General features: G+C 67.5%; 47 protein-coding genes (1 of these 47 cut by a window edge). 17 read left to right on the top strand and 30 right to left on the bottom strand.

Features of this window, described 5'->3' with window-relative positions:
- The 4 genes from Aple_RS35175 to Aple_RS35160 all read left to right on the top strand — a co-directional run.
- Positions 1-194, top strand: partial view of a hypothetical protein gene (locus Aple_RS35175; RefSeq protein WP_155349060.1) — the 3' end only. Its footprint begins 1,510 nt before the window's first position; only the last 194 of its 1,704 coding nucleotides appear in the window; its start codon lies beyond the left edge, outside the window; its stop codon occupies positions 192-194.
- A gap of 465 nt (positions 195-659) precedes the next feature.
- Positions 660-2,759, top strand: coding sequence for a cellulase family glycosylhydrolase (locus Aple_RS35170; protein WP_155349059.1), 2,100 nt, complete (start codon positions 660-662; stop codon positions 2,757-2,759).
- Positions 2,760-2,819: 60 nt separating this feature from the next.
- Positions 2,820-3,908, top strand: coding sequence for a cellulose binding domain-containing protein (locus tag Aple_RS35165; RefSeq protein ID WP_155349058.1), 1,089 nt, complete (start codon positions 2,820-2,822; stop codon positions 3,906-3,908).
- Positions 3,909-4,159: 251 nt separating this feature from the next.
- Positions 4,160-5,611: a family 43 glycosylhydrolase gene (locus Aple_RS35160; protein ID WP_155349057.1), complete on the top strand. Its 1,452-nt coding sequence runs from the start codon at positions 4,160-4,162 to the stop codon at positions 5,609-5,611.
- A gap of 69 nt (positions 5,612-5,680) precedes the next feature.
- Here Aple_RS35160 and Aple_RS35155 read toward each other — a convergent pair whose 3' ends face one another.
- The 9 genes from Aple_RS35155 to Aple_RS35115 all read right to left on the bottom strand — a co-directional run bounded on the left by Aple_RS35155 (position 5,681) and on the right by Aple_RS35115 (position 17,841).
- On the bottom strand, positions 5,681-6,487 hold the full coding sequence (locus Aple_RS35155) for a DeoR/GlpR family DNA-binding transcription regulator (RefSeq protein WP_155349056.1): 807 nt from the start codon (positions 6,485-6,487) through the stop codon (positions 5,681-5,683).
- On the bottom strand, positions 6,487-7,797 hold the full coding sequence (locus Aple_RS35150; RefSeq protein ID WP_155349055.1) for a family 4 glycosyl hydrolase: 1,311 nt from the start codon (positions 7,795-7,797) through the stop codon (positions 6,487-6,489). The genes Aple_RS35155 and Aple_RS35150 overlap by 1 nt, the downstream gene beginning before the upstream one ends.
- 41 nt (positions 7,798-7,838) lie before the next feature.
- Positions 7,839-9,338, bottom strand: coding sequence for a glycoside hydrolase family 36 protein (locus Aple_RS35145; protein WP_155349054.1), 1,500 nt, complete (start codon positions 9,336-9,338; stop codon positions 7,839-7,841).
- Positions 9,339-9,391: 53 nt separating this feature from the next.
- Positions 9,392-10,729, bottom strand: coding sequence for an ABC transporter substrate-binding protein (locus tag Aple_RS35140; RefSeq protein ID WP_155349053.1), 1,338 nt, complete (start codon positions 10,727-10,729; stop codon positions 9,392-9,394).
- A gap of 65 nt (positions 10,730-10,794) precedes the next feature.
- Entirely contained in the window at positions 10,795-11,706 is a 912-nt protein-coding gene (locus tag Aple_RS35135) for a carbohydrate ABC transporter permease (protein ID WP_155349052.1), read from the bottom strand.
- 8 nt (positions 11,707-11,714) lie between these two features.
- Positions 11,715-12,644 (bottom strand): carbohydrate ABC transporter permease, encoded by a 930-nt coding sequence (locus tag Aple_RS35130; protein ID WP_218038656.1) that lies wholly within the window; start codon positions 12,642-12,644, stop codon positions 11,715-11,717.
- Positions 12,641-13,444, bottom strand: a complete 804-nt coding sequence (locus Aple_RS35125; protein WP_174889918.1) for a DeoR/GlpR family DNA-binding transcription regulator — start codon at positions 13,442-13,444, stop codon at positions 12,641-12,643. The genes Aple_RS35130 and Aple_RS35125 overlap by 4 nt, the downstream gene beginning before the upstream one ends.
- Before the next feature lie 159 nt (positions 13,445-13,603).
- Positions 13,604-15,670 (bottom strand): DUF4832 domain-containing protein, encoded by a 2,067-nt coding sequence (locus tag Aple_RS35120; protein WP_170321807.1) that lies wholly within the window; start codon positions 15,668-15,670, stop codon positions 13,604-13,606.
- A gap of 17 nt (positions 15,671-15,687) precedes the next feature.
- Entirely contained in the window at positions 15,688-17,841 is a 2,154-nt protein-coding gene (locus Aple_RS35115) for a DUF4832 domain-containing protein (RefSeq protein ID WP_155349050.1), read from the bottom strand.
- Between the two features lie 241 nt (positions 17,842-18,082).
- Here Aple_RS35115 and Aple_RS35110 point away from each other — a divergent pair, with 241 nt between their 5' ends.
- The gene (locus tag Aple_RS35110) at positions 18,083-19,450 is read left to right on the top strand and encodes a DUF4832 domain-containing protein (RefSeq protein ID WP_155349049.1); all 1,368 of its coding nucleotides are present in this window, start codon (positions 18,083-18,085) and stop codon (positions 19,448-19,450) included.
- Positions 19,451-19,475: 25 nt separating this feature from the next.
- Here Aple_RS35110 and Aple_RS35105 read toward each other — a convergent pair whose 3' ends face one another.
- Positions 19,476-22,682: an NACHT domain-containing protein gene (locus tag Aple_RS35105; protein ID WP_155349048.1), complete on the bottom strand. Its 3,207-nt coding sequence runs from the start codon at positions 22,680-22,682 to the stop codon at positions 19,476-19,478.
- A 234-nt stretch (positions 22,683-22,916) separates the two neighbouring features.
- On the opposite strand from Aple_RS35105, the gene Aple_RS35100 reads away from it, so the two are divergent.
- A complete protein-coding gene (locus tag Aple_RS35100) occupies positions 22,917-23,954 on the top strand; it encodes a DUF6777 domain-containing protein (protein ID WP_155349047.1) in 1,038 nt (345 codons plus the stop codon).
- Positions 23,955-24,141: 187 nt separating this feature from the next.
- Here the strand turns inward: Aple_RS35100 and Aple_RS35095 are convergent, their stop codons facing one another.
- A complete protein-coding gene (locus Aple_RS35095) occupies positions 24,142-24,588 on the bottom strand; it encodes a hypothetical protein (protein ID WP_155349046.1) in 447 nt (148 codons plus the stop codon).
- A gap of 261 nt (positions 24,589-24,849) precedes the next feature.
- Here Aple_RS35095 and Aple_RS35090 point away from each other — a divergent pair, with 261 nt between their 5' ends.
- Positions 24,850-24,987 carry a hypothetical protein gene (locus Aple_RS35090; RefSeq protein ID WP_155349045.1) on the top strand — a complete coding sequence of 46 codons (138 nt, stop codon included), beginning with the start codon at positions 24,850-24,852 and terminating at the stop codon, positions 24,985-24,987.
- Between the two features lie 142 nt (positions 24,988-25,129).
- Positions 25,130-29,449, top strand: coding sequence for a cation-translocating P-type ATPase (locus tag Aple_RS35085; protein ID WP_155349044.1), 4,320 nt, complete (start codon positions 25,130-25,132; stop codon positions 29,447-29,449).
- 81 nt (positions 29,450-29,530) lie between these two features.
- Here Aple_RS35085 and Aple_RS35080 read toward each other — a convergent pair whose 3' ends face one another.
- Positions 29,531-29,926: a hypothetical protein gene (locus Aple_RS35080; RefSeq protein WP_155349043.1), complete on the bottom strand. Its 396-nt coding sequence runs from the start codon at positions 29,924-29,926 to the stop codon at positions 29,531-29,533.
- Positions 29,927-30,024: 98 nt separating this feature from the next.
- On the opposite strand from Aple_RS35080, the gene Aple_RS35075 reads away from it, so the two are divergent.
- A complete protein-coding gene (locus tag Aple_RS35075) occupies positions 30,025-31,131 on the top strand; it encodes a GlxA family transcriptional regulator (protein ID WP_155349042.1) in 1,107 nt (368 codons plus the stop codon).
- A 114-nt stretch (positions 31,132-31,245) separates the two neighbouring features.
- On the opposite strand, the gene Aple_RS35070 is transcribed toward Aple_RS35075, so the two are convergent.
- The 3 genes from Aple_RS35070 to Aple_RS35060 form a co-directional block, all read right to left on the bottom strand.
- Complete coding sequence (locus tag Aple_RS35070; protein WP_218038655.1) at positions 31,246-31,995, bottom strand: SDR family NAD(P)-dependent oxidoreductase; 750 nt, start codon at positions 31,993-31,995, stop codon at positions 31,246-31,248.
- 115 nt (positions 31,996-32,110) lie between these two features.
- Complete coding sequence (gene chrA, locus Aple_RS35065) at positions 32,111-33,244, bottom strand: chromate efflux transporter (protein ID WP_155349041.1); 1,134 nt, start codon at positions 33,242-33,244, stop codon at positions 32,111-32,113.
- 83 nt (positions 33,245-33,327) lie between these two features.
- On the bottom strand, positions 33,328-33,630 hold the full coding sequence (locus tag Aple_RS35060) for an Rv3488 family transcriptional regulator (protein ID WP_155349040.1): 303 nt from the start codon (positions 33,628-33,630) through the stop codon (positions 33,328-33,330).
- A gap of 184 nt (positions 33,631-33,814) precedes the next feature.
- Between Aple_RS35060 and Aple_RS35055 the strand changes: the two genes are divergently transcribed.
- Both Aple_RS35055 and Aple_RS35050 read left to right on the top strand, forming a co-directional pair.
- The gene (locus Aple_RS35055; protein WP_170321806.1) at positions 33,815-34,516 is read left to right on the top strand and encodes a DUF433 domain-containing protein; all 702 of its coding nucleotides are present in this window, start codon (positions 33,815-33,817) and stop codon (positions 34,514-34,516) included.
- Complete coding sequence (locus tag Aple_RS35050) at positions 34,491-34,736, top strand: PIN-like domain-containing protein (protein ID WP_155349038.1); 246 nt, start codon at positions 34,491-34,493, stop codon at positions 34,734-34,736. The genes Aple_RS35055 and Aple_RS35050 overlap by 26 nt, the downstream gene beginning before the upstream one ends.
- A gap of 146 nt (positions 34,737-34,882) precedes the next feature.
- Here Aple_RS35050 and Aple_RS35045 read toward each other — a convergent pair whose 3' ends face one another.
- The gene (locus Aple_RS35045; protein ID WP_155349037.1) at positions 34,883-35,065 is read right to left on the bottom strand and encodes a hypothetical protein; all 183 of its coding nucleotides are present in this window, start codon (positions 35,063-35,065) and stop codon (positions 34,883-34,885) included.
- 177 nt (positions 35,066-35,242) lie between these two features.
- Here Aple_RS35045 and Aple_RS35040 point away from each other — a divergent pair, with 177 nt between their 5' ends.
- Complete coding sequence (locus tag Aple_RS35040) at positions 35,243-38,260, top strand: hypothetical protein (RefSeq protein ID WP_155349036.1); 3,018 nt, start codon at positions 35,243-35,245, stop codon at positions 38,258-38,260.
- Here Aple_RS35040 and Aple_RS35035 read toward each other — a convergent pair.
- Positions 38,257-39,879 (bottom strand): GMC family oxidoreductase, encoded by a 1,623-nt coding sequence (locus Aple_RS35035; RefSeq protein WP_155349035.1) that lies wholly within the window; start codon positions 39,877-39,879, stop codon positions 38,257-38,259. The two genes, Aple_RS35040 and Aple_RS35035, sit on opposite strands and share 4 nt — an antisense overlap.
- Before the next feature lie 47 nt (positions 39,880-39,926).
- Positions 39,927-40,799, bottom strand: a complete 873-nt coding sequence (locus Aple_RS35030; protein WP_155349034.1) for an alpha/beta fold hydrolase — start codon at positions 40,797-40,799, stop codon at positions 39,927-39,929.
- Positions 40,800-40,926: 127 nt separating this feature from the next.
- On the opposite strand from Aple_RS35030, the gene Aple_RS35025 reads away from it, so the two are divergent.
- Complete coding sequence (locus tag Aple_RS35025; RefSeq protein ID WP_170321805.1) at positions 40,927-41,709, top strand: acyl-CoA thioesterase; 783 nt, start codon at positions 40,927-40,929, stop codon at positions 41,707-41,709.
- A 5-nt stretch (positions 41,710-41,714) separates the two neighbouring features.
- Here the strand turns inward: Aple_RS35025 and Aple_RS35020 are convergent, their stop codons facing one another.
- The 8 genes from Aple_RS35020 to Aple_RS34985 are packed head-to-tail and all read right to left on the bottom strand — an operon-like array spanning position 41,715 to position 50,863.
- Positions 41,715-43,010 carry a CaiB/BaiF CoA transferase family protein gene (locus Aple_RS35020; RefSeq protein WP_155349032.1) on the bottom strand — a complete coding sequence of 432 codons (1,296 nt, stop codon included), beginning with the start codon at positions 43,008-43,010 and terminating at the stop codon, positions 41,715-41,717.
- A complete protein-coding gene (locus Aple_RS35015; RefSeq protein WP_155349031.1) occupies positions 43,007-44,158 on the bottom strand; it encodes a CaiB/BaiF CoA transferase family protein in 1,152 nt (383 codons plus the stop codon). Before Aple_RS35015 ends, Aple_RS35020 begins: the two co-directional genes overlap by 4 nt.
- Before the next feature lie 2 nt (positions 44,159-44,160).
- Positions 44,161-45,318 carry an FAS1-like dehydratase domain-containing protein gene (locus Aple_RS35010; RefSeq protein WP_155349030.1) on the bottom strand — a complete coding sequence of 386 codons (1,158 nt, stop codon included), beginning with the start codon at positions 45,316-45,318 and terminating at the stop codon, positions 44,161-44,163.
- A complete protein-coding gene (locus Aple_RS35005) occupies positions 45,315-46,400 on the bottom strand; it encodes an ABC transporter ATP-binding protein (protein WP_155349029.1) in 1,086 nt (361 codons plus the stop codon). The genes Aple_RS35010 and Aple_RS35005 overlap by 4 nt, the downstream gene beginning before the upstream one ends.
- A complete protein-coding gene (locus Aple_RS35000) occupies positions 46,397-47,398 on the bottom strand; it encodes an ABC transporter ATP-binding protein (protein WP_155349028.1) in 1,002 nt (333 codons plus the stop codon). Before Aple_RS35000 ends, Aple_RS35005 begins: the two co-directional genes overlap by 4 nt.
- A gap of 26 nt (positions 47,399-47,424) precedes the next feature.
- Positions 47,425-48,303, bottom strand: a complete 879-nt coding sequence (locus Aple_RS34995; RefSeq protein ID WP_155349027.1) for an ABC transporter permease — start codon at positions 48,301-48,303, stop codon at positions 47,425-47,427.
- Positions 48,303-49,250, bottom strand: a complete 948-nt coding sequence (locus tag Aple_RS34990) for an ABC transporter permease (RefSeq protein WP_155349026.1) — start codon at positions 49,248-49,250, stop codon at positions 48,303-48,305. The genes Aple_RS34995 and Aple_RS34990 overlap by 1 nt, the downstream gene beginning before the upstream one ends.
- An 11-nt stretch (positions 49,251-49,261) precedes the next feature.
- Positions 49,262-50,863, bottom strand: coding sequence for an ABC transporter substrate-binding protein (locus tag Aple_RS34985; protein WP_155349025.1), 1,602 nt, complete (start codon positions 50,861-50,863; stop codon positions 49,262-49,264).
- Between the two features lie 363 nt (positions 50,864-51,226).
- Between Aple_RS34985 and ccrA the strand changes: the two genes are divergently transcribed.
- Positions 51,227-52,468, top strand: coding sequence for a crotonyl-CoA carboxylase/reductase (gene ccrA, locus Aple_RS34980; RefSeq protein WP_155349024.1), 1,242 nt, complete (start codon positions 51,227-51,229; stop codon positions 52,466-52,468).
- A 670-nt stretch (positions 52,469-53,138) separates the two neighbouring features.
- Here ccrA and Aple_RS34975 read toward each other — a convergent pair.
- Positions 53,139-53,495: an ArsR/SmtB family transcription factor gene (locus tag Aple_RS34975; RefSeq protein ID WP_155349023.1), complete on the bottom strand. Its 357-nt coding sequence runs from the start codon at positions 53,493-53,495 to the stop codon at positions 53,139-53,141.
- A gap of 403 nt (positions 53,496-53,898) precedes the next feature.
- On the bottom strand, positions 53,899-54,741 hold the full coding sequence (locus Aple_RS34970) for an oxidoreductase (protein ID WP_155349022.1): 843 nt from the start codon (positions 54,739-54,741) through the stop codon (positions 53,899-53,901).
- Between the two features lie 67 nt (positions 54,742-54,808).
- Between Aple_RS34970 and Aple_RS34965 the strand changes: the two genes are divergently transcribed.
- Entirely contained in the window at positions 54,809-55,435 is a 627-nt protein-coding gene (locus tag Aple_RS34965; RefSeq protein WP_218038654.1) for a helix-turn-helix transcriptional regulator, read from the top strand.
- A gap of 108 nt (positions 55,436-55,543) precedes the next feature.
- Here Aple_RS34965 and Aple_RS34960 read toward each other — a convergent pair whose 3' ends face one another.
- A complete protein-coding gene (locus Aple_RS34960) occupies positions 55,544-55,984 on the bottom strand; it encodes a MarR family winged helix-turn-helix transcriptional regulator (protein WP_155349020.1) in 441 nt (146 codons plus the stop codon).
- A 79-nt stretch (positions 55,985-56,063) separates the two neighbouring features.
- On the opposite strand from Aple_RS34960, the gene Aple_RS34955 reads away from it, so the two are divergent.
- On the top strand, positions 56,064-56,435 hold the full coding sequence (locus tag Aple_RS34955; RefSeq protein WP_155349019.1) for a VOC family protein: 372 nt from the start codon (positions 56,064-56,066) through the stop codon (positions 56,433-56,435).
- Positions 56,436-56,486: 51 nt separating this feature from the next.
- Here Aple_RS34955 and Aple_RS34950 read toward each other — a convergent pair whose 3' ends face one another.
- The gene (locus Aple_RS34950) at positions 56,487-56,951 is read right to left on the bottom strand and encodes a lamin tail domain-containing protein (protein WP_246264984.1); all 465 of its coding nucleotides are present in this window, start codon (positions 56,949-56,951) and stop codon (positions 56,487-56,489) included.
- A 54-nt stretch (positions 56,952-57,005) separates the two neighbouring features.
- Here Aple_RS34950 and Aple_RS34945 point away from each other — a divergent pair, with 54 nt between their 5' ends.
- The gene (locus Aple_RS34945; protein ID WP_155349017.1) at positions 57,006-57,659 is read left to right on the top strand and encodes a PM0498 family protein; all 654 of its coding nucleotides are present in this window, start codon (positions 57,006-57,008) and stop codon (positions 57,657-57,659) included.
- The last annotated feature ends 12 nt before the right edge of the window (positions 57,660-57,671 follow it).

Below are 57,671 nucleotides of genomic sequence, written 5' to 3'. Positions count from 1 at the left end.
GGCGCCTGCGGATACTGCCGGTACCGGCCGAGGTCGAGCCCACTGGGCGAATCTACATGGGCGCCCATATCAGAATCGGCGGCGGGGCCGGTATGAGCGCGCCAAGGCTGCATTTCTACGACGACGCCCGAGGAACCGGGAAGATCTACATTGGCTACCTCGGCCCGCATTTACCAGTAAAAACCACCAACTAGCTAGCCTTCTTAAAGGTGAACTGGCGCCAATCGTGAACGATCCGCTTCCGAGGTCCGCAGGCCAGTTTCCTCAGGGCAGCCATCCGCCGCGCGGTACGGATGACGGCCCGCCCACACCGCCTCCGAGGAACCCTTCCGGAAATTTCACAAGATCGCCGATATTTTCGGGCTCGATGGCGTGGATATTTCCTGACATGACATCAATGGCCAGGTAGAGGTTCCGAAAGCTTTCGGAAGTGACTTTTCGCAGCTCAGCGGGACCAGATGAAGGTTTCAGTGGTGTTCTGGACCTTGTCCAAGGTCAGTGGAGGTGTCTTGATCCTTCACCCTGGGACGCCCTTGTGAAGCAACACGGGGTCGGAGAGCGTTGGGAGCGCTCCCAATGCCGGAGGAAGGTCGGGTCGGGTGCTGCTTGGCCGCTTCAAGAAGGCGGTGTACCCATCGACTTCGTCACGGAGAACATCTATGCGAATTCACCGCAAGTTGTGGCGTAGAGCCTTTGCGGCCGCAGCCGCCGTGCTCCTCGGCACGATCGGGCTCGCCATGGTTCAGACCGCTGCAGACGCCGCCGTGTCGTGCTCGGCCACCTACGCCAAGAGCTGGGACAACGGCAGCGCCTTCGGCGCCACGGTCACGGTGACCAACACCGGCGACCCGCTGACCAGCTGGACGCTGAGCTTCGACTTCCCCAACAACCAGGTGATCACCCAGATGTGGGACGGCGTGCCCACGCCCGCGACGCCCACCCCGGCGGGTGCGATCATCACCATCAACCCGGCCTCCTACAACGCCGGCAAGGGCACCGGAGCGACCTGGAGCGTCGGCTTCAACGGCACCTACACCGGCGCCAACACGAATCCGGCCGTCTCGTGCACCGGCACCGGTTCTGGAGGAACGCAGCAGACCCTGGTGGTCTCCGCCACCAGCGTGAGCGTGCCCGAGGGCGGGACCGCCGGCTACACGGTCCGCCTGCAGTCCCAGCCGTCCGGCAACGTGACGGTCACCAACACCGCTGGGGCCGGTGACAACAACATCACCGTGACCGGCGGCGCCACCCTGACCTTCACCAGCGCCAACTGGAACATCCCGCAGACGGTGACCTTGTCGGCCGCGGAGGACGCCGACACCACCAACGGGACCAGGCCCATCACCGTGGCATCCAGCGGCCTGACATCCGTAACGGTGAACGCCACCGAAGCCGAGAACGACATGTCCTGCGCGCAGGCTCTGATAATCACGCCCATCGGCGTGAGCGTTCCGGAGGGATCGACGGCAAGCTACACGATCCGGCTGGCCTGCCAGCCGACCTCCAGCGTGACGGTCACCAACACCGCGGGCAGCGGCGACAGCGACATCACCGTGATCAGCGGGGGCACCCTGACATTCACCAGCGCCAACTGGAACATCCCGCAGACCGTGACGCTCGCCGCCGCGGAGGACGCCGACAGCGTCAACGGCAGCCGGCCGATCAACATCGCCTCCCCCGGCCTGACCACGGGCACCGTCAACGCCACCGAGTCCGACAACGACGGTGGCACCGGGGGCGCGGCACCCGCTCTGCACGTCTCCGGGAACCGGCTGGTCACCTCCACCGGCGCCACCTACCGGCTGCTGGGCGTGAACCGGGCCAGCGGCGAGTTCGCCTGCGTGCAGGGCAAGGGCATGTGGGACAGCGGCCCGGTGGACCAGGCCTCGGTCGACGCGATGAAGGCCTGGAACATCCACGCCGTACGGATCCCGCTGAACGAGGAGTGCTGGAACGGCACCAACGGCACGCCCAGCGGCGCCGCGTACCAGCAGAACGTCAAGGACTATGTGAACCTGCTGGTCGCCAACGGCATCACGCCGATCGTGGAGATGCACTGGAACTACGGTCTGTACACCGGTCCTGGCGCCGGCTGCTCGGACACCGCGGCGACCTGCCAGAAGCCGATGCCCGACGCGCAGTACGCGCCGATGTTCTGGACCGGCGTGGCCAACGCCTTCAAGGCCAACACCGCGGTCGTCTTCGACCTGTTCAACGAGCCCTTCCCGGACGCGGCCGCGAACTGGAACGCGACCGCCGGCTGGACCTGCTGGCGCGACGGCGGCACCTGCACCGGCATCGGCTACCAGGTGGCCGGCATGCAGTCACTGGTCAACACGGTGCGCGCCACCGGCGCCACCAACGTGATCATGCTCGGCGGCCTGACCTGGTCCAACGACCTGAGCCAGTGGCTGACCTACAAGCCGACCGACCCGACCGGCAACCTGATGGCCGCCTGGCACACCTACAACTTCAACGCCTGCTCCACCACCTCCTGCTGGGACAGCCAGGTCGGCGCCGTCGCCGCGCAGGTGCCGGTGCACGCCGGTGAGATCGGCCAGGACTCCTGCGCCCACAACTACATCGACCAGGTGATGGCGTGGGCCGACACGCACGGCGTCGGATACACCGCCTGGACCTGGAACCCGTGGGGCTGCGGCCAGGGCAACGTGCTCATCACCGACTACAACGGCACCCCCACCAGCTCGTACGGCGAAGGCTTCAAGGCCCACCTGCTCACCCGGAACCCACTCTCCTAGCACCGACTCGGCCGGGCCCGTCAACTGGCGGGCCCGGCGGTCCCTTTGAGGAGTCACCCCATGCTTCGCAGATCCCCCCTGTACGCCTTCCTCGCCGCGCTCCTCGTGGCGGTCACCATCGGCGTCGCCCTGCCCGCGCGATCGGCGATGGCGCCCGTCCGGATCATGCCGCTCGGCGACTCCATCACGGCCGGACCGGGGTGCTGGCGCGCCCTCCTGTGGCACCGTCTGCAGACATCCGGATACACGAACATCGACTTCGTCGGCAGCGACCCCGACGGCGGCTGCAACTACGGGTTCGCCTATGACGGGGACCACGAGGGGCACGGCGGCTTCTCCGCCACCGGCATCGCCGACCAGAACCAGCTGCCGCCGTGGCTGGCCGCGGCCAGGCCCGATGTCGTCCTCATGCATCTGGGCACCAACGACATGTGGGGTGGCTTCATCCCCACCAGTGCCGTACTCGCCGCGTACACGAAGCTGGTCGGCCAGATGCGGGCGAGCAACCCGAACATGAAGATCATCGTGGCACAGATCATCCCGATGAACCCGTCCGGTTGTTCTACCTGCGCGGCGAGCGTGGTGGCGCTCAACAACGCGATCCCCGGCTGGGCGGCCGGCCTCACGACCGCGCAGTCGCCCATCGCCGTCGCGGACCTGTGGACGGGTTTCAACACGGTCACGGACACGGGCGATGGGGTGCATCCCAATGACGCCGGCTTCCAGAAGATGGCCGACCGCTGGTATCCGTCGGTCGCGCAGGTGCTCAGCGGGGTGATCCCGACGCCGACGGTCAGCCCGACGCCCACGCGCAGCCCGTCGCCGTCCCCTTCGCCCGCTGACCCCCGGTGCACCGCCACCTACCAGGTGATCTCCCAGTGGGGCGGCGCGTTCCAGGCCGAGGTCAAGGTGACCAACAACTCCCCGACCGCCTCCTCCGCGTGGACGGCCTCCTTCACCTTCGCCAACGGCCAGCAGATCAGCCAATCCTGGAACACCACGCTCACCCAGAACGGAGCCGCCGTCTCCGCGCGCAACGCAAGCTACAACGGCAGCCTGCCGGCCAGCGCGTCCACCACCTTCGGCTTCATCGCCTCCTGGAACAACACCACCAACGCGCTACCCCAGGTGAGCTGCGCACTCAGCTGAGCACATCGCGTGGGGGCAGGCTCGCCCGACCCGCCCCCACGCACTGCTGATGTTAACGATCACATTGGGATATTCGCTGAAAGTTTCAGTTTTTGTTGACATATCCAACGAATTGGCGCGGTCATTCTGCTGGATATCGCAAGGCGGCGTTGACAGCGTGCTCGCGAGCTGTCAAAGATGCCTGCAAATCCCGCTGAAATATCGACCTGAGATCCGGCTCGCAATGTTAGCGCCAACATCGAGGAGGGTTCATGACCCGAAGAACCGTGGCGATCCTGACAGCGCTGCTGTTGTGCCTGGTCCCCTGGCTGCCGGCCGCGGCGGCGACCTCGTACACGAACCCGATCAAGTCCCAGAAGGGCGCCGACCCCTGGCTGACGTTCTACAACGGCAGCTACTACCTGATCACCACCTCGTTCACGAACACCCTGGTGATGCGCAGGTCGCCCACGCTCGGCGGGCTCGCCACCGCGCCGAGCGTGCAGGTCTGGCAGGACACGACGGCCTCCCGGGGCACCAACATGTGGGCGCCGGAGATCCACATGGTCAACAACCGGTGGTACCTGTACTACTCGGCCGGAGCCGTCGGCTCGGCCTGCTGCGACAGCCAGCGCACCCATGTGCTGGAGAGCGCGGGCTCCGACCCGCTCGGTCCGTACGCCTACCGGAACATGCTCACCGGCTCCAACCTGACCCCCGGCGGCTGGCTCATCGACGCCGGCCTGATGCGGCTCAACGGGTCGCTGTACCTGCTGGGCAGCGGGTTCATCGGCGGTAGCGCGCAGAGTCTGGTGATCGCGCCGATGAGCAATCCGTACACGGTGAGCGGCGCGTTCACCCGGATCTCCAGCCCGACATTCAGCTGGGAGACCCAGGGCGGCACGGTCAACGAAGGCCCGGCCGCGCTGCAGCGCGGCAGCCAGACGTTCATCGTCTACTCGGCCAGCGCCTGCTGGGGGCCCAACTACAAGCTCGGACAGCTCACCTACAACGGCGGAGACCCGCTCAGCGCCTCCTCCTGGGTCAAGAAGTCGACCCCGGTGTTCCAGCAGGCCGGCAGCGTGTACGGCCCGGGCCACAACGGCTTCTTCACCTCCCCCAACGGCAGCGAGAACTGGATCGTCTACCACGCGAACAGCTCGTCGGCCGGCGGCTGCGACAACGGCCGTACGACCAGGGCGCAGAAGTTCACCTGGAACTCCGACGGCAGCCCCAACTTCGGCAGCCCGGTCGGGACCGGGGTCTCGCTGGCCGCGCCGGGCGGGGAGACGGCGAGCACGCCCAGCGCGTACCGGCTGGTCAACCGCAACAGCGGCAAGTGCCTGGAGGTGAGCGGATCGTCCGGAGCGGACGGCGCGAACGTGCAGCAGTGGGCCTGCAACGCCGGCAACAACCAGCGCTGGCGGATCGAGGACCAGGCCGACGACACCAGCAGGCTGGTCAACGTGGCCAGCGGCAAGGTGCTCGACGTGGCCAACTGCGGCTCCGCCGACGGCACCAACATCCAGCAGTGGACCTGGCTGAACAACACCTGCCAGCGGTTCCGCCTGGTCACCACGGCCAGCGGCTGGGTGCGCCTGGTCAACCAGGCCACCGGCAAGGTCGCCGACGTGGCCGACTGCGGGACGGCCGACGGCACGAACGTGCGGCTGTGGTCGTGGCTCAACAACAACTGCCAGCAGTGGTCCATCCAGCCGGCCTAGCCAGGGACGAACTGGCCGTACGTCTACTGAGAACCTCCCCGGAGCGCCCTGACCGCGTTCCGGGGACCCTCAGGACACCAGGTCGACGGCGGTGCCATGTTCGCGGGCGGCGGTCACGAAGTCGGGGGGTGCGTCGGCACCCGTGATGAGGAGGCTCACCTCGGGGAGGTCGCAGATCGGGGCGAGGCCGATCCGGCCCAGTTTCGCGGAGTCGGCGAGGACGATCTGGCGTTGCGAGGCGTTGATCATGCGGCGTTTGAGTTCGGCTTCGAGCAGGTTCACGCCGGTGACGCCGGATTCCAGGTGCACGCCGTGACAGCCGAGGAACACCGTGTCGGCGTGGATGCGCTCCAGCATGGGAGCGCCCAGCGGGTCCACCAGCGAGTGGGTCACCGGGCGCAGGGTGCCGCCGGTGACCAGCACGGAGAAGCGCGGGATCGCGGGCTCCAGTTCCACCGCGACGCGCAGGCTGTTGGTGAAGACCACGATGTCGGACAGGTCGCCGCGGGCTACGAGCGCGCGGGCGAGAAAGGTGGTGGTGGTGCCGGTGTCGATGATGATGCTCTCGCCGTCGGACACCAGGGCGGCGGCGTGCCGGGCCAGCTGGATCTTCTCGATGGCCGAGTCGCCCAGCGCCACCTCGTACGACGGCTCGGCCGGGGGCGCGGACTTGACCTGCATCGCACCGCCGCGAACCCGCCGGAGCGCGCCCTGGCGGTCGAGCAGTTCGAGGTCACCCCGGATGGTCACGCCTGACACTCCGAAGATCTCGGCCAGGTCGGTGACCCGGACGAACTCGTGCTCCAGCACCAGCGCCACGATGCGGTCGCGCCGAACCGAGGCCGCGATATCGACAGCCGGGGGGGCCTCCTTCATCAGCCCGTCTCCCCGCGCGTGATGCCGGCGGGCAGGAACGCCGCGTGCGCCTGGACGAGCTCGTCGCACACCGCCTCGATGGCCGCCAGGGGAAGGGTGGCCGAGGTGTTGGGGTCGAGCATGGCTGCCTGGTACACCGCCGATCGTCGTTCCTCGAGGGCCGCTGTCATGGTCAGCTCTACCACATTCAGGAACGTCCGGTTGAGCGCGGCGAGCTGGACGGGCAGCGACCCGACCGGCAGCGGGCTGATACCCCCGCCGTCCACCCGGGCCGGCACCTCCACGCAGGCGCTCGGCGGCAGGTTGTCGATCAGGCCGTCGTTGGGGAGGGTGAGCTGGACCTCGCGCGGCAGGCCGGTAAGCATCGAGTGGATCACCTCGGAGGCCATCTCGAAGTGTTTCCACCGGGCCAGCACCGGCTCGCCGGCGGCCAGCGCGCCGCGCAGCCGCTCGTACGCGTCGAGTTTCCTGGCGCGGCGGCGCAAGCTCTCGTTGAGCGGCAGGTCGAGCCGGAGCACCTCCTTCTCGTGCGGCAGGAACCAGGGCACGTATTCGGCGGCGTGCTCGCTCGACTCGGTGGGGAAGTAGCCGAACCGCCGGTAGATCTCGGCCCGGGCGTGGCTCCGCAGTTCCGGGTCGTCGGCCATGACCAGGTCCAGGTCCCCGTACAGCGACTGGCCGCCGCTCTCGAAGCGGAGCACGAACGCCTGGTGGTTCAGCCCGGCGGTCAGGAAGTCGATGTCGCCGAGCTCGCGGCCGATCAGGTCGGCGAGCAGGGCGTGGGTGTCCCGGACCGAGTGGCAGAGCCCGGCCACCCGGCGCAGCGGAGTGCCCGCGACCACGGCCGCGCACAGGGTGGCCATCGGGTCGGTGTAGTTGAGCAGCCAGGCTTGCGGGCACAGCCGGACCATGTCGCGGGCCAGCCCGAGCAGGACGGGGATGGCGCGCAGCCCGCGGAAGATGCCGCCGAGGCCGAGCGTGTCGCCGACGGTCTGGCGCACGCCGTAACGGCAGGGGATCTCGAAGTCGGACAGGGCCGCGTCGTAGCCGCCCACGTCGATCTGGCAGATCACGAAGTCGGCCCCGGCCAGCACCGCCTCGCGGTCGGTGCCGGCCTCGATGACGGCGCCGGCGGCGGTCTCGGCGTCCAAGCGGCGGGCCAGCGTCTCGGCGGTGGCGAGGCGGGCGGGGTCGATGTCGTGCAGGGCCACGCGCAGCGTGCCGGCCAGCTCGGGACTGGACATCAGGTCGGAGAGGATCTTGCGGGTGAGCTCGACGTTACCCGCCCCGACGAAGGCCAACTTTGCCATCCGAAACCTCCTGAAAGCAGGAGCCTACCGTTTGGAAAGGTTCACTTCACCAGGAGCCGGTCCGAGATCCGGCCGGTCGGATTCACGTACGGCCCGAAGTCGACCTCACGCCCGTCGACCAGGAAGCGATGCCGGTCCAGCCGCCGGGTCTCCGGGCTGCCGGTAAGAAAGGCCACCAGGGCCCGCCGCTCGGGCTCGTCCAGCCACGCGATCGGGTCGGACACCGCGCGGAACCCGCAGATGACGGCGAGGTCGGCGAGCAGCTGCTTGCACGTGTCGTCCAGCAGGTTGTACCGGGTACGGAAGAACACCGGATCCGGGTCCACCTCCAGCAGCGGGCGCAGCCACAGCCGGTGCAGCGACGCGATCACCGCGTTGCGCGCGCCCGCGCCCGAATAGTCGTCGGAACGTTCGCTGTTGTCCCAGTACGGCGCCACGTCCGGGCTGGCCCGTACCCCGTCGAGCACGCCGATGGACGGGATGATCGGCGCCCCGCTGCCGAGCAGGTAGGTGTCCTCCCCGGCGGCCTCGCGGATCAGCCGGACGGCGTCCCGGTAGGCCTGCTCGCGCGGCACGTCGCGATGGCGCGCCCCCGACAGCGCCCCCGCGTACGCGAAGTCCAGCTTGAGATACCGGTAACCCCAGTCGCGCACCCGCGCGAACGTCGCCGCCAGGTGATCGCGCGCCTCCGGCAGGGTGGTGTCCAGCGCGAAGTAGGAGGCTCCCCAGTTGAACCCGGCCGGTTTCGGGTCACCTGCCGCGTCGCGCAGGAACAGGTGCGGCCGGGTCCGGAAGATCTCCGAATGCGCCGGCGCGATGAACGGCGCCAGCCACAACCCGGGCACGAAGCCGTGGTCACGGATCCGCGCCGCCATGTCCGCCATGCCAGAGGGGAAGTCAGGCCCTGGATCCCAGTCGCCGACCGCGGCCTGCCAGCCGTCGTCCAGCTGGACCACGTCGAACGGATAGCCGCGCAGGTCGTCCAGCACCTTGTGGACGAGCGGCTCGGTGATGTCCTCAAAGAAGGAGTACCAGCTGCACCAGACATTGCCCGCCCGGGTGGTACGGCGGCCGAGCCGCTCGCCAAGCAGGTCCGCGTAGCGGGCGAAGACCTCCTCTTCCGGGCCGTACCCGAGGAACCAGTCCGCGTCCGGGTGCTCCCAGTGCCCGGCGAGCAGCCGGTCGTCGGCTTCCACCCGGGGCACGTCAAGACCGAGCCCGCCGAGCAGCAGCACGTTCCCGCCGCCCGCGTCCAGCGCGCCGACGGCGCTGCCCGCATGCCGGTACGGACTGTCGTTGTCGATGTCGTCGGCGGTCAGCATGCGCTCGGGCCCGGGGATGCGCAGCGGCGGCCCGCCGAGCGGCCACCACGCGGTGGGACTGTAGGAGTTCCACCCGTGCCGGTAGAAGTCCACCGCACCGAAGGGGTGCAGGATGCGGACGTCCCCGGCGGGGACGATCAGCCCTCCCGGCACGTGACGCGGCTCCCCGGGGAGCACGGCGGGCAGCTGGTGGCCCCCGAACTGCAGAATCGTCTCCATCGCTGTCCTTCTCGGGAGGCCGGGCCGGCACCGGTGTGCCGACCCGGCGAGGATTACTTGAGGATGTCGGCCACGCGTGTATCGAGCTCCTTGAGCGCGTCGGCGGGGACGACCTTCAGCTCCTGGATCTGGTCGATCACCGCCTGCGCCTCGGTGTTGATCTCGTTGGCGCTGCCGGTGATCGGGTAGTACGACAGGCTGGCCGGGTCGGCGGCGATGTCGGTGAACGCGGACACGTCGACGCCCTTGGCCCGGTGCGACTCGGCAGCGGCGGCGGCCGCGGTCGTGATCGCGGGGAACACCACGGCGCGCTTGGCCACCAGGTCCTGGCAGGCGGGCGAGCCGATGAACTTGACCCACTCCCAGGCCTGGTCGGGGTGCTTGGTCCCGGCGGTGATGGACGGGGCCAGGCCGTTGATGATGGTCTTGCGGCCCTGCGGACCGCGCGGGAGGGGGGCGAACGCGAACTTCTGGTCGGTGCTGCCGGCCCAGGTGCCGATCCGCCAGGACCCGTCCGGCACCAGGGCGGCCTTGTTGGTCTGCATCATCGGCTCCAGGCCGAGCCGTCCGGCTTCCTCGCGGGGCAGCACGTACCCGGCTTTCATCTGGTCCTGCCACCAGGTGATGGCCTCGGCCAGGCGCGGGTCGTCCAGCTTGTAGTCGGTGCCGAACGGGTTCTTGTCCAGGTACTGGAAGCCCATGGACAGCGGCATCCAGGACCACTGGGTCTGGCCGACGACCCCGCCGCCCTGCTCCAGGCCCCAGCCGTAGGTGGCGACCTTCGTCTTGTCGAACCCGGCCTCGTCGCCGCGCTTGCCGTTGGCGTCCACGGTGAGCTTCTTGATCAGCTCGCCGAAGGTGCCGCCGTCGGCCGGGTTCCAGGTGAGGTCCTTGAGGGTGGCCGGGTCGATCTTGGCGTCCTCGACGTCCTTGACGTTGTAGACGAGCGCGATGGTGTCCCAGTCCTGCGGCAGGCCGTACCGTTTGCCGTCGCGGACCCAGAGCGAGGCCAGGTCGCCGGTGTAGCGGGTCAGGTCCACCTTGTCCCGGTCCACGAAGGGCTGGATGTCCAGGAGCTGGTTGTTGGCGGCCAGCTCGGGATAGTACGCGACATGGTTGGTGATCACGTCGGGCGCGGTGCCGGACACCAGCGAGGTGGTGATGCCGTTCCAGTAGTCCTCCCAGCCCTGCTGGGTGATCTTGACCTGGATGCCGGACGTGGCGGTGAACGCGTCGGCGCACTCCTGGTAGGCCGGCAGCTGGTTGGGGTCCCAGAGGCTGTAGGTGAGGGTGACCTTCTCCGCCGCCTCGGGGGTCTCGGTCTCGGCGGAGGTGCCGCAGGCGGCCATCGCGACCGCGAGAGCCAGGAGGGCGATCGGCTTTCTAATCATGGTTCTGCCTTTGCTGGGGATTGTCGGCTCCCGGCACCGCGCGCGGCGCCGGTTTGTGGGGGGTGCTACTTGATGCCGGTGAACCCGATCGAGTTCACGAGTCTGCGTCCGAACACGATGAGCAGCAGGAGGACCGGGATCACCTGGAGCGTGGCCGCGGCCATCAGCCCGGCCCAGTCCGGTGAGGAGGTCGGCGAGGACTGGGCGAACACGCCCAGCGCGACGTTGAGCAGCCGCACCCCCTCGTCCTTGCCGACCAGTTGCGGCCACAGGTACTCGTTCCAGGCGAACACCGCCGTGATCACCGCCAGCGTGCTCAGCGGGGCGGTGCTCATCGGCAGGATGATGCGCCAGAACACGGTGAACTTCCCGGCGCCGTCGATGGTCGCGGCGGCCTCGATCTCGGGCGGGATGCCGAGGAAGAACTGGCGCAGGAAGAAGATCGCGAACGGGGTCATCAGCAGGTACGGCGCGAGCAGCCCCGGGAACGTGTCCAGCCAGCCGAGGTCGCGCACGAGGGCGAAGTTGGGCAGCACCGTGAAGATCGGCGGCACCATCAGCCCGGCCAGGAACACGGCGAACAGGGTGTCCCTGCCGCGGAACCGCAACCGGGCGAAGGCGTACGCCGCGGTCGCGCTGAACCCGACCTGCCCGATCACGATCATGACGGTGAAGACCACCGAATTGCGCAGGTAGAGCCAGAAGTCCACCTCGGCCCCGCTGCCGCCGGCCGCGATCGACTCCTCGGGCGTCGCGTGGCCGAGCACCCGGGAGAAGTTGACCAGCGTGGGGTCGGCCGGGATCAGCGAGTAGTCGCCGTTGAAGATCTCCCGGTTGCCGGTGAACGCGGTCCGCAGCATCCAGACGAACGGGTAGAGCGTGACCAGCAGCAGCACGGCCAGCGCCACCCAGGCGAGGATCCTGCCTGGCCCGGTACGGCGGCGCGGCCTGCGCCGGGAGATGGGGGAGGTTGCCATGGCCGTCCTCACCGGAGGTCCGAGCTGGAAGCGCGGAGCAGACGCATCTGGGTGGCGGACAGCGCGATGAGGAGCACGAACAGCGTCGCCGCCATCGCCGCCGCGTAGCCCATATGGAACTCGTTGAATGCCTTTTGGTAGATGTAGTAGTAGATGACCCTGGTGGCGTCGGCCGGGCCGCCCTTGGTGGTCACCGCGACGGTGTCGAAGATCTGGAACGAGCCGATGATCGACACCACCAGGACCAGCACGGTCACGGGCCGCAGCAGCGGAAGCGTGACCCGGCGGAACATCGTCCACTCCCCCGCGCCGTCCACAGCCGCCGCCTCGTACAGGTTGCGCGGGATCATCTGCATGCCGGCGAAGAACAGCAGCGCCGTGTAGCCCATGTTGCGCCAGGTGTTCACCAGCGCGATCGTCGCGATGGCCTGGTCGGAGTCGCCGTAGAAGGCCTGTGGCTCGAAGCCGAGCACGTCCAGGATGTGGTTCACGAAGCCCACGTTGTGGTCGAGCATGAACAGCGTCACGATCGCCACCGTGACGTTCGGCACCAGCCACGGCACCACGATCGCCGCGCGTACCAGCACGGAACGGGTGAGGCGGTCCATCAGCACCGCGATGGCGAGCGCGAGCACGGTCTGCGAGCCGATGTTGATCACCACGTACTCGGCGGTGATGCGCAGCGCGTTCCAGAACTTGTCGTCGGCGAGCATGTCGCGGTAGTTGTCCAGGCCGACGAAGCGCGGCTCGGAGAGCAGGTTCCAGTCGGTGAGGCTGATCCAGAAGCCGCGGACCGTCGGGGCCAGGTAGAACACCGTGAACCCGATCAGTGCCGGCAGCAGGAACAGCCAGGCCACCACGGGGTCACCGGCCGTCCTGCGGCGACCGCGCGCGGGGGCGATCTTCGGCGGGCTGGATCTGCCGACGGTCAGCGTCACGGGCCCACCACCTCGACGCGCAGGCCGCGCTCGCGCAGCGCGGCGAGCACGCGCGGGTCCGCGGACGGGCCGGTGATCAGCAGGTCCACCTCGCTGATCGGCGCGACGGCGGCGAGCTGGATCTGGCCGATCTTGGAGCCGTCGGCTACCACGACGCGTTGCGCCGCGGCCCGCAGCATGCGCTGTTTCATCTCTGCCTCGGGAAGGTTGATGTTGGTGATGCCCGCCTCCGGGTGCACCCCGTTGCAGCCGAGGAAGACCGTGCAGGTGTTGATGCGGTCGAAGATGTGGTGGGCCAGCGGATCCACCAGCGAGTGCTGGCGTCGCCGCAGCGTGCCGCCGGTGAGCACCACGGTGAGGCGCGGGATCGCGCCCTCCAGCTCCAGCGCGATGTTGAGCCCGTTGGTGAACACCACGACCTCGGCCAGCTCGGTGCGGGCGGCCAGAGCCCGGGCGATGAACGTGGTGGTCGTGCCCACGTCCAGGGTGATGCTCTCACCGTCGTTGACCAGGGCGGCGGCGGCCTCCCCGATCAGCGCCTTCTCGATCGCGGACGTGCTGAGCGCCTCCTCGAACGACGGCTCCTCGCGCAACCGCTTGCCGACCGCCATCGCCCCGCCGCGCACCCGGCGGAGCATGTTGCGCCCTTCCAGGGCGTCGAGGTCGGCGCGGGCCGTCACGTCGGAGATGCCGAAGGCCGTGCTGAGGTCGGCGACCCGCACGAACTCCTGCTCCAGCACCATCGCGAGGATCCGCTCCCGCCGAACCTCGGCGGGGACCTGCTCGAACACGTTCGACATGGGAGCCATCTTCGAAATATTTCAAATACTTGTCAATGGGAAAGTGCGGAGTTGCCATTACGAAGGAGTAACAGGAGGTGGGTGCGTAAATCGTGCTTCCGATGTGAAGGCAGGCTGCCGCAGGGCCACGTCGCTGTGGCCCTGCGGCGGTTTGTACGGCTACTCGAAGCGGATCTCGTCGATGGTGACGGTGGAGTTGCCGCCGAACCAGAAGCCCATGGAGAGCTGGCCGGGGCCTTGGCGGTTGATGCCGTTGGCGGCCATGGGGATCTTGATGTCCTGGTAGGAGGTGGTGATCGTGGGGTGTCCGCCGCCGTCCAGGGTGTAGTCGGCGAACAGCTTGGTCGCGCCACCCAGGCCGAGGTTGAAGTGGCTCTGCTCGCCGCCGGAAGCGCCCTTGACCCGGACCACCAGGTAGGTCTTAGAGGTCAGTTCGACCCCGACGTCACTGCCGAACCAGCCGCAGTTGTTGTAGCGCAACTGCAACGCACCTGACGTGACCGTCCCGGAACCGCCACCGTCCAGGAAACAGTTCGCGCCCGTCCATTTGCCCAGGTCATTGAGGTACGCCGACGGATAGACCGGCGAACCATCGAAATTGTCCAACACCAGACCGTTGGGCGGCGGACTCGGGCTTGGGCTCGGGCTCGGGCTCGGGCTCGGGCTCGGAGAAGGGCTAGGGGAAGGACTCGGTGAAGGGCTGGGCGAAGGGCTCGGGCAGGTTGGTGCGCACGGTCCCACCGTGAGGTTGCCTGCCAGCACGTTGTAGCCCTTGGTGGCGTTCCAGGTGCCGGAGTTGGCGAGCCGGATGGCGTACTCCGGCCGGGATCGCAGGTTCGTGGCCTGGTCGGGCAGCCACAATGCCAGCGCGTACGTGCCTGGAGCCACGTTCGACGGCACGGTCACGGTCTGCGCCGGGACGGAGTGATCGCCGGGTGTCCACGCTCGCGGGTCCAGCGCGGGAAGCGGCAGGTCATAGCGGTGGGTGCCGTCGTCGAGCACCAGGAACGCCGGCCGCCGCTTGACCGGCCCGGACCAGCCGTCGTTGCTGAGGTTCGCCGAGAAGGTGAGCTGCCCACCGGGCTGTACGGAGTCGGAGAAGCTCGCACTCACCAGGCGCAGCCGGTAGCCGAGCTTGCGCTCGATCCGGGTGAACGCGGTCTCGGCCGGGTCGTTGCCGGCGGCGGCCAGCTGGGTGGCCTTCCACTTGTCGGTGTTGACCGCGGCGTAGTCCTCGTTGATCTCGGTGAAGTTCAGCTTGGCCATCTCCGCCTGCACGTTGACGCCCGCGGCGTCGTTGTAGCCGTCGGAGTTGCAGGTCTCGCCGCCCATGATCGTGTTGTGGCCGGTGGAGGTCTGCCGGTCATACATCCACTGCTTCTTCTGCTCGATGAAGAACCAGCCCATCCACGAGTTGTTGTCGTAGGTGCCCATGTCGTTGTAGTCGGACAGGAAGCAGTCGTTGTGGAAGCCGATCCTGTCCTTCTGCGCCTGGGTGAGCGCGCAGCCCTCCGGTACGACGCACGAGGTCGGGTCCACGATCTCCTTGATGAAGATCGGGTAGCGCATGGCCAGCGGGATCGTGTCCGGCGTGGTCTCCAGGATCTTCTTGATCACGCGGTATCGGGTCGCCGCGTGGTCCTGGTTGAACGGGTCGGCGTAGTTCCCGGTGTGCCATTCGCCCCAGGCGCCGAGATAGCCGGCTTCCAGGTGCATGACGACGTCGGCGTTGGCCGTCAGCACCGCGCCGATCTGGCCGATGTGGCGGAGGATCTTGGCCTCGGTGACGTCCGACCAGCCGTCCCAGACGTACGTGGGACGAAAGACGATCTTCATACCGGCGGCGCGGATCGCGTCGAGACCGGAGTCCAGGTTGTCCAGCAGGGCCTGCGGCAGGTCGTCGGCGGTCTTGAAATTGTCCAGGTGCAGGTAGCTGTGGATCAGGGTGTTGCCGTTGGCCTTGGCCCGGGCGAAGGTGCGGTCCAGCAGGTCGGGGTTGAAGCCGGGCACGCTGGCGCCGCTGTTCGCCCAGTCGTTCACGGCTGGGTCGTTGATGATCTCGTATCGGCTGTGGAAGCCGCGTTCGGGATTGGCGATGACGGTGGCGAAGTCGGCCGTGTAGGTGCGGGTTTGCGCGTCCGCGACCCCGCCGACGGCGACGGCGAGGCTGACGAGCAGGGAGAACGCCACGAAGGCGCTTACCCGGCCGCTGCGGGATAAGAGCATGCGGATCTCCATGAGGGTTACTCGAAGCGGATCTCGTCGATGCTGATGGTGGAGTTGCCGCCGAACCAGAAGCCCATGGCGAGCTGGCTGGGACTGTTGCGATTGATGCCGTTGGCGGCCATCGGGATCCTGATGTCCTGGTAAGAGGTGGTGATCGTGGGGTGTCCGCCACCGTCCAGGGTGTAGTCGGCGAACAGCTTGGTTGCGCCACCTAGGCCGAGGTTGAAGTGGCTCTGCTCGCCGCCGGAAGCGCCCTTGACCCGGACCACCAAATAGGTCTTGGAGGTCAGGTCGACCCCGACGTCACTGCCGAACCAGCCGCAGTTGTTGTAGCGCAACTGCAACGCACCCGAGGTGACCGTCCCGGAACCGCCACCGTCCAGGAAACAGTTCGCGCCCGTCCATTTGCCCAGGTCATTGAGGTACGCCGACGGATAGACCGGCGAACCATCGAAATTGTCCAGCACCAGACCGTTGGGCGGCGGACTCGGACTCGGACTCGGGGAGGGACTCGGGGAAGGACTGGGCGAAGGGCTGGGGTCGACAGTGCCTGAGGTGGAGATCGGGCCCAGGTTGACCCATCCGTCGGTGCTCTGGTTGGTGTTGGCGAACGACAGCGGGTAAGGCGTCCGGTGCTGGTCGATCACCCAGTCGGAGAGCCTGGACGCCGCCGGACGGGCGCGCAACACGGCCGGAGTGACCGCTTCAAGCGGATTCCGTACCTTCAGAACCAGGCTGTAGTTACCCGCTGGAACCCCCGAGGTGCTGAGGTTGGCACTGAAGTTCACCGGCCGCCCGAAGTCGATCCGGGTGGGGTTACCGGAAAGGTTCCAGTCAGGAAAAGTCCGGATCTGGAGCGGCTGGACCGTCCGCAGGTCCCAGTCGGTGTCCCAGGTCTTCACCACGGCGCCGGCGCTGTTCTTCAACCCGACGACGACAGTCCACGGGTAGTAGAACGGGGCCACGCCGTCGTTCTGCATCGTCACGCCGACCTTGAACGTGCCGCCCGCGGAGCCGTTGAAGTTGGCCTGCGGAATGTGCAGGTTGTAGCCCATCTTCCGTACCCCGGCCGCGACCTTCGGATCGGTGGCGCTGTAGCCGCCCGCCCCCGTCTGGTTGATCATCCAGCTGATGTGGGTGAGTTCGGTGGCCGCCAGCACGTCATCGACCTGCCCGCTACCGCCCGGCCAGTTCGCGTACAGAGATCCCTGGATCTCCGGCCGGGCCTCGCCGCCGATCGACTGGGTGGTCCACCGGTTCTCCAGGTTCCTGTTCAGCAGCAGCTGGGTGAACGCGTCTTCCCAGCCGCCCATCGACTGCGGCAACGTCATGCTCTTCAGCTGCCCGTTCCGCCACTCCCGGTACGGCCAGGAGTCGTCGTGGAACCCGATGCCCGGCGAGTCCGCCCCGGCCAGCGGATAGCGCACCTCCAGCTGGATGTTGTCGAAAGCCGCGTCGAAGGCGTGGATGAGCGTGCTGATCGTGGCGTCCGTGGGCATCAGGTCCGGATAGCCGTCCGCGGCATCCCGGTCGTACGGCCAGGTGTGCCACTCGCCCCACAGCCCGACCAGGCCCAGCGACATGAAGCCGACCCGCGGATCGGCGGTGCCGCCGGGACCGGCGTGGTCATACCGGGCGGCGAAGGCGTTGATGAAGCTCGTGAAGGCCGCGATCACGTCGGGGTCGTCGTAGTCCGGGCTGACCGTGCCCCACGCGCCGTTGGTGCGCAGCGCCATCTTGCCGTTGAGGCAGGGCGGGATGCCGTTGCCGGGATGCGAGGCGGTGCCGCCGGGATACTCCACGTAGAACCGGAAGGCCAGCTGGCGGCCCCACACGGCGGCCTCGTCCAGCGCCTTCTCGAAGACGCTCCAGTCGAACGTCGAGCAGTTGGCCGGGTCCTTCATCACCTCGTTGAGCGCGAAGTAGCTCCACATCACGCCGCCGGGATACTTGCTGGTGTAGTTGTCGCCGGGGAACAGGTAGGGCGCGAAGCCCTTGAGCGGCTGGCCGACCGGCGCGTCCGCGTACGCATAGGTGTGCGTGGTGAGGCCGGTGTCCGGCCCTGGCCCGGCGGGCGGCCGGGATGGAGGCCCCGCGACGGCCGTCGCCGGGGTCGCGGCGGCGAGCACCGCTGTCAGCGTGAGCAGGATTGTCGAGAGTCTGCGTCTCATGGATCCCTCCGGGAGAGAGAGGCACAGGCGTGGGGGCGCCCGGCGAACCACATGAGATCAGAACACTTGCCCTATCACAAGAGTTCACCTTGCGATAAAGCAATCATGTTACAAGTTTGCTCCTCATAACGGGACACCAAGGGATACTTCTCCCTTCGATATCGCAGCGCCACATCTTGCGTTTACTTACGTTCTTCTGTTTTCATGCGCTCGACACCTCTATCCCCCAGGAGACGGTCGAATGACCCGAGCCATCAGGGCCGTGCTCGCCGTGGCACTCGCCCTCATCGCGGTGCCCGCCGCCCCCGCGTCCGCCACCTCCCCGTGGACGCCACTCCCCTACCAGCAGGCACCCGCCGACAACCCCCTCAAGGGCTTCATGCCGTACGCCGGGAGCTACCAGACCTTCCCGCACAGCATGGAATGGTTCTACCTGCCCCTGCGCGACGTCATGACCGGCCCCGCCACCTTCGACTGGGCTCCCCTGGAACGCCGGCTCAACACGATCGCCCGGCGCGGCCACCACGCGGCGTTCCGCTTCTACCTCGACTATCCCGCCAAGCCCACCGGCATCCCGCAGTTCCTCCTCGACCAGGGCCTCGTCACGCACCCGTACCAGGACCACGGCAACAACGGCGTCAGCCTCGCCCCCGACTACGACGACCCGCGCCTGGCCGCCGCCCTCGACCGCTTCATCGCCGCGCTCGGCCGCCGGTACGACGGCGACACCCGGATCGGCTTCATCCAGCTCGGCCTGATCGGCTTCTGGGGCGAGTGGCACACCTGGCCCTACGACGGCACCACCCGCCCGGAGAACTGGATGGCGTCGGAAGCGACGCAGGCGGCGGTCCTGAACCGGTTCGAGAGCGCGTTCAAGCGAACCCGCCTGCTGGTCCGCTACCCGTCCGCCCTCAACAAGGACCTGCACCTCGGCTACCACGACGACTCGATGGCCTTCGAAACCCTCCCGCCAACCCCGTGGCACTTCATCCAGCGACTGATCGACAACGGCGTCACCGAGAAATGGCGCTCCGAGCCCATCGGCGGCGAACTCCGCCCCGAGGTCCAGCCCTGCATCTTCGACGCACCCGTGAGCTGCGCGCAGTACGAGGACTACGCCGAATCGGTGTCCCGCTCGCACGCCTCCTTCCTGCTGAACCAGACCCCGTTCGAGGGCCCCGGCCTCACCGGCGACGAATGGTTCCGCGCCGTCTCCGGGGCCAGATCCCTCGGCTACGAACTCACCGTCACCGAAGCCGCCCTCCCCACCGGCCCGGCCCGAGGCCACGCCAAGATCAGCGTACGCATCGCCAATCGCGGCATCGCCCCCTTCTACTACGACTGGGACATCGAACTGACCGCCATCGACACCACCGGCCGCATCGCCAGGCGCTGGCCGGTCCCGTGGTCGATCACCGGCATCCAGCCCGGCGCGACCCCCACCGAACTGACCACCCAACTGAACCTGCACGCCCTCGCCAAGGGCGACTACCAGCTCACCATGCGCGTCGCCAACCCCCTCCCCGGCGGCAACGACCTGCGCTTCGCCAACACCACCCAGGACGTGCACTCCGGCCTGCTCACCCTCGGCAACCTCACGGTCGGCTGACCCAAAGCCCAGGCCATGCCCCCTGTCAGGAGACGGGGGCCAGGAGGAGAATCTCGTTGGGCGGGCGGGGGTCCTGGTCTTCGGCGAGGACGATCAGGGTGCCCAGGACTCTGGCCAGGCGTTCGGCCGGTTTCTGTTCTCCTGGCAGGGTGCGCAGGATGGCGAGGCCAGCCAGCAGGGCGGTGCCGGCCGAGATGAGAACGCCCCGGTTGAGGGGCACGCTGCGATTCAGGAGCGGATCGATCAGGCGCTGGGCGTTCTCGATCAATAACGCGAGATGCGGATCGGCGCGGCACTGAGGGCTCAGCCGCTCCAGTGTGTCGCGTAGCTCGCTGGCGGGGTCCTCGGCGGCGCGCGCCATGGCGGGGAAGGACGAGCACAGCAGGTCGGTGAGAGAATCGGCGAAGGATTTCCCGGAACGGCGGGTGCAGGCCCACCGCCGGAGAACGCCGCAGGCGACGGTCATCGCCAGGTGCTTCCGTCCCGATCTGAACTGCTGGCTGGGGCCGAATGCCCGGGCGATCGCGCGCGCATAGGCGCGATCGGGCTTCAGCCCGAGCGACAGATCCAGGAACAGGTCGGGATCGGCGTCGAGCGCGGGACCTTCGTCCAGGACGTACTCCTGTTCGAGGATGCGGTCCAGGATGCGATCGAGGGCGAGCACCCGGTCGGGGCCGATCGCCCGGTGCAGGGTGCGGTCCAGGGCGAGGTCGAGGGCGTGATCGAGGTCGAAGGTGCGATCGAGAGCGAGGAGGAGAGCTAGGTCAAGGTCTCGGGAAAGATCTTGGGCGAGCGCCCGGGCGAGGCCGAGCACCCGCTCGCGACTCTGCTCCTGGTCGAAGGCGCCGGCCAGGTCGCGGGCGGGCGCACGGTCGAGCTTGAGCGCGCCGATTCGTGCGTGGATGCGGAAGTAGTCGGAGTTGAGCGTCCGATCAGAGCTGCGGGAAAGATTCTCGACGATGTCGATGGCGAGGAGAAACTGCCGGAGCGGCGTGTGCGGGTGCTCGGTGAGAAGGATGTGCGTGTAGGTGAGCGATCGGCGCAGATCCGCAAGGGTCACCCCGGTTTGGATGATCCGGATGAATAGATGGCCGTGATCGAGAATTGCGCCGGGGAACCGGGTGAGCTGCTCCATCGTGGGGGCGTACGGCCAGGTGACGGACTCCGGCTGGTGAAGTCGGAGAGCCCTCTTGTCCTTTATCCACAGGGTGTGGATGGTGGCTGAGGGGATCAGCTTGATGTTGGTGTGGGTGACCTCGGCTGGGACGAGCAGACGATAGCTCGTGCCGTCGTCGAAAAGACCGTTGAGCCAGCTCACGAACCGGCGCGCGTCGTCAGCCAGCACCCCGACGGCGAAGCCCGGGGCGGTCTGGGTGGGCGGATGCCACCCATGCGTCCGCTCATGCTGGGCGAACCGATCCCAAAGCTCGCGCGTGACGGGGTTGGCGCACACCGCGGTCGTGTCGTCGAGCCAGATGACCTCGCGAAGCGTCCGGGCGGCGATGACGGCGGCGACCAGCCTCTGGTGATCGGGCCGGGAGTCCTCGCCCGTGAGGATCTGGTTGAGCCGGGCTCGGGTGGCCGGCTGGATCTGGCGCGGGTTGTTGCCCGCGCAGTCGAAGGCGAGCGTCAGCGCGCGGATGGTGCCCGTGGCCAGGCAGGTCTCGATGAGGACGGTGGCGTCCGCGTCCGCCGCCCAGAGCAGCGTGGTCTCCCGCCACCACGGGTTGTCCACGTTGTCGACGAGCAGGGCCTGGCGGTCGGGCTGCTCCCTGATGAGCGCGGCGGCCAGGAATTCCTGCAGGGTGAGATGGGCGAAGGCGTACACGCCGCGTTCGCGCTCGACGAGCACGCCGGTCTTGCAGATTTCGGCCAGGAACAGGTCGGGAGAGACAGCCCCCTCCTCGCAGACGGCTTTCAGCGGTTCCCGGATCGCCGATCGGGCTTCGTCGGCGGCGATGCTCTGCACGTGCGCGCCCATCATGTGAAGCGCGAGATATTCGATGACGATGGCCTTGCGTGGACCGTCCAGGCCGGTGAGGTCGGTCAGGTTCCTGACCTCCAGGCGGCGGTGCAGGAGCGAGTCGCACATCTCGGCGTAGAGGGTGGCCCGGGTTCCGGGCAGCGCGCCCCGGTAGTAGTGCACGTTCGCGATCATGGTGAGCAGGAGCGGGTTCGCGGCCAGGTCGCAGAGGGCGGGCTGGCGACGCAGCCGAGTGAGGAGATCCTCGGCCTTCTCCTCCGACATCCGCCTGATGTCCTCGGCCGACTCCGGGGAATGGCCGGCCTCGGGGTCGTGGCGGGCGCGATGCTCGACCGCGTGGTACCAGCGGTGCAGGAACTGCGAGATCTGGTCGGCGGTGAACCGCTGGACCTGGAGGACCTCCGCGCTCGGGAGCGGATTGGACAGGTAGCCGTACGGGCGTGAGGTGATGACGAACGTGCTCTTGGGATAGCGGGCGATCTGTTTGCTCACCCAGAAGACGAGGCGCTTGCGGTGGTCCTCGTCGGCGATTTCATCCAGCCCGTCGAAAAGGACCACGCAATTGCGCCGGTCGAGCTGGCGGGCGAGCCACCAGGCCGGGATCATCTTGTGCAGCCAGCTCGCCGCCACCGCGATATCCGGCAGGTCGGCGGGCTCCTCGCTCAGCAGTTCCTTCGTGTGATCGCGCAGGTAGAGCAGGACGGGCAGTTGTGTACGCCATCCCCATCGGCTTTGGCACATCGCCATCGCCTCATGCCGGAGCAAGGTGGTCTTTCCCGATCCCGGCCGGCCGATTACCGCGAAGACATGCCCCGGGCCGCCTTGGTCGATGAATTCCCGGAGCGAGGCCCGCCTCAGCCTCCGCGCCTGGTCGCGGGAGACAACCCCCGTGTCGCCGGCGATGTCCTGTTGCGGACGTGGGCACAGGGCCAGATCCACATACACCTGCCGTGATCGCAGCACGTACACGCTGGAGGTGGACACCCCCACCGTCTCCATCCGGGCGACGGACGTCAGCAACTGCCGACGGTAAGCCCGGTGCGGCAGCCAGGGCATCCGCTCCCCCGAAGGGCTGGCCGGCTGGCTGATGACGGCGACCCACATTCCGGTGAGCGTGCACGCGAATGCCAGGTACGCCCAGGTCCAGCTCAGCTGCCCGTCGTTGAGGACCTGATTGGCCGCGACGTTGCCCGTCATCGTCAGCCCGGCGACCGCCATCATCACCATGGCCAATTGCAAACGCCGCACGTGCACTCCCCGCCGAACCCGCCAGGAACCTCGGAATCAAACGGCTAACACTCAACACGGCTATCCCCCGGACGGCGTCATATTCGCCAATCTGTAACTGATCGGCCAGCGCTTTTGTCAATGTGTAGGGCTCGGATTGATTACTCTCCGTGCACCACGACCGCGCGCTGCCTGAAATTTCTGAGTAACGAACTACTCAGGCTGATCGCGCCGCTGCGGCGGAGCGTTTGAGGCATGAGGAAAACAGCCGCGGTGCTGACCGTGCTCCTTTTGCTGCTCTCCACGGGCTGCGTGGCCCTCGCGAAAAGCGTCGAGATCGTCGCCATCGCGGTCGAGACCATCGGTGAGGACCCGTTCTTCGACCTGCCGATCCCCGAGAAGCCCGTCACGCCAGGACCCAACGGCGGGCTTCGTCCTGGCGACACCCCCGGCCTGTACGGCGGCTCGCTACGCAAACGAACCTGCGACAAGGCCCTGCTGACGAGATTCCTGACCGACCCCAAGAATCTCGCGAAGGCGACCGCCTGGGCCGCCGTGCGGAAGATCCCCGTCAAGGGCATCCGTGACTACATCAAGAAGCTGACCCCGGTGATCCTGCGGAACGACACCCTCGTGCGTAACCACGGCTTCGCCGACGGGGTGAGTACGGCGGTCGATGCCCTGCTCCAGGCGGGCATCGGCGTGCTGGCCGACGACCAGGGCCAGCCGGTCGTGAAGTGCAACTGCGGCAACCCGCTGGCCGAGCCCCAGGCGACCCTGGACGACGTCCAGCCGGACATCATCGTCCAGCCCGTGTGGCGCCTGCGGTTCGACAAGCGCAAGGCGACCCGGGTCAAGCCGCCGAAGCGGCGGATCCGCGCGTTCTCCCTGCTGAACGTGGACACGGGCAAGGGTATCCGCCGCCCGGTGGGCAGCGATGGCCGCGACGACAAGGCGCTGGCCTCGGCCGAGCCCGCCATCCTGGGCAGGTGGCAGTCCGGCGAGCCCGCCTCGGTCGTCGAGGTGACGGCCACCGGCGAGCAGGCCTACGCGGGCACGCTCGCCGACGATCTGACCGTCACCGACGACTGCACGGTCAGCGCGGGCACCCGGACCTGGACGGTCGAGGGCCGCGATCCCGACTACACCGGTTCGCTGTATTTCATCGATCTGGGCACGTGCGAGCCGCAGAATCCCGTACCGGCGCGATGGCGGGTGATCGATCGGAACAGGATCACGATGTGCGCGACGGTTCTCAGCCAGGAGCAGTGCGTCGAGCTCACCCGAGCATGATCAACCGAACCGGTGAAGGGCGGGGACGGCCCATAGGGGCATCCCCGCCAGGGTCGAGCCGTCGGCTGACGGTCAGGCCTACTCGCGGACACGCCTTGTGCCACACCTTCGGCCCGACAGTCAGACCTGCCTCAGGCCATCTCAGGCAGGTTCGCGGACACGCCTCGTCGCGTCCTTTGCCCCGGCGTCAGGCAGTTTTGCGGACACGCCGAGTGCTGGCCTTCGCTCTGGCGGTCGGTCTGGCGGTCGGCCGGGCCGGCGTCTTTGCCGGTGGTGCCTGCTTCGCGGCCGGCTTGGCCATCTTCGCGCCGCCTGCGGCGCGGGACGCGATCATGGTTCCTACCCCGATCGCGGCCGCGATCGGCCACTCGACCGCGCCGAGGACGGCGAGCACGCCGAGGCCGCCGTAGTAGACCAGCTGCTCCGGCGGCGGCATCGCCGACCTTGTGGTCCGCATCGCGCGCGCGGCCCACGAGGTGTCCATGTGCGGGACGTGCATGTGCGGCCGGTGCACCTGGAGGCTGACCATCGGCAGGTTGAGCTCCAGCAGCTCTTCGTCCGGCCCTCCCTTCGCCATCGAAGCCTTCTCGACGGTGCCCTTCATGGACGGGTTCTTGGTCTCGGTGACAGTCATAGCCCCCTCTTCCCCCATCGATTGCGACACTCTGCGATCGTTCCCGCGTGGACCCGGAAGAGCATGATCAACGTTCACTTTTGATGCCGTATATGCCGAAATATCGGGGTCCAATGACCCTGGGCCAGCACAGACGCCGCCACACCACCCCGAACCAAGAGGTCATCGGATGTTCACCTCACGTACAGACGTATGAAGATTATGTCCTCTTTTTTGGTGAACTGTGGTAGAAAATGTCACGTCGTCTATGAGAGGTACCCAATGCCCAGTTTCCTTGGTTCGTTGTTCGCCAAGGCGGCGGTCATCGCGCTTGAGGCGCTCGTCGCCCACCTGGTCCAGGTTCTGATCCAGGCCGCCGTGCGGCAGCTCGCCTTGAAGTGCGGCCCCGCGGCCGCCTGAAAGCCCTCTGTCCGCTTCAAGGGCATGGGTGACAAGTGTCATCATTGTGCTAACCAGCCGGGTAGAGCACCTGGCGGGCCTTTCGTATGACTTAGCATCAGAGATCCTTCCCCCGGAACGAGCTGTTTTGGGGGATCGTGGCATGTTCGGGCAGACATTGACGTTGGCCATCGCGATGGTGCGATGCCTGCCGGTTCCCGAGCTGGTCCGTGGCGAAGCGGGCAAGCTCGGCACGATGGTGGATTCCCTGACCGTCCCGGGCCGCCGACGCAGGCGTCGCAACGGTCCTGCCGAACCCAGTGGCCTGTGCGTCGAGGTGCGGGGATTGCACCTGCCCGGCACGGAGCCCGCGGCCGAAGCACTCGAACGGCGCCTCAAGGCGGCCCACGGAGTGACCCGGACCGAGATCAACCGAGCCCTGGGCTACGTCTTCCTGGCGGGTGAGGCGCTCGACGAGGACAACCTGATCGCCCTGATCGAAGAGGTGGAGCGCGAGCACGACCTCGACAGCGCGCCGTACGCGGGCGGGATGACCCTTCCGGACGTTCCCGCGGCCCTGCTCGGATTCGGCGTACGGCTGGCCGGTCTTGGCGTCTCGGTGGCCGGCCGCCTGGCGGGCGCCCGCGGGCTGCCCCCGGCCGTGCCGCTCCTGATCGCCCTGGCCGACTCCTACCCGTGGCTGCGGACCGTGATGACCAGGCAGTTCGGGGAGCAGCCCACCGACGCCCTGTTCGGGATCTCGACCACGCTCGCCAACGTGCTGTCGTTCCGCCCCGTCGGCCAGCTGATCGACACCGCCGGCGCCGGCCTGCTGCTGGCCGAGTCCCGCGCCCACCACCACGCCTGGAGGCGGGCCGCGTCCAACGCGGTCTCGCACCGCTCCGAGCCGCGCGTGCGGCTCGACCGCCCGGTCCCGCTGCCGCCGGGCCCGATCGAGAGCTACAGCAACCGGGCCGTCCCCGTCGCCTTCGGGGCGTACGGCCTGACGGCCATCCTGAGCCGCGTTCCCGGGCGTGACCTGGCCTTCCTGGCGGCGGCCGCGCCGAAGGCCGCGCGGCTGGGCCGGGAGGGCTTCGGCGCCGAGCTCGGCCGGGGCCTGGCCGAGCGCGACGTGCTGGTGCTCGACCACCGGGCGCTGCGCCGCCTGGACCGGATCGACACCGTGGTCGTCGACGCCGACGTGCTGCTGACCGGGAACTGGTCGGTCCACCGCGTGTCCGAGCTCGGCCCTGACGACGATCCCGCGGAGGTGCACGCGGTCATCCACGAACTGGTCGATCCGGCCGATCCATGGCAATCGCGCAAGCAGGCGGCCTGGGCCGTCGAGCCGAGCGGTACGCAGGACGACACGCTCACGCTCACCAGGGACGGGCGAATCGTCGCCCAGGTGACCATGATCGCCGAACTGCATCCCCTGGCCAAGGCGGTGATCGAGGCGGCCGGATCGGCGGGGACCGTCCTGCTGGCAGGCGGACCGCGGGACGCGGGGCATCGGCTCGGCGTGACCGGCACCCTCACCGGTGGGCGGCGGCTCGCCGCGGAGGTGCGCGCCCTGCAGACCGACGGGCATGGCGTGGCGGTGGTCTCGGCCGCCGGCCGGGCGGCGCTGGCCGCCGCGGACCTCGGCGTCGGCATCGGCTCGGCGAAGCACAAGCGGTGGACCGCCGATGTGAGCTGCGATATGGCCGGGGCGGTGCTGCTGCTCGGCACGGCCGGCGCGGCCCGGCAGACCAGCCGGCGCAGCGTGCAGCTCGCGTTCGCCGGCTCGTGCTGCGCGGTGCTGCTGGGCCTGGCGACGCCCGGCGCCAACCGCACGTCTTTCGTGACGGTCAACCTGGCGGCGGGAATCGCGCTCGCGACGGGCATGTGGACAGCGCGGCACATGCTCAGGCGCCCCGCGCCGATCCCGCATGACCCCACGCCCTGGCACATCATGCCCGCCGGGGCCGTGCTCGACCGGTTGCGCACGACCGTCGGCGGGCTGCCGGACGGCGAGGCCGAACTCCGCCGGGTCGTCCCCCCTTCCGACGGCCGCCCGCCCGGCTTTTTCAAGGTGTTCTGCGAGGAGCTGGCCAATCCGCTCACGCCGGTCCTGGCGGCCGGGGCGGCGGTCTCGGCCGTGGTGGGCTCGGTGGCGGACGCCGCGCTCATCGGGGGCGTGCTCACGGTGAACGCGCTGATCGGGGGCGTGCAGCGGCAGGGCGCCGACCGCGCGCTGCACAGCCTGCTGACCACCACTGCCGTCCAAGCCCGGCTGCGCCGCGATGGCCACCTGCTGGAGACGGCGGCGGACCGCCTGGTCCCCGGGGACGTGGTCGAGCTGGAGGCGGGCGACTCCGTGCCGGCCGACTGCAGGCTGATCGAGGCCGACAACCTGGAGGTGGACGAGTCCGCTCTCACCGGGGAGTCGCTGCCGGTGCCCAAGACCGCCCGCCCGGTGGCCGCCGAGACCGTGGCCGACCGGCGTTCCATGGCGTACCAGGGGACGATCGTCGCGGCCGGTTCCGGGGTCGGCGTGGTGGTGGCCACCGGGGAGGCGACCGAGGCGGGACGCAGCGCCAGGACGGCCATGGACGGCCGGCCGGCCGGGGGTGTGGAAGCCCGGCTGAACGATCTCACCCGGCGGATCCTGCCGGCGTCGCTCGGCGCCGGGGGCCTGCTGATCGTGCTGGACCTGCTGCGCGGGCGCACGCTCGGCGCGGCGCTGGGGCAGGGGGTGAGCCTGGCGGTCGCCGCCGTGCCGGAAGGGCTGCCGTTCGTCGCCACGGTGGCCGAGCTGGCGTCGGCGAAACGGCTGTCCAAGCGCGGCGTGCTGGTGCGCAATCCCGGCACGATCGAGACGCTGGGCCGGGTGGACGTGCTGTGCTTCGACAAGACCGGCACCCTGACCGAGGGGCGCATCCGGCTGCGCCGGGTCGGCGACGGGCGGGTCGACGAGCCCCTCTCCCGGCTCACTCCGGAGCTACGCCGCGTGCTGGTCACCGCCGTACGCGCCTGCCCGACGCCGGGCGACGCGCTGCCGCACCCGACGGACCGGGCCGTGGTGGACGGCGCGGCCCGCGCCGACGTCGGCATCGGCGCCTGGCGCCTGGTCGACGAGATGCCGTTCGAGCCCGGGCGCGGCTATCACGCCGCCCTCGGCAAGGTGGACGGCGAGCAGCGGCTGAGCGTGAAGGGCGCGCCCGAGATCGTGCTGGAGCGGAGTGCGCGCTGGCTGATCGACGGCGTCGAGGTGCCGCTCGAAGAGAAGGAGCGCGAGGAGGTCTACCAGAATGTGGACCAGCTGGCACGCCAGGGCTACCGGGTGCTCGCGGTCGCCGAGCGGCCCGCCTCCAACCGCCGCGACCTGGACGAGTCGCGCATCGACGGGCTGACCCTGCTCGGGCTGCTCGCACTGGCCGATCCGGTCCGGGCGACCGCCGCCATGGGCGTGGCCCGCCTGCAGCAAGCCGGCGTACGGCACGTCATCGTCACCGGGGATCACCCCAGCACCGCCGAGGCGATCGCCGCCGAGCTCAACGCCCTGAACGGAGGCCGGATCCTCACCGGCGCCGATCTCGACGCCATGACGGATCCGGAACTGGTCGAGGTGCTGCCGGAGGTCGCGGTGTTCGCCCGCACCACCCCCGCCCACAAGGTCCGCATCGTCAAGGCCTTCCGCGACAGCGGCCGGGTGGTCGCGGTCACCGGCGACGGCGCCAACGACGCCCCGGCCATCCGCCTCGCCGACGTGGGCATCGCCCTCGGCGCCGAGGCCACCCAGGCCGCTCGAGGCGCGGCCGACGTGGTGGTCACCGACGACCGCATCGAGACCATCACCGACGCGATCGCCGAAGGCCGCGCCATGTGGACCTCGGTGCGCGACGCCCTGGCCATCCTGCTCGGCGGCAACCTCGGCGAGGTCGCCTACACCGTCGGCGCGGGTGCCCTGGGCGGCGCGGCCGCCCTCAACGCCCGCCAGCTGCTGCTGGTCAACCTGCTCACCGACATGCTCCCCGCGCTGGCGGTGGCGGTACGGCCCCCGGCCGGAACCAGCCCCGAGCAGCTGCTCGCCGAAGGCCCCGAGGCCTCCCTGAGCGAGCCGCTGGGCCGCGACATCACGCTCCGCGCGGGCGTCACCGCCGCGGCCGCCACCGCCGCCGCCATGCTCGACGGCATGATCGGCCCGCGCTGGAACACCAGCACCGTCGCGCTGGTCGCGCTGGTGTCGGCGCAGCTCATGCAGACGATGACGATCAGCCGCGGCGACCGCACCATCCTGGCGGCGGGCGCCCTCTCCCTGGGCGCTCTCGCTCTGATCGTCACCATCCCGGGGGTGAGCACGCTGTTCGGCTGCCGCCCGCTCGGGCCTTGGGGATGGACGATCGCCATCGGCACCGCCGCAGCCGCCACCGCCGTCGGCCTGCGGCTGTCGAAAACCCCGCAGGCCCCGCGGGCCCTGCAGGCCCTGCACGCCGGGTAGCGTCACGGCCTGCTCGGCGAGGGGTTCCGCCGAGCAGGCCAATAGCCTCCTCCTGGGTGATGCCATCGCACCTCGATGGCTCTAGTGGTGGGCGTACTCCGCGCGGCGAAGGAGCATCACGCCGAGCATGAGGGGGAACATCGCGATGTGCGCGACCATCATCAGCGTTCCCCCGTCGATGACATCCAGCCAGAGCAGCGGAAACAAGGGAACGGCGGGGGCGAACATGACGGCGCACATTTCCAGGGTGGGCCGCCAGGCATGCCCACGGAAACGCATCCAGACGGCCATCCCGACGGACATGTTGAAGGCCATCACCAGATAGCCGAGATCGGGGTACTCCATGTGGGAGATGCCGAGCCCGACGGCGGACTGGAGGAATCCCAGCGCGAACATGCCGACGAACATCGCGATGATCATCTCGACATAGTGCAGGGTGAACCGCAGCCACCCGCTGCGCGCTTCGGTCGTTGTCATGGTCCGACTATGCGGCCGGGAGGCTGGCACGCCCAAGAAAGGCGACCAGGCTGGTCCGAAATCTTGGGCATGCGGTCTTTCCGACCTAGAGTCAGACCATGAGCCCGCGGGATTTCGTGGTCGTCGGATACGACGCCGCAGAGCTACTTGACATCGCCTGCGTGGTCTCCACCCTGGAGTGCGCGAACTCGCACGGCGCTGTCCCCTACTACAAGGTCCGCTTCGTCACCCCAGGAGGCCGCCCCATCGACTGCGGCCCGACCGTGACCCTGCACACCAGCGAAACCCTCGAACGCGTCACCGGCCCCATCGACACCCTGCTCGTGTCCGGAGGAATCGGAAGCGAGGACGCCGCCGCCAACCGGCTGTTCCTCGCCCACATCCGCCGACTGGCCCGGGAAAGCCGCCGCGTGGCCTCCGTCTGCACGGGAGCCTGGATCCTGGCCGCCGCCGGCCTCCTCGACGACCGCCGAGCCACCACCCACTGGCGCTGGGCCGACGAAGTCGCCGCACGCCACCCGAACGTCCACGTAGACCCCGACCCCATCTTCATCCGGGACGGAAACGTCTACACCTCGGCCGGCGTCACCAGCGCCCTGGACCTGACCCTCGCCCTCATCGAAGAGGACAACGGCCCCGACGTCGCCAGAACCGTGGCCCGGCAACTAGTGATCTACCTCCAGCGCCCCGGCAACCAGGCCCAGATGAGCATGTTCACCGCCCCGCCACCGCCCTCCGACAGCCTGGTCAAACGCGTGGTCGACCACATCACCGCCCACCCCGACGCCGACCTGACCACCACCGCCCTCGCCGCCAACGCGGGCGTGAGCGAACGCCACCTGACCCGCCTGTTCCTCAAACACCTCGGCCAGACCCCCGGCAAGTTCGTCCGCCGGACCCGCACCGAATCCGCCGCCCACCTCCTCGCCTCCACCACCCTCCCCATGCCCGCCATAGCCACCCGCTCCGGCTTCGGCACCCCCGAAACCCTCCGCCAGGCCTTCATCGACCACTACGGCATCCCACCCTCCCACTACCGCCTCACCCAGTCCCGCACCACAACACCTGGCACACGGTTGCGCGAATGGGCCAAGCACAATCCCCTGCCCGATGACGAGCCCGGCGGTGTCGACGATCTAGTCGAAGAGATCCGGCAACTCTCCGATCACCGAGCCGAGGCGATCCGGCAACTTGTGGAGGAATAAGTGCCGGGTCCTTATGCGGCTGGCGGTGTCTATCTCGTCAGCGACAAGGCAGTTCGCCTGATCCCCGAGGAAGAGCGTCCACGATGAGCGCCGCACTACGGGACTCACCCCAGGTCAGACGGCGCTGCGGCCGCCGTCCACGGCGAGGATGGTGCCCTGGGTGTAGCTGGATGCGTCGGAGGCGAGGTAGGTGATCGCGGCGGCGATCTGTTCGGGGGATGCCACGTAGCCGGCGGGTGCCTGTTCTGCGAGGGCGTCCGGGAGGTCGCCGCTTCGGTCTGCCATGGGAGTGCGTACCGGGCCTGGGGCGACCGCGTTGACACGGACGCCCTTGCGGCCGTACTCGGCGGCCCAGTTTCGGGTGAGTTGGTTGAGTGCGGACTTGCCGGCGCCGTATGCGGCTGAGTCGGCTATGCCGATACTGCCCGATATGCTGGTCACATTCACGATGGCGCCGCCGCCGCGTGCGGCCATCGCTGGGGCGATCTCACTCACCAGGTAGAACGGGGCCTTCACGTCGGTGGCCATGATCGCGTCGAAGGTTTCCTCCGGGAAGTCCTCGGTGGGGCCGAATGCGGCGACTCCGGCGTTGTTCACCAGGATGTCGATGGGGCCGATGGTTTCGGCCGCGCGGTGGGCCAGGTCCTTGGCGCTGGCGGCGTCGTGCAGGTCGGCCGGGATGAAGTCGGCTTCGCCGCCGTGGGCGCGGATGGCGTAGACGACGGCCATCCCGCGTTCCTTGTCCCGTCCCGCGACGGCGACGCGGGCCCCGTTCTCGGCCAGCATCAGCGCGGCGGCCCTGCCGATCCCACTCGTCGCACCCGTCACCAGTGCGTTCTTGCCGGTCATGTCGTATGAAGCCATGATGTCCCCCTTTCCACGCTATTCGGCGATTTCGGGACTGTCCAACGGCCGGCCCATCGCCCGGAGCATGCCCATACCGCCCGTACGGAAAGAGGATGTTCGGTGCGCCTGGATGTCAGGTGAGCAGGGTGTGGGCCAGGCCGATGGCGGCGCCGGCGGCGATGTACCAGGCGCTGTTGAGCCTGGTCTTCCACAGTAGGGCCAGGGTGAGCAGGGCGATGGCCGCCGTCAGCGGGTCGATGATCGCGGTGAGGCCGAGCTGGTAGGAGACCCCGGCCATCAGGGCGAGAGCGGCGGCGTTCACGCCGTCGAGCAGGGCGGAGGTCCACGCCGCCGAGCGCAGCTTGTCGGTGAGCTTGGTCAGCAGGCCGACGAACACGAACGACGGCAGGAAGATGGCGACCGTGGCCAGGAACGCGCCGATCGGTCCGGCGATCACATAGCCGATGAAGGTCGCCGTGGTGAAGACCGGGCCGGGGGTGACCTGCCCGATGGAGACCGCGTCGATGAGCTGCTGCTCGGTGATCCAGCCAAGCCGCTCGACGAAGTCGCCGCGCAGGAAGGCCAGCAGCACGTAGCCGCTGCCGTACAGCACGGCACCGATCTTCAGCATGGTCGTGAACAGCTGGACCAGCTGGCCGGGGTCGCCGAGCGCGAGCAGCGGGGCGGCCAGGATCCCGTGCGCCTGGTTACGCGAGGGCGGGCGCAACATCCGGGCGGCGCCCGCGAGCAGGGCTCCGGCGGCCAGCACGAGCAGTTCGTTGACGCCCAGCAGGTAGGCGGCCAGGGCGGCGACGGCCAGGACGCCGAGCCAGATGTTCTTGATCGCGGTGCGCAGCAGACCGATCAAAGCGTGCGCGATGATCGCGATGACCGCAGGGACAATGCCATACAAGATGCCTTCGACCGCAGGCGTGTGGCCGTAGGTCACGTACGCCCATGCCAGCCCGGTGACCATAAGCGCGGCCGGGAGGATGAAACACACTCCCGCGGCGATGAGGCCACGCCAGCGCGCCCGGTCGAAGCCCAGGTGAATGGCCAGTTCGGTGGAGTTGGGGCCGGGGATCAGGTTGGTGGCGCCCATCAGGTCGACGAAGCGCTGGTCACTGACCCAGCCGCGGCGGCGGACCAGCTCGTCGCGCATCATCGCGGTGTGGGCGACCGGGCCACCGAAGGCGATGGTCCCCAGCTTGAGAAACAGCAACGCCACCTCACGCCACGACGCCTGACCGGGCGGTTCCTGACTCATGTGGGGGTTCTTTCCTTACGAAGGCCGATATCGCCAGACGATATCAACCCCTCCGTGACCGGACGGTGAACGCTGTACGACGATCAGGGCTGCTTGGGGAGGACCTCTCGGGCCAGCTCAGCCAGCGCGGCCCGATCCTCGGCAAGCGCCGCGTGCCCGGCCTCGGTGGCCCGATACACCCGCCGAACGCGACCATCGACCGTGCGCTGCTCGGAAATCAGCAACCCGTCGGCTTCCAGCCGATGCAGGGTCGGATACAACGTCCCCGGGCTGATCGCATACCCATGCCGCCGCAGTTCCTCGGTCATCCAGGCGCCGTGAATCTCCTGCTCGGCCGCATGATGCAGGATGTGCAGCCGAATCGCACCACGCAGAAACTCCCGCATCAGACCAGGGACCCAACCTATGAGGTGACGAATCCGATATCGGCCTCCGATACTACCCGCGACCCTGCCCCGCACGCAGCGTTACCATCGTGGTCTCCGGGACGAAATCGATCGCTAAGTCGACGACCGACATCATCGAAGTGACAGAATCGGCTGAGATCACGAGGCAAAGAGGGAGGTGAACGTGGCGATCAATCGGTTCACGACACCGCTGTACGGCATCGCCGAAGCGGCGGGCTATCTCGCCGTGCCCCCGTCAACCTTCACTACGTGGGCCTTCGGTTATGAACGTCGTCTGCGTGACGGCCGAACCGTCCACGGGACCCCCGTGATCACGGCCGCACGACCGGACCGCCCCCACGAGGCATCCGTGCCCTTCATCGGCCTGGCCGAGGGATATGCGCTGGCCGCGTTCCGACAGGCGGGAGTGCCCCTCCAGCGGATCAGACCCGCGATCGACGCGCTCCAGCGCGAACTGGGCCTGGAGCACGCTCTGGCCAGTCGACGACTCTTCACCGACGGCGCTGAGGTGCTCAACGACTACGCCGAGCACGTCGGCGACGAGTCCGCACGAGAATTGGTCGTCGTCCGCAATAGCCAGCTGGTGTTCTCCGAGATCGTGGCCAGCTACCTACGCCGGGTGGACTTCGCCGCAGACGGATACGCCCAGGTCATCACCTTGCCGCAATACCGGGTCGCCGACGTGCGCGTCGATGCCGATCATGCGTTCGGCCGCCCGCGCTTCGCCCGAGGCGGTGCCAAACTCGAAGACGTCATCGATCTGTTCCAAGCCGGCGAGCCGGTCGACGTCGTGGCCGAGGAGTACGGACTCAGCAGAGACGAGGTCGAGGACGCGCTCCGTGTCGCCACCCGAGCAGCAGCCTAAGTTCTTCGTCGACCGCAGTCTGGGACGAGTAGCTGTCCCAGGACTGCTCCGCGCTGCCGGTTGGGATCTGATCACCCTGGCCGAACACTACGGCGTGCCCGAAGACGAACAGGTCGAGGACACCCGCTGGATCGAGGACAGCGCCAAGCTCGGCTGGGCCGTTCACACCGATCGGCTCGAACGCCTGTATCCCCCGCGCGACCAGATGCCACCCGCTTAGCTCGGCCGCATGATGCAGGATGTGCAGCCGAATCGCACCACGCAGAAACTCCCGCATCAGACCAGCCCCTTCCCCACCCGAGCTCGACCAAAGAGGTGACGAATCCGATATCGGCTTCCGATACTACCTGCGGCCGTGTCCGAGACTCAGCTGTACGCCGCGACGGCGGCGAAGTAGAGGCCCAGGACGGTGAGGGCGGTTCCCACAGCGGTGAGGGTGGCGGTTGCGAGGGTGGCTCCGGTGCGGCGGGTAAGTAGGGCTGCGGCGAATGCGATATGCAGCGATACAGAAACGGCTAGCAGTAGCGCCAAGATCTGAATGGAATTCAACGGTTTCTCCTCGACTCGGCTGTCGAATTGAGACTGCCTGTCCAGGGGTGGTGTCCAGGAGGGGAAAGGGCAGGGTTGGACGGCGCGGGATAGGAAGAGGCTGGCTGCTCGGGGTGTGGAGAGTAGAGAATCGGGGTGGTGTTCTGGGGGTGTATCGGACGGGAGGACGGTGTCACGATGAGTGAGCCGGGCCCGTCGGATTTCGAGACGATGATTCGCTCGCTGGCCGCATTTCGGGGTGAGCGGCTGGAGCGGATGCCGTCCGATCGGGCCTTGGCTCAGGTTGTCGGGGTGAGTCCGAGCACGGTGGGTGATTGGCTTCGGGGGGAGCGGTTTCCGCAGCAGGCCGGTCAGGTGCTCATGCTCGTGCGGGCGATTCAGCAGCAGGCCGTACGAGCCGGTCTCGCTGGTCATGAGCCGGCGCTGTTCGACGAGGCGCGGTGGCGCAGTGCCCTTCAGGGGGAGGCGGATCGGCGTGCGGCGGCGACTCGGGTCGCGGTGCGGGCCGCGCAGGGCCGGGCGGCTGTGGACGATATTCGGCCCGGGCGGTCGCTTCGGGAGTTGTCGGGGGTGGCGCACGCGCTCGAGCTGGAAGTTCATCGGCATATCGGAGATTCCGTAGCAGGGCTTCCGGCTTATCTGGTTCGTGCGCATGATCGGCAGTTGTCGGACGTTGTCGGCAGAGCGGCTGGTGGCGAGAGCGGGATCGCGGTCCTGGTCGGGAGTTCGTCGACGGGGAAGACGCGGGCTTGCTGGGAAAGCCTCGATTTGCTGCGCGAGCAGACTGAGGAATGGCGGTTGTGGCATCCCATTGAGCCGACCCGGCCTGCCGGCGTGCTGCGTGACCTGGCGAATGTCGGGCCGCGAACGGTCATTTGGCTGAACGAGGCGCAGTTCTATCTGGGCGATACCGCGTTGGGGGAACAGGTCGCCGCCGGTCTGCGCGCGTTGCTACGCGACCCGGGCCGGGCTCCGGTGCTGGTGCTGGCCACGCTTTGGCCGTTGCACTGGGACACGCTCAGCCGAACGTCCGATCCTGACCGGCATTCGCAGGCCCGGCAGTTGTTGGACGGTCACGTCATCACTGTGCCTGATTCGTTCGCGCGGGACGCGGTTGACGCGTTGGTCGATCCGGAGCGGCGCAGCCCGATGGACGTGGATCCTCGGGTACGCGAGGCCGCGGCGAACGCGCAGGATGGTCAGATCACCCAATACCTCGCCGGCGTGCCCGTTCTTCTGGATCGATATCGCGCGGCACAAGCGGGGCCCCGTGCGCTTGTGAATGCGGCGATGGACGCCCGTCGGCTTGGTGGCAGTGCGCACCTCTCGTTTGACTGGCTGGCCGAGGCGGCCCACGGCTATTTCACCGACGCACAATGGGAACAGTTGCCGGAGGATTGGCTGGAGCAAGCGTTCGCGTATGTCAGCCAGCCGTGTAACGGTATCGGCGGCATCCTCACCCGAATCAGGCCGCGGCCTTCGCGTCGGGAGAGCGGCTCTGGCACGGGATATCGGCTCGCCGACGCGGTCGAACAGTACGGACGGCGAACCCGGGCCGAGGAGCTTCCGCCTGCGGAGTTCTGGGCCGCCGCCATCGCCCACGCCGATCCGGCGGACATGGTCGAACTGGGAGACGCGGCAGCTGGACGTGGCCTGTACCGCGATGCCGCGCAATTGTGGAAGCACGCCACCGCACACGGCGATCCGACCGCGGCTCTGCGACTTCTAGATCACCTCAATATGACGCATCCGGGCGATCTCAGCGCGACCGGCTGGGTGGTCGGGCAAGTCCGTTGCGACGAGGAACACAGCAGCCTGGAAGACATCACCTTGCTGGTCAGAGAACTTCATCGCATCGGCGCACAGCGGCATTTGCTGGAATTCATCGACCGGGCGGTCACCGAGGTCGATATCGTCGACGGCTTCGCCTGGGCGCGCCTGCTGGAGGCGTTACTCGAAGTCGGAGCCCGGGACCAGCTGGCCGCTTTGGCTGATCACGCCGCTGATCACTTCGACGTCAGCAGTCCCTCGCAAACGGCGGGGCTGCTGCGTGGACTGAGCGAGATCGGCGCGGACCCGCAGGTGGCGCGGCTGGCCGAGCGTGCTGCCGCCCACAGCCCGTTCAAGGGCCCGAACGACCTTTCCAACTTGCTTAAATGTATGGGCGAACTCGGCCTCCGCGACCAGTTGGCCGCGCTCTTCGCCCGCGACCCGGTCAGCCAGGTCTCCTTCGAAAGCGTCTTCGGAATGCCTCCGCTTCTGCTCGCGCTTCGTGAGATCGGGGCGGAAGAACAACTCACGGCGCTCGCTGATCGTTGCGCTGAGCAGATGCCGCTCAAGAACCCTTACGACGTGGCCAAGCTTCTCGAATGCCTGGACACGACGGGTGCGCACCGGCAGATCGGGGAATTGCTGGCCCGGGACCCCGCCCGCGTACTCCCCATCGACCATCCCAGCATCGGTATCCTGCTGTCCGAGCTGCGCCGGATCGGGGCCGATGAGCAGGTCGAAGCATTGCTGGCCCGCAACCCGGTTATCGGGCCCTCTCCGCTGCGGGAGATGTCTTTGCACAACGCGCAGACTGTTGTCCGCCTCCTTGACCAGTTCGTGCGCTTCCGCTCGAAAAATGGCCTGGCCATTCTGCTTGGGCGGGTGCCGGCCGCGCACATTCACCTGAGCGATCCGTTCGGGGTCGCCAGCCTGCTCAACCGAATGAATGCCTGGTCTCTCCGGGATCAGATCCAGGTCCTCCTCGACCGTGACCCGGCCGCACACGTCACGCTGGAATACCCGACCGGGGTGGGCAGACTGCTTGCCGAACTCCGACGCGCTGGTGCCACCGAACAGATCCGCAGGTTGCTGGAGCGCAATCCCGCAGCCAGCGTTTCGCTGAGCAGCGGTCTGCACGTATTTCTGGGGCAGCTTCGTGAGCTGGAGGCTCACGATCAGATCGCTGTTCTGCTGGCCCGCGACCCCGCCCGGCACGTCATACATTGGCATCTGGATTCGCTTCTGGCCGAGCTTCGAAAGGTCGGCGCGCATGATCAAGCAACCGTCGTGGTGGATCGCCTGATATCGGTGGGTCTGTTCGATCTGTGGGTTGAGGAGACTGACGGTCACGAACGGTTCCGGTATGGCCGGGAAACGGATGGCGCTCCCACCCCCGCCTGGAGCTGGGCAGATCTTGTGTCCTAGCCGGCGAGATCGAAGAGGGCGGCGGCGCGCTCACCGATCATCACCGCGGTGGCCGCGGGACCGCGCCGAATGATCGTCGGCATGATCGAGATGTCGACCACCCGGAGCCCCTCCACGCCGTGGACGCGGCAGTACTGATCCACCACCGCGGTGGGATCCGACTCGGGACCCATCCGCGCGCTGGAGCTCGTGTGCAGGGACGTGCCGAGGTTACCCGTGATCCATTTGCGGAGATCCTCATCAGAGGGGCTGACGATCTGCGTGCCAAGACGTTTGAACTGGGGCGACTGCAGCAATTCGAGGGCGAGTCGTACGTTGGCGACAACCCGGGGCAGGTCCGCTGGATCGGAGAGGTAGTTGAGGCTGATGCCCGGCGAGTCGGCAGGGTCGGCGGAGTTGAGATAGATCTCACCGGTGCTCTGCTCGGCGTCGAGGCTACACAGGAGCACGAGATTGTCCTGGTTCCTCGCCTGTGTGTACACAAGCCGGGTGGGGAGCCGCCGCAGGGCGGACAAGGTCGCCAGTGGCCGCGTGAGGTACGACGGCACCCCGATGCGCTTTCCCGTCGCCGACCCGATCATCCTGCTGTACGGGGCAGCCCCACACGTGATCTGCAGGTCCCCGTCGACGGTGGATTCAGCCGCAGTGTGATTGAGACACGTCTGAAATGGCATGAAATCCACAGGGAGCGGCGTCCTATCCTCGCGCACCCGGTAGTTCACGAAGACCGAGGGATGGTCCTTCACATTGCGACCGACCCCGGGACTGTCATGGACGACCTCGATGCCGTGCTTGCGGAGACTGTCCGCCGGTCCGACGCCGGAGAGCATGAGCAGGTGCGGCGATTTGATGCCTCCGGCACTCAAGACGATCTCGTTGCCCCGGAATTCGGCGGGTCGCCCGTCGCGTTCGGTCTCGACGCCCACAGCCCGCTTGCCGTCGAAGATCACCCTGCGGACAAAGGTGTCGCCCAGCACGGTGAGGTTCGGTCGGTTCCGGATCGACGCAAGATAGGTGACGGCGGTATTCATGCGGAACCCGTCGACGACATTCCGCGGAATGGGACCCACGCCTTCCTCGGCGGGCGCGTTCTTGTCCGGGTCCTCCGGATAGCCGGCCCGCAGGCAGGCCTCGATGAAGGCTTGCGAAACAGGCTGCAGTTCCTTCTGCCCAGGTCGCCGGACCGGCATCGGCCCGTCTTGGCCGTGGAACTCGTCAGCGAAGTCCAGATCTCGCTCGCTCTTCTTGAAGAAGGGCAACACCTGTTCGTACGACCAGAGATCGTTGCCCAGCGCGGCCCACTGGTCGAAGTCCTCACGCCGTCCGCGAATGAAATAGGTGCCGTTGACCGCGCTTGAGCCACCGACCAGCTTGCCGCGGGCGAGGGGGTATTTCTGGCCCGGCGTGAGTTCGCCGACGAACGACCAGTTGATCGGGTGACCGGGAAAGGTCGCGGCCATCGATCTGGCTCTGGAGATTTCGGCGGGGAAGTTGTCGAGTCGCTCGTAGTCGGGGCCGGCATCCAGGAGGAGCACCTGCCGGGAATCGTTCTCGGACAACCGGGCGGCGAGCGCGCACCCAGCCGACCCGGCCCCGACGATGATTACGTCGTACGTCACTTCTTGCCGCCTCCATTTATTTCTATAGATTTGAAATCGTAGACATGTTACAGGTGTGCGTCAATGGCGTCGCTCCACTCCGTGAGCTGGGGCACGAGAAGCGGCCAGCGCTCGAACAGGGCTTCGCCACGCGCCGCTGCCGCCTGCGTGCGCTCCACCCATTCCCGGTCGCCCCACGGAGGCTCGACGAGCCGCGCGCCGGGGATCAGCGCGGCGACCCCTTCCGACGTCGCGCGGGTGTGGTTCGAGTCGCTCGCGCCGCTGCGAAAGACCAGCGTCGGCGCCGCGACACGGGTCAGGTCGGCGTCCGCGAGCCCGGGGACGAGCTGCTCCTCCCTCGGGGCGTACGCGATCATCCAGCGTTCCATCGTGGCGATGAACTCCCGCGAGTCGAGCGCCAGCATGCGCTCCCTGTTCGCCGCATTGCGCTCGAGGACTTCCCGCCAGGTCGGCAGCTCGACGACGGCGGCCATGCCACCCGTCCACGCTGCGGAGATGGAGTCACCGCAGTAGTGGCAGCCGAGCGTCATGAGTCCGTAGACACCGCCGCTGATCCACCAGATCGCCAGCCCGGCGGCGATGTCCGGATGGCGAGCCGCCGCCAGCAGGGACACGCGTGAGCCGCCCGAGCCGCCCGCGATGATCACCGGTCCCAGGCCGAGCGAGCGCACCAGCCCGGCCAGCGCGTCGGCCTGAACCTCCGACTCCGAGGGACCGGTGAAGTCGACGCTGGACGCGCCGCAGTTGGGCCGATCCCAGATGACCACCCGCCGTCCCCGCGCCGCGAGCGCCTCGGCGGTCTCGCGTACGCCGCCGTAGTCCTTGCTGAAACGGCCGCCTGGGGTCAGCACCCAGGTCTGGTCGCCGTCGCCATGGATCTCGTAGGCGATCTCCAGCCCGTCCACATCGGCTACCGGCATGGGTCTCCTCCTCATATACGTGGCGACCGCTATCGCACTAGATGGGCTATTGTGTGGCGGTCTCACAGTTCGATATTCTCAAAACTATAGCAATGACGGGCCGTACGAAAGCGAGCCGATGAACCTCATGATTGATGAACTGCTCGGGATCGACGGCGACACGCTCCGGCCGCCCTCCGGTTGGGGCAACATGTGGGGCGCGACCTTCGGCGGCTATGTCGCGGCGGTCATGCTGCAGTCCTTCGAGCGGAACGCGCCGGAGGGGCAGTCGGTCGCGGGGGCGCACATCGCGTTCGCCCGTCCGCTGCGTACGGAACCCGAAGCGCGGCTGGTCGTGGACGTGCACCATCGCGGGCGGAGCGGGGCGGCGTTCTCCGGGCGGATCGACCAGGGCGACGCCACCACCACCGCCGGGATCGCGTGGGCGACGGTGGAGGCCGACCAACCGTCGCGTGTCGAGGTTTCTCCGCCGGATGTGGGGCCGCCGGAGGCGTACGAGCGGAATGTCAGCCGCGGCGGCGAGAACACTTTTGTCGACCGTGACTTCGACATGCGGCGGGTGCCGACGCCCGAGGATGGCACGCTCATGCTCCAGTGGATGCGGTTGACCCGCTTGCGCGTCGAGGACGGCGAGTCGTGGCCGGTGGCGGCCCTCGGGCTGGTCGCCGACATGGTCGGGGCCGGGCAGTATCGCGCCGCGCAGCTGACGGCCGGCGAGAAGTACGGTGCGCTCTCGCTCGACCTGACCATCCACGTGGCGGCGATACCGCGCGGGCCGTGGCTGCTCGGGGTTTTCGAGAACCTGGCGCTCGACCGGGGCCGGACGATCGGCCGCGGCCTCCTCTACGACCAGCACGGCACCTTCGCCGCGAGCCTCACCCAGCAGTCTTTGGTACGAGCGATTCGCTGACCCCATCAGCGGATGTGCGGGGCGAAATCCTCGCTGATATGCCCGTCGGCCTCCAGGCGGGCATACTCCTCGGGCGTCACGCCAAGCTCCGCGTAAAGCTCCGCGTTGTGCTCGCCAAGGCGAACGGGAGGCCGCCGCGGCTCGGGACGCTCTCCGTTCCGGAGCCAGAAAGGCCCGGGATAGTCGTGCGTCCCGGCATCGGCCTGGGTCATCTCGACGAAGAAACCGCGCGCCCGCAGGTGCGGGTCGGCGAACGCCTCCGCGTCGTCGAGGACGGGACCTGCGGCGACACCCGCCTGTTGCAGCAGCTCAGCGGCCTCCCGATGCCCGTGCTCGCGGGTCCACGCGGCGATGATGTCGTCCACCTCGTCATGGTGGGCACGCCGCTTGAGCAGGGTGTTGAAGCGAACGTCGCCCACGAGCTCGGGCCGTCCGATCACCCGGCAGAGAGCCGCCCAGTCGTGATCGTCGCTCAGGGTCACCACAACCCAGCGATCCTCCCCCTTACATGGATAACAACCCTGAACCCACTTCCTCGACCGGTTCCCCGTGCTCTCGATCGCCTCCCCTGTCGTGGAATGCCGGAGCACCAGCGGCCCGATGAGATTGACGAACATCTCCACCAGCGAGGCGTCGACCAGCAGCCCCTCCCCCGTGCGCCGCCGATGATGGAGGGCCAGAATCGCCCCGTAGGCGGCGGCGAGGGCGCCACCGTGATCAGCGGGCACCGCCCACGTGTTCGCGTCCGGACCCCGCCCGCCGTACGTGCGGACGAGATCGTCTCCCCCGAAAGCCTCCACCTGGATGCCCAAGGCCTTGTGGTCACGAAACGGACCAGTCTGACCGAACGCGGAGACGCGTACGAGGCTGATGTCGGGCTTCTGCTCTTGCAACCACTCCCAGGTGACCCCAAGCCGCTCCATCACGCCGGGCGCCGAGTTCTCGATGACGATGTCAGCGGTGGCCACGAGCCGGCCGAAGACCTCCAAGCCCTCAGGACGACGCAGGTCCACCGTCATCGAGCGCTTGTTGCGCGCGGTCAGGTTGAACCACGGGTAGCGGTTCCATGGGCGCTCGCCGGGATCCCGCCCGGGATACCCGCCGCTGATGGAGGGCACGTTGGCGACGGACTCCTTCGACGGCCTCGCTCGCGGGCCACGCGTCATCGGCACGAAAATCTGCGGGTTCTCGACGCGGATCACGTCCGCGCCGAGATCGGCAAGCATCATCGCCCCGTACGGCCCCGCCAGGACCACACCGAGATCGATGACCCGAACTCCGTCAAGAGGCAGCCCGGTCATGCCGTGGCCTCCTGCGCGGTCAGGCGCATGATCCACCGCTCGTCGACCCCCGCCTCCCGCAGAACCTCGGTCGTATGCTCTCCGAGCCGCGGTGCGGCAGGCCAGGCGTCCTGCTCCGGCCCACCGAGCCGCACGATCGGCCCGGGCACCATCCCCGCTGAGTCCTCCACGTCGACTCCTTTGAAAAACGATCGAGACCGCAGGTGGTCGTCCCGTAGCAGGTCAGCCATGGTGTTCATCGGCTCCGACGGCACTCCGGCGCCCTGGAACAGATCGGAAATTTCCCGCTTCGTGCGGGTACTGCACCAATTCCGCCACGCGGCGTGCACATCCTCGGGCACCGTCCCCACAGCAGGCGCGGTACGGAATTCCGCAAGCTCCGGCAAACCGACAACCCGACAGAAGGGCTCCCACCACAACCCTCCAGCGGCCACGCTCACCCAGCCGTCGGCGCACGGATTGGCATGCGGCGGAAACATCTCCGGAGTGCCACCCCGTGTCAACGGATCACCGCAGTACGCATAAGCGACAAGTGCATGAGCACGCCGGTCAATAGAGGCAGCCATCGCCTCGAACCCCGAAATATCGTAATGACTCCCTCCCTGCCCGTTGGCGACTCCGTACATAGCGGCCACGGTGACCACGGCGGCGGAGAACCCGATCGTGAGCCAGCTCACGTACGGAGCCAGCGGCCCCGGCGGCAGATCAGGCTGACCTGTCGCGTACATCTCGTGACCCATCCCATAGAGGACGTGCTCCGACCCCCGCCAATCCCGGTACGGCCCCGACCCCCCGAACGGCGTCACAGAGATCACGATCAAGGTCTCCCGCCCCGCACGAAGACGGTCAGGATCCAACCCATACCGCTCGCGCCCAGCAGCATCACAGGATTCGATCACCACATCCGCCCGATCAAGCACGACATCGAGCGCAGCACGGGCGTCCCCATCCTCGAGATCGAGAACGACGGACCTTTTCCCCATATTGCAATACACAAAGTCGTAAATATCCTGACGAAGCACATCCCCAGCAGGTGATTCGACCTTGATGACATCCGCGCCGTTGTCGGCGAGGAGGCGGGCCGCGAACCCGGCCGGAATACCGGTCGAAAGATCGACGACCCGGAGCCCCTCCAGCACACCGCCCATCCCTAGTCCTGCGGCAACAGCACTTCTGCTGTCCCCTTCGACAGAACGTCGTCCTTCTGGTTCGTCATCACATACGCGATGTTCACCGCCCCCTGCCCCGCGACCATCGACGTTTCCTTCCCCGTGACCGTGCCACGCAGATACGTCACATCCCCGGTAAGCGCCGGACCCCGATACTGCGCCTTCGAATGGGCGACGAACCCCCACTCCCCCGCCCACGAGGAGAGATAGTCGAGAATCCAGGCCCCCATCGAAGCGCCATACCCATACGGCCGGGGCATTCCGATCCGCCGGGCATACCGCTCGAACAGGTGCCCGCGCGACGCCCCGTAATACGCCCCATCACCGAACTCAGGATCAAGGTCGACATCCCCGGTCACCGACATCTCCGCGGTGAACCCCCGATCCTCCGTAGGCACGTACTCCTCGCGGAACATCGTGTTCCAGGCGTTCATGGTGTAAGCCCGCCACTCCGTGGTGAACGACACGACACTGTGCGGACCGATCACCTTCGCCGGCAGCTCGTCTCCTTCGTTGACCTCGTCCCAGCTTCGCCGCCCATGACCGAGACCGCGGATCGTGGCGATGTAGGCCTCCTTCTCCTTGTTGAGACGAGCCAGATCCTCATCACTCCACTCCGTCTCCTCTTCGAGACCCGCGTAGGCGCCGGTGCCACGCGCCGCCGCCGGACGATAACGGATGGCGCTCGACCGCTGGAGCGCGATCTTCTCGCCGCGCTGGTTGGTGTAGTGGTTGTCCCCGCGCTGGATGATGGTCGGCCCGGCGAAGCGCGTCTCCGTCAGCCGGTAGTCGAAGGCCATCTGCTCCACGGTCACCATGTCCCCGGCAACGATCCGCGGCCCGAAGAACCACCATTCATCCCCGCCGAACAGCATGTGCGACTCCGGAATCTTGCCCTGCAGGGCAGGCCGGGCACCATGACCGGCGTCGCACACGACGGTGAACGACTGCGGGGCGACGATGCCGCCGAACCGGCTCTGGGCCGCGTATTCGGCGTCGTAGTAGAGCGGATTGGGGTGGCGCATCGCCTGCGCCCACCGCCGGATGTCGTTCACGTGGATCGGTTCGACGGCACCACTTCGACCGAGGGGCACCCCGATGTAGCGGTCGATGTCGGACGTATCAAGAGAGCTGGTCATTTCATGCCTCCTGAGCGTATTTCTGGAATCTTCAGGGCGTGCACGGGCTCAGCGGCACGGGACCGCGGCTCGATCTCCAGAACGGACCTGCCGTCCAGACGGGGGCCACGATCGTGCAGGTGGCAGGCCACCCCTCCCCCGGCCATCTGGGTCATGGGCGGATCCACCTCCCGGCAGACGTCCATCGCGTACGGGCAGCGCGTATGGAACCGGCAGCCCGGCGGCGGCGCGAGCGGACTGGGAATGTCACCGTCGAGGACGATCCGATCCCGCCGTCGCTGCACGACCGGATCGGGCACGGGGATGGCGGAAAGCAGCGCTTCTGTGTACGGATGCCGGGGTTGCGTGTAGACCTGCTCCGCCTCCCCGATCTCAACGATCCGGCCCAGATACATGACGGCGATGCGGTCGCTGATGTGCCGCACGACCGCGAGATCGTGAGAGATGAAGAGCAGCGCGATCCCGAACTCCTGCTGGATGTCCTCCAGCAGGTTGATCACCTGCGCCTGGATGGACACGTCGAGCGCGCTGACCGGCTCATCGCAGACGAGGAGGTCGGGACTGGGCGCGAGCGCCCGCGCGATGCAGATGCGCTGGCGCTGCCCACCGGAGAACTCGTAGGGGAAACGGCGCAGATGCCGGGCCTGCAGCCCGACCGTTTCGAGCAGCTCGACGACCGCGTCGTCCCGCGCCCGGCCTCGCAGTCCCCGATGCACGCGGAGCGGCTCACCAACGCTGTCGGCTACGGTGGCCTGCGGATCCAGCGACGAGTACGGGTCCTGAAAGATCATCTGCATGCGCGCACGGGTCCGGCGCAACGCCCCGCTGTCCAAGGAGAGGATGTCCACCCCATCGAAGTGCACGCTCCCCGCGCTGGGCTCGATCAACCGCAGCACGGCGCGCCCGGTCGTCGACTTCCCTGATCCGCTTTCACCGACCAGCCCGAGGGTCTCCCCCCGATGGATCTCGAAATCGACTCCGTCGACAGCTCTGACCTGCGCGGTGACCCGCCCGAACAGTCCGCTTCTGACAGGGAAGTGCTTCTGCAGGCCCTGGACCTTGACGAGCATGTCGTCACTCATGAGGTACCTCCCAAGACCAGGTCCTTCGCCCTGACACAGCGCGTCCCCCGCGGCCCGTACGACGTCAGCGGGACCGGGGCGGCGCGGCACTCGTCGGCCGCGTACCTGCAGCGGGTTTCGAACCTGCACCGATCGGCCACGCTCGCCGCCTCCGGCACCACGCCCGGGATGGGCACGAGCCGGTCGGTCGGCTTGCCGTGCTGGGGCATCGCGAGCAGCAGTCCCTCGGTGTACGGATGCAGCGGCCGTTCGAACAGCTCGTATACGGTGGCCGACTCCACGATCTGGCCCGCGTACATGACCGCGACCCGGTCGCAGATGTCGGCGACCACACCGAGGTCGTGGGAGATGAACAGCATCGCCATGTTGAACTCTTGTTGCAGCCCCCGCAGGAGGGTCAGGATCTGCGCCTGCACCGTGACGTCGAGGGCTGTCGTGGGTTCGTCCGCGATCAGCAGCTTCGGGCTGCACGCCAGCGCGCCGGCGATCATCGCCCGCTGCAGCATTCCGCCGGAGAAGCGGTGCGGGTAGTCCCTGAGGCGCTGCCGCGCCCCGGGGATCCCGACCAGGTCGAGGAGCTCGGCGGCCCGGTCAGCGGCCTGCTTCCGGGTCACCTTGCGGTGCGCGCGGATCGCCTCGACGAGCTGGTCGCCGATCGTGAAGGCCGGGTTCAGCGCGGTGAGCGGCTCCTGGAAGATCATCGCGATGTGGTTGCCGCGCACCTTGCGCATCTGCCGCTCGTCCAGCGCGAGCAGGTCCTGCCCCTCGAACAGGATCCGCCCCGCGGCGATCCGCCCGGGCGGCGAGGGGATGAGCCGCATGATCGACATCGCTGTGACGCTCTTGCCCGAGCCGCTCTCCCCCACCAGCCCCATCGTCTCCCCGGCCCGCACCGAGAAACTGACATCGTCCACCACGCGTGACCATCCATGCCCGGTGGCGAACTCCACGGCGAAATTCTCAACGGACAGGAGAGGATCGGCCCTGACTTCGTCCATTACTTCCTCATTCACGGTGAGCGTTGTCATGCTGTCCGAATCTCCCGACCCAACGAGTCCCTCAGTGCGTCAGCCAGAACGTTGAGCGCCAGGACGGTCAGCGCGATCGCGACACCGGGAATGAAGATCTGCCAACCGGCGGTGTAGACGTAGGTGTAGCTGCTGGCGAGCATCCGCCCCCAGCTGGGGCTCGGCGGCTGGACACCCAGGCCGAGGAACGACAGGGCCGCCTCCGCCAGCAGCGCGAATCCCATGGTGACCGCGGCCTGGACGATGAGCGGCGAGGCGATGTTGTGCAGCACCCGGCGGCGGATGATGTCGAAGGTAGGTGTGCCGATCGACCTCGATGCCTCTATATACGTCTCCTCCCGGACCGCCAGGACCTGCCCCCGGATGAGCCGGAGGAACGTGGGCAGGAAGACGACCGCGAGCGCGATGGTGGCGTTGCGCAGGCCCGGTCCCAGGACGGCGCTGATCGTCAGCGCCAGCACGAGGGCGGGCAGGGTCTGGACGGCGTCCGCGAAACGCATGATCACCGTGTCCAGCGGACCCTTGACGTACCCGCTCACCAGCCCCAGCGGCAGGGCGATCAGCAGCGACAGGCCGACCGAGGCGACACCGGCGATGAGGGACACCCGCGCTCCGTACATCATCCGGCTGAGGATGTCGCGCCCGATGTCGTCGGTGCCGAGCCAGTGCGCGGCCGACGGCTGCTGGTTGATCGCCGCGAGCGTCTGCTCCAGCGGATCGTACGGGGCGATCAGCGGAGCGCCGAAGGCGACCGCCGTGAGCAGCACCAGATACGCCGCCGCGATCACGCCGCTCCGATTACGCGAGAACCGGCGCCAGAACGTCGAGCGTCTCTCCTGGGTTTTTTCGGGGGCGAAGGCGGTGGCTGTGGTCATCACTCTTGCCTCAACTTCGGGTTCACGAATCCGTAGGAGATGTCGACGAGGAAATTGATCAACACCACCAGGAGGGCGATGACGAGCACCGCGCCCTGCACCACAGGCAGGTCCAGCGTGAAGACCGAGTCGTAGATGTACTTTCCGACGCCCGGGATACCGAAGATCTGCTCGACGATGACCGTGCCGCCCAGCAGGTAGGCGACCTGCACGCCGAGCAGCGTCAGGATCGGCATGACCGCGTTCTTCAGCGCGTGCTTGGCCACGATCCGGCGCGGTGACAGGCCCCGGGCCTTGGCTGTACGGACATAGTCCATGTTCATGGCGTCGATGAGCGAGCCGCGGAGCTGTCGGGCGACGACGGCCGCGCCAGCCGCACCGAGTGCGATGGAGGGCATCGTGATGCTCTGCAGCCAGCCGGTCGGCGATTCCGCGATGGAGGTGTAGCCGATCGCCGGGAACCACCCGAGGTTGACGGCGAACACCACGATGAGAATGAGGGCGATCCAGAAGCTCGGCATGGCGATCCCGACGCTCGCCCCGCCCTGCACCAGCCGGTCGACCCAGGTGCCCCGGCGCAGCGCGGCCGCGATCCCGCCCGCCAAGCCGCCGACGATCGTGACGACCAGCGCGCCGATCGCCAGGCTGATGGTCACCGGGAAGCGCCGCAGCAGTTCGGTCGTCACCGGCACGTGCATGTACAGCGAGGTGCCGAGGTCTCCGTGCAGCACGCCCGACAACCAGGTCCAGTACTGGACCAGCGGGGCTTCGTTCAGCCCGAGCTCGGTGCGGATCGCCTCGATGCGCTCGGGCGACGCCGAGTCGCCGGCGAGCGTGACGGCGGCGTCGCCCGGGATCAGGTAGGTCAGCCCGAAGATCCCGATCGAGACGATGAACAGTACCGGGAGGAGGCTGATCAGGCGTTTCACGATGTATTGGATCGGCACGGGCCAACCTCCTACGTCTTCTTGATGAAGATCGACGAGAAGTCGGCGCCGGTGCAGGAGTTGCCGTAGTCCCGCAGGGCGCCGTCCTTGAAGCCCACCCGAGCGGAGTAGCCCCACGTCGAGGGGGTGTACGCGACGCCGATCTCGCGCGCTTCCTCGACGATGATCTTCGATGCCTGCTGGAGGCCGGTGTTGATCTCGGCTTGATCGGTTGAACCCTGGACGCCGTACACGACGTCGTTCAGGGCGGGGTTGCTGTATTTGCTGGTGTTGAGTACGCCTACCGGGCCGTACAGGCTGAGGAAGGTCAGGGTCGGGTCGGTGCGCGGGATCCACCAGTTCTGGCCGGCGTTCGTTTTCTTGTCGATGTGGTAGTCCTGGGTCATGTTCGGCCCGGGCACGATCGTGAGATTGACGCCGATGTCCGCGAGATTTGATTTCAGCACTTCAGCCGAGCGTGCGGAGGGCCCGGCCGGGAATGCCTGCATCGTCATGGCGAAGCCGTTGGGATATCCGGCTTCGGCCAGCAGTTGCTTGGCTTTGGCGGGGTCGAACGTGTAGTAGTTCTCCAGGGCCGGGTCATGGCCCGGGAAACCCTTCGGGAAGATCTGCCATTTCGGCTCCGCGGTCGGGCCGAAGATTGTCTTGGCCACCTCAGCTCGGTTGAACGCGTAGTTCAGGGCCTGGCGCACCTTCAGGTTGTCCAGGGGCGGGTCATGCAGGCTGGTGTTGAGGTTCACGTAGTACGCGGAGTCCGAGGTGTTGACCTGTGCTCCGGTTCTCGGGTTCGCCTTGAGCGCGTCTATTCCCTCCAGGTCGACGAATCCCAGATCGAGGTTGTCGGCGAGCAGGGCGTTTCGGACCGCGGCCACGTCGGTGAGGTGGACGAAGTCGATTCCGGCGTAGGGGAACTGGTCCGGGTCGAAATAGGCGTCGTGCCTTCTGAGTTTCATCGACTCGCCCGGGCGCCATTCGGCCACCTTGAACGGTCCGGCGCCGATCGGCGTGGTGCCGAGCGTGCCGTCGGCGATGGAGGCGGGGGCGGGGATCATGCCTTCACGGCCGGCGAACGTCGCCAGAAGTCCACCGGCGGCGGGCCGCGACGTGCGGATTCGCACGGTTTTGTCGTCCACGGCTTCGGTGTCCACGATCGCCTCGAGTGATCCGGCGTAGGCGGAATCCTTGGCGCGGTTGCGGTCGATTCCGGCTTTCACGGCCTTGGCGTCGAACACCTCGCCGTTGTGGAACTTCATGTTCGCGCGGATGTGCAGATCGAGAGTTTTCTCATCGACGACGTCCCAGCTCTCGACCAGGCCCGGCTTGATGGTGCGGTCCGGAGCGAGGGCGATGAGCGTGCCGAAGATGAGGCGGCCGAGCAGGATGTCGCACCCCGAGATGGACTTGACCGGGTCGAAACTGCCGCTCAGCGAGGGTGTGGTGAGCCCCGTGGACGCCCGCAGGATCCCCTCGCGGTCGGCACTCGCGAGCCCGGTGCTCCCGCTTGGACTGGAGGCCTGCGTCTGCGCGTTCGAACACGCGGCGAGCGGGATCGTTAACGTGAGGAGCACCCCGACCGTGCCCTGCCCCACCTTTGTGCTGAATATTCGAGTCATGCTGTGTAGCTCCTCCGCCACCTGGCTCTGAGTCACCGCTAGCTGTGTCGGGCGGTAGGTGCGTCGAACTGACCTCCGCGATCGAATCGAACGTCGACGTTTCTATGCTTCTCGAATCGTCATCAGGTTCGTTCCACCATGGTGATAGTCGCCACAGCGGACGTCAAGTACTTTCGACGCGGATGTTTCGACGACGTTTCAACGGCTTACAGGACGTGGTCGGCCTCCCGTGGTATACGCGCCATTAGTGCTCTGACGTCGTACGCGATCGCCGCGCCGCGCTGAGGTCGGACTTGACAGCGCTGGTCGGCGCACTGTTCGATGGTTCTCGAATGATCGTATAGAGGGAGGATCCAGGAAATCATGACGAGCGCTTTTCCGATCGGCAGCATCCCGCCTCTGGGTGAGGTGCCGCGGAGGATGCTCGCGCAGGTGGTCCGGCAGGACCGCATGGGCGAGCCGATTGACGCGTTCCAGATCGAGGAGATCGACACGCCTTCGCTCAAGGCGGACGAGGTGCTCGTCGCAGTCATGGCCGCGGGTATCAACTACAACAACGTCTGGGCCGCGCGCGGCATCCCGATCGACATCGTCGCGGCCCGTCAGAAGACCGGCGCCACCGAGGAGTTCCACGTGGGCGGCAGCGACGCCGCCGGAATCGTCTACGCCGTCGGCGCGGAGGTCTCCAACGTCCAGATCGGCGACGAGGTCGTGATCCACCACGGCTGGTGGGACCGCGACGACCCCTGGGTCAAAGCCGGAAAAGACCCGATGACCGCCCCCAGCGCGAAGGTATGGGGATACGACGGCCCCAACTACGGCGCCTTCGGCCAGTTCACCGTCGCGCAGGCGCACCAGCTCATGCCCAAAGCCGACCATCTGACCTGGGAGGAGGCCGCCGCTCCATCCCTCGTCGGCACCACCGCCTACCGGATGCTCTTCGGCTGGGAGGGCAACACCGTCCAGGCGGGCGACGTCGTCCTCATCTGGGGCGGCTCCGGCGGTTTGGGCACGCAGGCGATCCAGCTCGCCAAGCTCGCGGGCGCGATCCCCGTCGCCGTCGTCTCCAACGCCGAAAAGGGCAAATACTGCGTATCACTCGGGGCCGCCGGCTACATCGACCGCACCGAATTCGACCACTGGGGCGTGCCCCCGCACTGGACCGACGGACCAGGCCAGAAGACCTGGATGGCAGGCGCACGAGCCTTCGGCAACAAAATCTGGGAAATCGTCGGCGAACGCAAAAGCCCCGCGATCGTCTTCGAACATCCCGGCGAGGACACGATCCCCACCTCAATCTTCGTCTGCGACGGCGGCGGAATGGTCGTCGTCTGCGCAGGCACAACCGGCTACAGCGCCGTGGTCGACCTCCGCTATCACTGGGTACGGCAGAAGCGACTCCAGGGCTCCCACGGCACCAACGACGCACAGGCCAACGCCTACAACGACCTCGTCCGCGCGGGCAAGATCGACCCCTGCATGACCCGCGTCCTGCCCTTCGAAGAGATCGGCCGCGCCCACCAGGAAATGGACGCCGGCCAACTCGGCCTCGGCAACACCTCAATCCTCATCGGCGCCTCCACGCCAGGATTGGGCCGGAAATGAGCACGTCCATGGCGTTACGCACATGCCGTAGGAATCACCGGCCATGAAAACCCTCGTCGCCATGGATCTCGGCGGACGCGCGCCCCAGGAGCACAAGGTCTTGGGCGGGATCCGCGTGCAAAGACGCCCATCGCCAGGGGTCCCGGCGAACATACGCTCCAGGAGCGCGCTGGTGGCGGGCTTCGTCAAGGTCTTGGGCGGGATCCGCGTGCGATGAGCGATCGAGCGGCAGCGTCAAGAACGGGATGAACGCCCGGGAACGGTCATCGGCGGCAATGCCGCCGGGGACCTTCCCACCGCAGAGCGGATGGTTGTTGGTGGCGCTGTCCCCGGGGACCTTTCCAGCGCAGCGCATCCCTTCGCGGGCCACCCCGTCTTCGACCTACACGCGGGCGGGAAGATGGAGATCGTCTCCAGGGTCACGCTGACCGGGAAGGCCGGGGTTTCGCTCGCGTACACGCAAGCGTGGCCCGGGTCTGCGAGGCGATCGCCGCGGATCCGGCGACGAGCCGACATAACACCTGGGTGCCCAACACCGTCGCCATCATCCATTCGACCCCCGAATCGGGGCAACGATCTCCGCGGCAGTAGCCAAGGCCGCTCGCCACGACGGCATCGCCACTGGCCTATTCGCAGCTCTCCGCAACGGCGTCACGCGCCGCGGGGGCGGTCAACGAGTTGATGCTGTTTGTTCCCCGCGCAGGCGTTCGAGGCGCAGTCGCTCAAGAAGGCCGGGGACGAAATAGTCGAAGACTTCGCGGCGAAGGTCGTAGTGGTAGAAGCGGCCTTCCTTGCGGACGTCGATGAGGCCGGCCTCGTAGAGGATCTTCACGTGATAGGAGATCGTCGACTTGGAGATCGGGAGGCGCTCGTCGAGGAGCGTGCACGCGCACGTGTCATCGTCGCCGAACATCGAGATGACGTCGAGGCGGAGTGGTTCGGAGAGCGCCCGGAACACGCTGATGTACTGATCAACCTGCGATCTCTCCAGGGGGGACGCGCCGAGCACGGCCTGTCCTCGTTTCACCGATGATTCCCCGTCATCTCGATTAAGTTACTCGTCGGTAAGGCATTACGACACAGCTTATTTGCTCAATGGTACGCCGCGCACCGAGGCTGTCAAGTTTCTGCTTTCGTCGAAATCTCGACAAGGCGGCCCGTCAGGGGCCACCAGACCGAAGATCAGCGGTCGCCCCCCCCCCCGGGCATCGGAGATGCGTACCGCCGTCCCGCACCCAGGCCCAGGAACATGCCGGCGAAGGCGAGCCCAACGGTGGCCTGGAGACCGTTACGCAACCGGCGGCGCCGGAGGGTACAGGTCCACGGCGAGCAGCCCCGGCGCGATCAGGGCCCCCAGAAACACCACAAAGCGCACGTACTTGCCGCCCGAGGCCACCACAGCCTCAACTATTCGATGAATTGCGAATCATCTAAACGAGGTCGGCGAAATCGTCCGGTGTGAGGCTGATGCGGTCGGCGCGCATGTTCTCCTCCAGGTGGGCGAGGGAGCCGGTGCCCGCGATGGCCAGCGTCACCGGTGAGGTGGCCAGGAGCCAGGCGAGCGCGATCTGCGCGGAGGTAGCGCCGTGGCGAGCCGCGACCTTCTCCAGCCTGGCGGCGTCGATCGGGCGATGGCCGCCGCCCAACGGGAAGAAGGGCGCGAAAGCGATCCCCGCCTCCGCACAGGCGGCCAGCAACGCGGCGTCGCCACGATCATGCACGTGGAAGGCATTCTGGACAGCGGCCACCGGGGCGATCGCGCGGGCCTCGGCGAGCTGGGCGGCGTCCACATTGCTCACCCCGAGATGCCGGATCAGCCCCTCCTCCCGGAGCTCCGCCAGCACCGCGAACCGCTCGGCGATCGAGACGCCACGGGGCACGGACATTCCGCCGACGCGCAGGTAGACCAGGTCGAGCCGGTCCACACCAAGATCGCGCAGGTTCCCCTCCACCAGCCCGCGAAGCTGATCCGGAGCCGCCTCCTCGCTCGGCACGCCGCCGGGACCGAGCAGCGGCCCCACCTTGGTCGCGATCACCAGCTCATCCGGGTACGGCGCGAGCGCCCGGCGGATCAGATCGTTGGCCCGCACCTCGCCCCGCACGTAGAAGCCGGCCGTGTCGATATGGTTCACGCCCAGTTCCACCGCACGGCGAAGGACGGCGATGCCGGTCGCGGGATCGCGCACCGGCCCCTGGAAAGTGCCCGTGGGAAGACGCATCGCGCCGAAGCCCAGCCTGTGGATCGTCAGGTCGCCACCGAGAAGGAATGTCATGGCCGCAGCCTGCCGACCAGCCAGGACGAAAGCGACATCGTGGCAGCTTGCTGCCAGACTTAACGGCATGGAGGTCATTACGGTTCACGGTGACCAGGAGCTGATACTTCGGGCGGGCCATCTGTTCGAGGGTGCGCGTGACGAGTTCGTCTGCGCGGCCAGGGACCTGGACACCTGGTCACGGCGACCGGCACGGAATCGTACGCCCACCAGCCTCGCCGTCCAAAAGCTGTTCAGTCCGGTGGCACTGATCGGCGAGCCGGCCCGCCTGCATTTGCGCCAGATCGCGAGTAAGGGCGCGCGGGTGCGCATCAGCTCCAGCCCGTTGCCGTACGAGACGATCATCATTGACCGGCGGGTGATGATTCTGGCCGGCGAAGCCACGCCGACCGGCAGGCAGTACACCGTGACCACGGCGCCCACCCTGGTCGGCGGCGTGCACGCGCTGTTCGCGGCCGCCTGGGACGCGGCCACCGACCTGGACGCCTACCTCCGCGGCGAGCTCCCGCACCTCGACCCCGCCGACCGCCCGGTCCTGCGCGCCCTCGCCGACGGCCTCACCGACGAAACCGCCGCCCGGCGACTGGACATGTCACTCCGCACCTACCGCCGACGCGTCGCCGACCTGATGACCAAACTGGACGCCGACTCTCGCTTCCAGGCCGGACACCGCGCGGGATCCCTGGGCCTATGAGACCGCTGGCCAGCGTCGTGAAATGTAACCAGGTCGTGGTTACATTTGCCCAGGATCTGGTTGCATTTATCTGAGGCTGAGTCACCCACAACGAGACGACCCTGCTCATCACTGTGAGTCGTCGTTCCCGGCGACGAGGGATCGCAGGAGGCGCACTGCCTGCTCCAACGTTCGCCGGTCGTCATTGGGAAGCCGTTCGAGCCGTGCGGCCAGGACGCCGACCCGCCGTACCCGGCCGCGTTCCATCACCAACCGGCCTTTCTCGGTCGCGTGCACGACCATGGCGCGCCCGTCCTGCGGATGCTCTCGCCGTACAACCAGACCGGCTGCTTCCAGAGCCGCCACAATGCGGCTCATCGTCGGGCCCGCGACCTGCTCGGCCTTGGCCAGTTCCGAGACCGTACGCGGACCCCCCATCGCCACGACCGACAGTGCCGACAGCCTGGCGGGGGTGATGCCGAGTTCGGAGTCGACCTCCCGCACCTTGCGCAGCAGGTGTATCGCGGCCGAGTGCAGGTCGGTTGCGAGCCGTTCCACGTCGTGGTCCATGACCGCAATTTACATAGCCTTGCTACGTGTCTAATATCCATAGCATTGCTACGCAGTTTGGCCGGCGAAGAGAGGCGTGATGAACGGGCAGCCATCCACCCTCGGGCAGGTCGCGCAACGCGCCCACGATCTCGACCGGGCGACAACCTTCTACCGAGATATCCTCGGCCTGCGCCACATCGCCACCTACGACCCTCCAGGCTTGGTCTTCTTCGACCTGGGCAACACCCGCCTGCTGATCGAGAAGGCCGCCCCCTCCGCACGCCTCTACCTACGCGTGACCGACATCCACGCCGCCATCGCCCACCTCAAGAGCCTGAACGTGGAAATCGTGGAAGAGCCCCAGCTGACCTTCACCGACGGCGAGGGCACCTTCGGACCACCAGGCGCCGAGGTCTGGATCGCCGCTTTCACCGACTCCGAGGGCAACGTCCTCTGCCTCATCACCTGACTGCCATTGGCTCGCCGAACAACACCTCACCAGGAACGGAGGATGTCATCGTCAGCTGCAGTTGGTGTAGCCGGGCTTGAGTTTGGTCCACCCGCAGGTGTCAATCTTCTTTCCGGTGGCGTTGCGGAGGGTCGCCGTGTCGCCATCGTTGTTCCAGACATACTGCTTGCGATTCCAGTACACGGTAGTGGCCGTGTCCTCCCCCTGGCCGGTACGGACTACCAGCCGTTTCCCGGCTCTCAGCGTGACCGGGCCAAAGATGTATTTGTAGCCGGTCTCATCGCGGAGAACCCAGTTCTCAAGGTCGATCACCTTGCGCGTGGTGTTCTTGATAATCACGTACTCGGCGTTGAGGCTGCTGTTGCCGCGGTAGTCCTTGCCCGGGCTGTCGTACCAGACCCGAATGAACTGGACGACCGGCGTAGCCGCATGGGCTGGCCGCGCGGCGATGAGCGCGGACGCTACGAGAGAAACCGCAAGCGAGGCGTAGGAGAGACGCAACGTGCTTCCCTTCAAGGGCAATATGGGCGCTACTCAAGACGCCCTTCACCTCGCGAAGGTTGACATGAATTGTCCGCATCACAATTAGTCAATACCGGCGTGAGCCCGCAACCGGACGAGCAGATGCTTGCTCAAGGCAGCCGATCGAGGGTACGCATCGTGCGCCGCCACTCAACTGGAATCATGGGCTGCGTGTTGTCCCTGAGAATGAACGATGCCGCGGTGGCGACGCTCGGGGTGTTGAGTGGCCTGGTGGGCGTCGTACCGCCTGGGGGGCTCGCGGCGGGGCTTCGGGAGATTGCGGCAGGTGGCATAGTCCGGCGTGGGGAAGTTCTGACCTGGGCAGGCTCGACAGGAGATGCTGCGGGTGCGCCATCGTTCTTTGGGGATCTCACGGCCTGGGAGTGTTCCGATAGTTCCTTTCACCTGGAGGACTTGGTTCCGGTTGATGTTGTCATTGTTGATGATGCGCCGGTGATCAGTGGAGAGGGTCAGCGGATCCTGCTTCTGCATGGTGTCGCGTTCGCTTTGGAGTTCAGCCAGCGGGTTTACGGGCTCAACCCGCCCAGTTCGGTGCGTTGCATCCTGGGTGTGAACGAAACCAATGCGACCTTCAGGTTCCACCAGATCAGGCCAGGTGAGTCCTGGAATGTGCCTGACCTTGACAATTATCGGCTCGAGATGTTGGTCGTGATCGACATCGAGCCTGCCAACGGCCGATAAATCGGGAAATGC

The sequence above is a fragment of the Acrocarpospora pleiomorpha genome, from assembly GCF_009687885.1.
Taxonomy (GTDB): domain Bacteria; phylum Actinomycetota; class Actinomycetes; order Streptosporangiales; family Streptosporangiaceae; genus Acrocarpospora; species Acrocarpospora pleiomorpha.
This window is presented reverse-complemented; position numbering and strand designations above follow the sequence as displayed.

Excerpts from the sequence above, each read along its gene's own strand:
- Aple_RS35145 (WP_155349054.1), bottom strand. The coding sequence starts at position 9,338 with ATGGAGACGATTCTGCAGTTCGGGGGCCACCAGCTGCCCGCCGTGCTC.
- Aple_RS35005 (WP_155349029.1), bottom strand. The coding sequence starts at position 46,400 with ATGAGTGACGACATGCTCGTCAAGGTCCAGGGCCTGCAGAAGCACTTC.
- Aple_RS35075 (WP_155349042.1), top strand. The coding sequence starts at position 30,025 with ATGAGCCCGCGGGATTTCGTGGTCGTCGGATACGACGCCGCAGAGCTA.
- Aple_RS35170 (WP_155349059.1), top strand. The coding sequence starts at position 660 with ATGCGAATTCACCGCAAGTTGTGGCGTAGAGCCTTTGCGGCCGCAGCC.
- Aple_RS35115 (WP_155349050.1), bottom strand. The coding sequence starts at position 17,841 with ATGAGACGCAGACTCTCGACAATCCTGCTCACGCTGACAGCGGTGCTC.
- Aple_RS35030 (WP_155349034.1), bottom strand. The coding sequence starts at position 40,799 with ATGCCGGTAGCCGATGTGGACGGGCTGGAGATCGCCTACGAGATCCAT.
- Aple_RS35020 (WP_155349032.1), bottom strand. The coding sequence starts at position 43,010 with ATGACCGGGCTGCCTCTTGACGGAGTTCGGGTCATCGATCTCGGTGTG.
- Aple_RS35150 (WP_155349055.1), bottom strand. The coding sequence starts at position 7,797 with ATGGCAAAGTTGGCCTTCGTCGGGGCGGGTAACGTCGAGCTCACCCGC.
- Aple_RS35000 (WP_155349028.1), bottom strand. The coding sequence starts at position 47,398 with ATGGACGAAGTCAGGGCCGATCCTCTCCTGTCCGTTGAGAATTTCGCC.
- Aple_RS35090 (WP_155349045.1), top strand. The coding sequence starts at position 24,850 with ATGCCCAGTTTCCTTGGTTCGTTGTTCGCCAAGGCGGCGGTCATCGCG.
- Aple_RS35100 (WP_155349047.1), top strand. The coding sequence starts at position 22,917 with ATGAGGAAAACAGCCGCGGTGCTGACCGTGCTCCTTTTGCTGCTCTCC.
- Aple_RS34955 (WP_155349019.1), top strand. The coding sequence starts at position 56,064 with ATGAACGGGCAGCCATCCACCCTCGGGCAGGTCGCGCAACGCGCCCAC.
- Aple_RS35040 (WP_155349036.1), top strand. The coding sequence starts at position 35,243 with ATGAGTGAGCCGGGCCCGTCGGATTTCGAGACGATGATTCGCTCGCTG.
- Aple_RS35010 (WP_155349030.1), bottom strand. The coding sequence starts at position 45,318 with ATGACCAGCTCTCTTGATACGTCCGACATCGACCGCTACATCGGGGTG.
- Aple_RS34970 (WP_155349022.1), bottom strand. The coding sequence starts at position 54,741 with ATGACATTCCTTCTCGGTGGCGACCTGACGATCCACAGGCTGGGCTTC.
- Aple_RS35070 (WP_218038655.1), bottom strand. The coding sequence starts at position 31,995 with ATGGCTTCATACGACATGACCGGCAAGAACGCACTGGTGACGGGTGCG.
- Aple_RS35110 (WP_155349049.1), top strand. The coding sequence starts at position 18,083 with ATGACCCGAGCCATCAGGGCCGTGCTCGCCGTGGCACTCGCCCTCATC.
- chrA (WP_155349041.1), bottom strand. The coding sequence starts at position 33,244 with ATGAGTCAGGAACCGCCCGGTCAGGCGTCGTGGCGTGAGGTGGCGTTG.
- Aple_RS35080 (WP_155349043.1), bottom strand. The coding sequence starts at position 29,926 with ATGACAACGACCGAAGCGCGCAGCGGGTGGCTGCGGTTCACCCTGCAC.
- Aple_RS34965 (WP_218038654.1), top strand. The coding sequence starts at position 54,809 with ATGGAGGTCATTACGGTTCACGGTGACCAGGAGCTGATACTTCGGGCG.
- Aple_RS35120 (WP_170321807.1), bottom strand. The coding sequence starts at position 15,670 with ATGCTCTTATCCCGCAGCGGCCGGGTAAGCGCCTTCGTGGCGTTCTCC.
- Aple_RS35125 (WP_174889918.1), bottom strand. The coding sequence starts at position 13,444 with ATGTCGAACGTGTTCGAGCAGGTCCCCGCCGAGGTTCGGCGGGAGCGG.
- Aple_RS35085 (WP_155349044.1), top strand. The coding sequence starts at position 25,130 with ATGTTCGGGCAGACATTGACGTTGGCCATCGCGATGGTGCGATGCCTG.
- Aple_RS35160 (WP_155349057.1), top strand. The coding sequence starts at position 4,160 with ATGACCCGAAGAACCGTGGCGATCCTGACAGCGCTGCTGTTGTGCCTG.
- Aple_RS35165 (WP_155349058.1), top strand. The coding sequence starts at position 2,820 with ATGCTTCGCAGATCCCCCCTGTACGCCTTCCTCGCCGCGCTCCTCGTG.
- Aple_RS35025 (WP_170321805.1), top strand. The coding sequence starts at position 40,927 with ATGATTGATGAACTGCTCGGGATCGACGGCGACACGCTCCGGCCGCCC.
- Aple_RS35155 (WP_155349056.1), bottom strand. The coding sequence starts at position 6,487 with ATGAAGGAGGCCCCCCCGGCTGTCGATATCGCGGCCTCGGTTCGGCGC.
- Aple_RS35095 (WP_155349046.1), bottom strand. The coding sequence starts at position 24,588 with ATGACTGTCACCGAGACCAAGAACCCGTCCATGAAGGGCACCGTCGAG.
- Aple_RS34985 (WP_155349025.1), bottom strand. The coding sequence starts at position 50,863 with ATGACTCGAATATTCAGCACAAAGGTGGGGCAGGGCACGGTCGGGGTG.
- Aple_RS35060 (WP_155349040.1), bottom strand. The coding sequence starts at position 33,630 with ATGCGGGAGTTTCTGCGTGGTGCGATTCGGCTGCACATCCTGCATCAT.
- ccrA (WP_155349024.1), top strand. The coding sequence starts at position 51,227 with ATGACGAGCGCTTTTCCGATCGGCAGCATCCCGCCTCTGGGTGAGGTG.
- Aple_RS35140 (WP_155349053.1), bottom strand. The coding sequence starts at position 10,729 with ATGATTAGAAAGCCGATCGCCCTCCTGGCTCTCGCGGTCGCGATGGCC.
- Aple_RS34960 (WP_155349020.1), bottom strand. The coding sequence starts at position 55,984 with ATGGACCACGACGTGGAACGGCTCGCAACCGACCTGCACTCGGCCGCG.
- Aple_RS34995 (WP_155349027.1), bottom strand. The coding sequence starts at position 48,303 with ATGACCACAGCCACCGCCTTCGCCCCCGAAAAAACCCAGGAGAGACGC.
- Aple_RS35135 (WP_155349052.1), bottom strand. The coding sequence starts at position 11,706 with ATGGCAACCTCCCCCATCTCCCGGCGCAGGCCGCGCCGCCGTACCGGG.
- Aple_RS35015 (WP_155349031.1), bottom strand. The coding sequence starts at position 44,158 with ATGGGCGGTGTGCTGGAGGGGCTCCGGGTCGTCGATCTTTCGACCGGT.